This is a genomic window from Streptomyces endocoffeicus, from assembly GCF_016741935.1.
In the GTDB taxonomy this organism is placed as follows: domain Bacteria; phylum Actinomycetota; class Actinomycetes; order Streptomycetales; family Streptomycetaceae; genus Streptomyces; species Streptomyces endocoffeicus.
The window spans coordinates 171393-227299 of the sequence record NZ_JAERRG010000010.1 but is presented as its reverse complement, the minus strand read 5'-3'; the positions used below and the strand labels follow the sequence as shown (position 1 = coordinate 227299).

Below are 55907 nucleotides of genomic sequence, written 5' to 3'. Positions count from 1 at the left end.
GCACGGCCGCGTGACGGGCGGTGACGATGCGGTGGCCGGGGTGGCGCGGGGTCAGGGCCCGGGTGGAGTGGTAGGCGGAGGCCAGTGTGACCTGCTGGACGCCGAGGTCGGCGATGCGGCGCGCGGCGTCCGGGTCCCCGACGACGTCCCAGGGGTAGACGAAGGCGGAAGCCTTCACCGCGCCTCCCCGTCCCCGTCCCCGTTTCCGTCCTTGTCCGCGTCTCCGTCCGCGTCCCCGACCAGCGCCATGCCGCGCTCGATCAGCTCGGCCAGCTCCTTGACGTGGGCGGGGCTGGGCTCGCTCAGCGGCGGCCGCACCTCGCCGACGTCCAGTCCGCGCAGCCGGACCCCCGCCTTGACCAGCGACACCGCATAGCCGCGGCCCTGGTTGCGGAGCTCGACCAGCGGCCGGTAGAAGCCGTCGAGGAGCTTGTTGGCGGTCTCGTCGTCGCCCGTCATGAGCGCCTTGTGGAAGGCGAGGGCGACCTCGGGAACGAAGCAGAAGACGGCGGAGGAGTAGAGCGTCACGCCGATCCCGCGGTAGGCGAGGCCGGTCAGCTCGGCCGTCGGCAGCCCGTTGAAGTAACGGAAGCCCTCGTCGGGGGCGTCGGCCCGCACCGCGCTCACGACGCGCTGCATCAGGTCGAGGTCGCCGATGCCGTCCTTGAGGCCGATGATGCCGGGCACCTTGGCGAGCCGGGCCACGGACTCCGGCTCCAGGACGGCGTTGTCCCGCTGGTAGACGATGATGTCGAGGTCGGTCGCGCCCGCGAGGGCGCTGTAGTGGCGGATCAGCCCCTCCTGACCGGCCACGACCAGATAGGGCGGCATGGCGAGCAGCCCGTCCGCACCGGCCCGCTCGGCCAGCTTGGCGAACTGGATGGCCAGCGCGGTCCCGTACCCGGCGCCCGCGACCACGGGCACCCGCCCGGCGGCCTCCTCCACGGCGACCACGACGCAGTCGTGGAACTCCTCGGGCGTCAGGGCGTGGAACTCGCCCGTGCCGCAGCACGCGAAGACGGCGCCCGCCCCCGCCTCGATCCCGGCGCGGACGTGAGCGCGGTAGATCTCCAGGTCCAGGGCGCCATCGGGACCGTAGGCGGTCACGGGGAAGAACAGCAGCCCGTCAAGGCGCTCGGCGAGTGAAGCTGAGGTCACGGGCTTCTCCCTGTCGTGTACACCGACCCGCCGTCACCCACCGACGCCGTGTGCACGTTTCTGATCGTCATCTACATTCGTGAACGAGTTCACCGTAAAGCAGCGATCGGCCGCCGGTCAAGGCCGCCAACCGGGTGACGCCACTCACCCGACGGTGAATTGGTCGGCATCGCGCCACCCTTGACGGCCCATGCGTCGATCCTTACGGTGTCCATGAATCTGAACCACATACATGAACAAGAACCACATACGCAAGAGCGCTCTGCTCGATAGCCCCATTGCGACAACCCCATAACGCGATACCCCTCACGGAGGATCCGCCCATGCCCGCTCCCCGCACCGTCCTCCTCACCGGCGCCGCCGGCGGCATGGGCACCTTGATGCGCGAGCTGCTGCCGCCGTACGGATACCAGCTGCGGCTGCTCGACCAGCTCCCCATCGAGGGCGAGCCGGACGCGATCACCGCGGATCTGTCCGACCGGGACGCCCTGCGCGAGGCCGTGCGGGGCGTTGACGCGATCATCCATCTAGCGGGTATCTCCCTGGAAGCCCCGTTCGAGAAGATCCTGCGGGCCAATATCGAGGGCACGTACAACGTGTACGAGGCGGCGCGCGAGGCCGGGGTCCGCCGGATCGTCTTCGCCTCCAGCAACCACGCCGTGGGCTTCACCCCGCGCCCGGTGGGGAACGACCCGCTCATCCCGCTCAACGCCCCGCGCCGCCCCGACACCTACTACGGGCTGTCGAAGGCGTTCGGCGAGGACCTGGCCTCGTTCTACTGGGACAAGCACGGCATCGAGACGGTCGCCATCCGCATCGGCTCCTGCTTCCCCGAGCCGACGACAGTCCGCATGCTGTCCATCTGGATGAGCCCGGCGGACGGCGCCCGGCTGCTCCACGCCGCCCTTACGGCGGAGAACGTGGGCTGTACGACGGTCTACGGCAGCTCGGCCAACACCCGCCTGTGGTGGGACCTCTCCTCGGCCCGCGCCCTGGGGTACGAGCCGATGGACGACTCCGAGCCGTACGCCGCGAAGCTGATCGCGGAGCAGGGCGAGCTGGAGCCCGGTAACCCGGACCACGAGTACCTCGGTGGCGCGTTCTGCACCAACCCGCCTATCTGGCCGCGTTGAGGTTTTCGGGCGGGCTCGTGTGCGTAGGGGTGCCGCTTACCGAGGCGAGGTGGCTTTTGAGCATGGGTCCGGGGGTGGGGGGCGGGGCGCCGCCGCAGGCCGTCGGGCCGGTGGGATGTGGGGGTCGTGGCGGCTCGGCGACGTGGGAGGGGCGGCTCTCTGTCCGGAGTGCGGACCGGTGAGCCCCGGGGCGGCCCCTCCGGGTACCCCTGCAAAAAACGCTTGATCTGAAGCAACTAATTTGTCAAGCAATTCCGAGAGGGGTACCCACCCCCGGGCCGTCCGGAGGATGGTCCGGCCCCGACGCCCGATCGACCCGCCGGTCCGGCAACGCCCCCGGCCTCCGGACACCGGAGCCGCCACCGGGCCCCGCCCCCACCGGCCCGGCGCCCGGCGACGAGGGCCGGGCCCCCACCCGCCGACCCATGCTCAAATGCGCCGAAGGCGCGAAACGGCGCCGCACCCAACCGAGCCGCTCAGCCCGCCTTCCGGGCCCACTCCTCCACCGTCGTGACCTCGGCCTGACGGGGGAACACCTTCTCGGTGAGCACCCGGTGGACCTCCTCGTCGGAGTCGGCGCAGCCGTCGGCCAGCACGGTGAGCCGATAGTCGAGGTCGGCGGCCTGGCGCAGGGTGGAGAGGACGACACCACTGGTCGCAACGCCGCTCAGGACGAGGTGCGTGATCCCACGGGCCCGCAGGACCATCTCCAGGTCGCTGCCCGCGAAGGCGCTGACCCGCTTCTTGGTGATCACGATCTCGTCGGTCCGGGCCGCGATGTCCGGATGGATGGCGGCGTTCGGATCCTCGGGTGTGAAGGCGCCCGCCGGAAGGGCGCTGAATGACGCGTTGCGGTCAGAGACCTCCGGGTGCCCGGACCGGAAGCCGACCACGATGTGCAGGACAGGGATCCCGGCGGTACGGGCCGCCTCCACCGCGCCCACGAGACGCGGCAGATACCCGGAGCCCGCGATCCGGCTCACGATGCCCTCTTGGACGTCCATCACGAGCAGGGCCGTCTTGTTCGCGTTCACGTTCACGTTCATGAAGCCTTTCGCTGCGTCGATTGTTGTGCGGAAGAGGAATCGTCGGACCCGATACGGCCCAGCGAGCGGTCCACGAGCGTCAGCGCCAGGCACAGGCCGGTGATGGCGAGCATGAACCAGGCCAGGCCGTGCAGCCCGCCGGTGTCGGCGCGGGCGCCGAAGAAGGCGCCGTTGGCGCTGGAGGCGACGATCGCGCCAAGATAGAAGAAGGTGCGGAGCAGCCCCGCCGAGGAGCCCATCAGCTCCGGATCGGCCTGGTGGTACACCGCGTTCTGCAGGGCGAGGTTCATCAGCCCCTGCGGTACGCCGAAGACGACCCCGACGACGATCAGCAGCCATATCGCGCTGTGCGGCTGGAGCGGGAGCAGCAGGACGCAGGCGACGATCTGCCCCACGGCCCCCACCAGCAGCTTGCCGCGCACGGCGGCGCGGCGGCCGGTGGCGGTGGACACCGTGATCCCGGTCAGGAACATGGGCAGTTGGGCGAGCCCCGCCTGTGAGGCCGTCAGTCCCCGGCCGTCCTGGAGCCACTGGGTGTAGCCGTACAGAAAGACGTACGAGACGACGGAGACGAGGAGCGCGCGGGCGTAGGTGAGCAGCAGGGGCAGATTGCCGCCGAACACCCGCAGATCGATGAACGGCTCCGCCGCCCGCAGTTCCCGCACCGCGAACCCGGCCGCCGCCACCGCCATCAGCACCGGCAGATACCACCGGTCGGCTCGCGGCTCCATCAGGAACAGCAGCAGCGAGACGAGCGTCGCGGCGAACAACCCCATGCCGATCAGGTCCAGCCGGACGCGCTCGCCGGTGCGTTCCGCCAGGGGCCGCTCCTTCGGCAGCCGCCGGACGCCGAGGATCAGACCGGCCGCCGCCAGCGGGATGTTGACGGCGAACGTGGAGCGCCAGCCGCCCAGCCCGATCAGCAGTCCGCCCAGGGGCGGTCCGATGACCGCGATGGTCTGACTGGCGACCGCGATCGTGGCGAGGATCGCGGCGGGGCTCTCCTGGCCGGTCCGCCGGGCCTCCCCGCGAATGAGGTACATCGCGGCCGGATAGCCCGCGCAGGTGCCGAACCCGAGCACCACCCGCGCGACGATCAGCGTCCCCAGATTCGGGGCGAGCAGACCGATCAGCCCCGCGATCCCGGTCAGGGTCGCCCCGGCGAGGAAGAGGCGGCGCGGCCCGTAGAGGTCGATCAGCCGGCCCATGACCGGCTGGCCTATCGAGGTGGCCAGATAGAGCGCGGAGACCAGCCAGGCCGTCTGCGACGGCGGCGCCCCGAACGCGGCGCCGATCGGCACCAACGACACGGAGATGATCGAGGAGTTGACCGGGTTCAGTACCGAACCCAGCATCATCGGGGCCAGCAGCCTCCGGTCGAAGGCGTTCCCCGCGTCCGCCCTGCCCTTTCGTCGTGTGAGCCGCGTCAGCCGCTCGATCATGCGCGGCTGAGCCGGTCCAGCAGGGCCAGCGCCTCGAGGATGGTCTCCCGTTCCGCTTCCGTGTAGCCGCTCTCCAGGGCCTGGGCGAGCCATTCCTCGCCCGCCCGCCGCTTGTCGTCCAGGAACGCGCTGCCGCTCTCGCTCACCGAGACCAACTGCCGCCGCCCGTCGTCGGGATCGGGGCGCCGCTGGATCAGCCCGCGCTCGTCCAGCACGGCGAGCGTGGCCGCCATCGACTGCGGCCGTACGCGCTCGGCCGCCGCCAGCGCGCTGGCCGAGGCGGGGCCCTCCTTGCTGAGCCTGCTGAGCGCGGACGTCTGCGAGGGGGTGAGTTCCTCGAGGTCGTACGACTCCTTGATCCGCCGCCGCAATCGGCCGATCACCACACGGATCTCATGCGCGGCGCGCACGGTGGACTCGGACATGCCGCCAGGGGTCTCTGCCATGCCCCGCACGATATTTCCTTCAGCTCAAGCTGTCCAGTTCAAACTGAACAGTTTGGACTGTCTATCTACTCGGCGAAGGCATCGACCCCCGTGAGCTCCGCCGACAGCGCCCACAGCCGCGCCGCCCGCTGCGGATCGGTGGCCCACGCGCTCACCCCGCTGCCCAGTTCGGTGCCCTCCGGCGCGGGCTCGGCGATGTCGCAGTCCTCGCAGTACACGCCGCCCATGCCCGCGAGCCGGGGCGAGGTCGCCGCCCAGACCTGGGTGGCCGCACCCTCCTCGGGCGTCTTCCAGCCGACGTTGGTGGAGCTGGCGTCGATCGTTTCACTCAGCCCCGCCAGTTCCTCCGGGGACATGTGGCGCCCCAGCTGGGTGGCGATCGTGCCGGGGTGCACGGAGAACGCCCGCACACCGGTGCTCCGCCCCAGCGCGTCGAGGTGCAGCGCGAACAGGGCGTTGGCCGTCTTCGCCTGCCCATACGCCTGCCACTTGTCGTAGGCGTGTCGCTGGAAGTGCGGGTCGTCCCAGTGGATGTCCGAGAGCTGATGCCCATTGGAGGAGAGCGACACCACGCGTGCGCCACCGCCACGGGCGATCGCGGCCCACAGCCGGTTGGTCAGGGCGTAGTGGCCCAGGTGGTTGATGGCGAACTGGGCTTCCCAACCGGGGCCCACCCGGGTTTCGGGCGCGGCCATGATCCCGGCGTTGTTGATCAGAATGTCGATATCGCGACCGGACGCGAGGAATTCCTCCGCGAAGGCCCGAACGCTGTCCAGATCCGCGAGGTCCATCTCGGCGACCTCGACGCCCTCGATCCCGTCGAGCGCTTCGACGGCCGTCGAGCGCCGCCGCGCGGGCACGACGACGCGGGCCCCCGCACCGGCGAGAGCCCGCGTCGTCTCCAGCCCGAGCCCCGAATAGCCCCCGGTCACGAGCGCGAGCTTCCCGGACAGATCAATGCCCGCGAGAACGTCGCTCGTCGTACTGCGCACCCCGAAACCGGAGCCGATCGCATGTTGCTTGGTCGTCATGCCCGGAACGTACGGTTTGGAGCGCGCTCTAGGTCAAACGACGCCCCGCGCGAAGGCGACGAAGTCGCTCCACGCGGTTGCGGGGAACGTAAGGTTCGGCCCGTCGGTGTCCTTGCTGTCCCGCACATGCACGGTGCCTGGGCGGCATGCGGCAACCTCGATGCAGTCGCCGCCCTCGCCGCCGCTGTAGCTGCTCTTGAACCACACGAACTGACCTATGTCATTGCTCATAGCTCTCCCAGCAGCTTCTCGATGAAGATGGACGACTCCCGTGGAGTGAGAGCCTGGGCCCGGATGATTCCATATCGGGCGGCGATCACACGGACCTCTTCTCGGTCAGTGAGTAGGCTGCCACGCCCCTGACCTTCGAGATAGGCGAGCTGCTCACCATCCTTGGGGGTCATCAGAGTGAACGGCCCGTCCGCCCCAGCGTTGTCCTCCCGGCTCAGGGGCATCACCTGGATCTCCACGTTGCGCTTCGCCCCGATGAGGAGCAGTTGCTCCAACTGCCCACGGAGCACCTGTACTCCGCCGATCGGCCGCCGCAGCACGGACTCCTCGACGACAAAGCCCAGGAGGGGCGCGGGCCGCGCACCGAAGATCGCCTGCCGTTCCATTCGCGCAGCTACACGCTGTTCGACGACCTCTTCGTCCAGGTGTGGGCGGCGCATGGTGAAGACTGCCCGCGCGTAGTCCTCCGTCTGCAGCAGCCCCTTGACGACATGGGTGTCGTACGCCTGGACCTCAACCGCTTCAGACTCCAACCGCGCCGCATCGCGGAAGAACGCCGGATACCGCGCGTGCGCCAACTCCTCCTTCATCGCCTTGAGGACGCCCCCGGCGTCCAACGCCTCATCGGCCTTGTCGACCAGCTCCGGCTTGGGAATGCGTCGCCCGCACTCCACCGACGCCACCTGGTCCGGGCTGTACCCGATACGCGTCCCTAAGTCCGCCTGGGTGAGCCCGGCCCGTTCCCGGAACAGCTTCACCTGCCTCCCGAAGCCCCTCAGGAACGGGGACCGTTCCGTACCCGCCATGTCGCATGCCTCCCATCACACCTGGTGTGCACGTACAGACACGGTCCGTACTTGCACGCTTCCTGGTCAGGCTAGGCACGTCCCCGCAAGGCTCGTGCCCATGACGACCGAAAATGCCCCCTCACGAGGTACCCGGCCGGGACAACCAGCGCCCGCGCTGGGCGAGTTCGCGATGCGCTTCACCTCGACACCTCGTGGTGCGCGCCTCGCTCGGCGACTCGTGTCGCACCGGCTCGCCGCGTGGGGCTACCCGTACGATTCCGGCCCCAACGAGACCACGACCCTGATCGCCAGCGAGCTGGCCGCCAACGCCGTACGGCACGGCCGCGTCCCGGGGCGGGACTTCCACGTACGGCTGACCGCACCCCTGGGCGACGCGTCCGGGACGATCCGTATCGAGGTCTCGGACACCCGTACCGAGAAGCGGCCCGCGCTCATCGCCGCCGCACCCGACGCCGAAACCGGACGCGGCCTGTATCTGGTCTCACAGCTGGCCGAGCGCTGGGCGGTCGGGCCCCGCTCCGGCGGCGGGCCCGGGAAGACCCTATGGGCCGAGATCGCGACCGAGACCAAACCGTCCGGCCCAGGCTCAGGCCCTGGCCCGCTCCAGCGCCCGCAGGGCTAGCTCACGCGCGATGCCGACCGGATCGCCGACCACCGAAAGACCGTTCAGCACCGTGGCCCCCTCGTGGAGCAGCAGCAGCTCGTCCGCCAGCTCGTCGGGGGCCGTCACGCCCGCCTCCTCGCACAGCCGCCGCAGATAGCCCCGCAGCCAGTGCTTCTGGTCGGCGACGACCTGCCGGGCCGGATGCGCGGCGTCCGGCAGTTCGGCCGCCGCGTTGACGAAGCCGCAGCCGCGCGGGTTCTCGCGGCGCACCCACTCCGCGAGCGCGTCGAACGTGGCGAGGGCGCGATCCGCCGGGGGCGACTTCTCGACCTCGGCGGTGAGCCACGCCCGCCACCGCTCATCGCGCTCCCGCAAATACGCGGCGACCAGCGTTTCCTTCGAGCCGAAGCGGTCGTACAACGTCTTCTTCGTGACTCCGGCGCGCTTGGCGATCAGATCCACGCCGACCGCGTTGATCCCCTGCCCGTAGAAGAGCTCGGCGGCGGTGTCGAGGATGCGGCGCGCGGCGGGGGTGAGCACTCCCGTAGGCGCTTCCATGACGTGATCACCTCCGGGTGAAGGGTTGACGTGTATACCGATCTGTTTAGTCTAGTGGATGAGGGACTAAACAGACCGGTATACCCGGAGCCTGAGCCGACCCGGAACCCCAACCCAGAACGAGGAACGCCCCATGCCCGTCAGTGCCGCCGTCACCGCCATCGGCCTCGTCGTGATGTGGAGCTCCGGCTTCATCGGTGCCGAGCTCGGCACCCGCGAGGCCGCCGCCGACACCCTGCTGATGTGGCGCTTCCTCGCGGCGGCGGCGGTCCTGGGCGGCGCCTGGGCGCTGCTGAGGCGCCGCAGACCGCGCCCGCGCGCGATCGCCGAGCAGGCGGTGATCGGAGCGCTCTCGCAGGGCGGCTATCTCGGCGGGATCGTCTGGTCGGTCGGGCTCGGCGTGCCGTCCGGCACCTCCGCGCTGATCGCCGCGTTGCAGCCGCTCGCGGCGGGCGCGCTGGCCGGGCGGCTGCTCGGGGAGACGGTCAGCCCGCGCCAGTGGGCGGGGCTGGCCATCGGCCTCGGCGGGGTCGCGCTCGTCGTCCAGGGCGATCTGTCGGCGGGCCCGGCCACCGCCCCGGCCTGGGCGTACGGGCTGCCCTTCGCCGCCATGGCGGCGCTGCTGGCCGCGAGCTTCCTCGAACGTAAGGTGCGGGCGCCGCTCGACCCCGTGGACGCCATACCACTGCACTGCCTGGTCAGCGCCGTCCTGTTCACCGGGGTCGCCGTGGCCGGGGGCCATGCCGCGCCCCCGGCGGGCGGGGGCTTCTGGGGCGCGGTGGTCTGGACGGTGCTGCTCTCCACGGTCGGCGGCTACGGCTTCTACTGGCTGAGCCTGCGCCGCAACGGCGTCACCGGCACCAGCGCGCTGATCTACCTCACGCCCCCGACCACGCTGGTGTGGGCGTACGCGATGTTCGGGGACGCGCCCGGGTGGACGGCGCTCGCGGGCATGGCGGTGTGCGTGATCGGGGTGACGGCGGCCACCATGCGCCGCCGCCCCGACCGGTCAGCGCAGCTCGCGGAGGATCCAGTCCGTGATCGAGCGGTGTCGCGGGTGCCAGCCGAGTAGCTCGCGGGCGCGGCCCGCCCGTACGCGGCTGTTGGAGCCCAGGGCGTGCCGGGCGAACTGGGGGTCCCAGACGTTGTCCGGCGCGTCGGGGTCCCAGGGGCGGGGGCCGGGCAGGCCGAGGGAGCGGGCGACGGCCTCGGCGATCGCGCCGAACGACTCCTCCCCGTTCTCCACGAAGCAGAAGGTGCCCGGAGGCGCCTTCTCCAGCGCGAGGAGGTACAGGTCGGCGACGTCGTCGACATGGACGGTGGACCAGATGTTGCGGCCGGGGCCGACCTGGCGGACGACTCCCCCGGCGCGGGCCTGCCGGACCAGTGCGGCGATCAGGACGCTGTCCCGGCCCAGGCCCCGGCCGTGCCCGTAGATCAGGCTGTCGCAGAGCACCGCCGACCGTACGCCCCGCTCGGCCGCGCTCAGGACCAGGCGGTCGATCGCGACCCGGGCCGCGCGGATGGGGTGATCGGGCTCCCAGGCCGAACCCGGGTCGAGGAGGTCCTCGCCGTGGACCGCCTCCGACGCCTCGCCCTCGGTGCCGGTGCCGACCGTGCTGGAGCCGCTGGTGTGGATCAGCGGCTTGCCCGATCCGGCGAGGGCGGCGATGAGCGTCTCCACGGCCGCGCGGTGGTCGCTGTCGGCCGCGTTGACCACGGCGTCGGCGCCGCGGGCGCGCTCGGCGAGAAGGTCCGCGTCGTCGAGCGAACCCACCACGGGTTCGATGCCCAGCCGGGTGAGTTGTCCGGCCTTGGCCGGATCACGGGTCAGACCACTGATGTGATGGCCTGCCTGGCGGAGGCGGACGGCGACGGTGCCGCCGATGTAGCCGCTCGCGCCGGTAAGGAAGACATGCATGGGAGAGGTGCCTCTCTGACGGGGGTCAGAGCGCAGAATCGACCTGGGCGCGAGGAACCCCCAACGGGGTTTGCCGCGACGGCAAATTCCGTCAGCAGCACTGCCAGGTGAACAGGGCCTTCTCGAAGCGGCCCGCGGCGAGGTCGTCGGGGCGGATCAGCCAGTACAGCGCGCCGCCGTCGCCCCACATCATGTCCGCGTCCTCGTCGGAGTCGAACTGCGCGAGCAGCACCCAGCGCCCCGCCTCCTCCTCGAGCCGTGGGTCCTCCCAGGACACGTCCCGCCCGCCCAGCGCGCCATGGGCCACCACGATCTCCACCGCGCCCTGCACGGACTGGGCATGGCCGCCGATCTGATGGGCGACACCGCTCTGGTGGCCCCATATCGCCCTCGTGAACGCGTCCGGGAACGCGTCCTCGCCGAACGCCGCGGTCAGCGCGGGCAGATCGAAGTCGGGGGCGCTCGGGCTCGTGTGGGCGGTCAGCTCCACCTCGGGGTACGGGGTGAGACCGGCCGGTGCGGGCCGTTCGGGCGCGTCGGCGGGCGCGGGCGGGAGGTGGAGCACCCGGGCGCCGGCCCAGGTGTCCGGGTCGGCGGTGTCGACCACCGCGTCATAGTCCTCGTCGTCGCCGTAGTAGAAGAAGGCCAGGCGGCCGTCGGCGGGCAGCGGTATGTCCAGCTCCGCCCGGGGCAGCGCGGCGCAGTCCACCTCCGCCACGAACGCCAGCGGGCCGTGCCCCTCCCACTCCGGCCAGTCCATGCCCTCGGGCAGCCGGGGCAGTCCGCCGAGCCGGCCGACGACCGGATCACCGGCCGCCCCGGCCCGGCGGAGGTGGGCGGCCGGGCGCAGCAGCCCGGTCCAGCGGTCGGCGAGGTCGGCGGGCAGATGGGCGCGGGCCAGGGTGGGCAGCGCGTCGGGCTCGGTCGTCATGCGGACCATGATGGCGGCGGCCACCGACAGCCGACCCGTGCCCCGCCCCGGGCCGACCGCACCGGGGCAGGGCCTGGCAGAAGTCACTCCGCAGGTCAAGGAACCGTAAAGCGGGGACGTTCGTTACCCCGGGCATGACCGCTATGACACCCGGCTCGAACCTCCCCCTCTCCGTCGCGCGCGTGGCGGTTGACGTCACCGCCCCGGTGCGGCTCGACGTATCGGGCCTGCTGCTCACCGCCAACGGCAAAGTGCGTTCCGACGACGACTTCGTCTTCTACAACCAGCCCACCGGGCCCGGCGTGACCCACCGCGCCGGTGCGGCGGGCGCGGGCGACACCATCACGGTGGACACCGCCGCCGTCCCCGCCGACATCGAGAAGATCGTGGTGACCGCGAGCCTGGACGCGCCCGGGGCGACGTTCTCGGGCACCGAGCCGACCGCCACCGTGCGCGGCGCCGACGACGGCGCGGTGATCGCCACGTTCACCCCGCCGCGGCTGGGCAACGAGACCGCGCTGGTGACCGTGGAGGTGTACCGGCGCAATGGGGCGTGGAAGGTGCGCGCGGTCGGGCAGGGGTATGCCAACGGTCTCGCGGGCATCGCCACCGACTTCGGCGTGACGGTCGAGGAGCCCGCCGCCCCGGCCGCCCCCACCGCCCCCGCCACTCAGACGCCGCCCCCGCCGAGCGGCCCGCCCGCCGGTTTCCAGCCCCCGCCGCCCATGCCGTCCGCTCCCCCGGCCGCGGCGCCCGCCGCAGCGGCGGCCCCGGCCCCGGCCACCGGGAAGATCAACCTGGACAAGGGCCGGGTCAGCCTCCAGAAGAACCAGACGGTGTCCCTGGTCAAGGGCGGCCGCCCGGTGCTCAGCTCGGTGCGGATGGGCCTGGGCTGGGAGCCCGCCTTCCGCGGCAAGGACATCGACCTGGACGCGTCCGTGATCGCCTTCGGCGTCGACCGCAAGAAGATCGACGCCTGCTTCTTCGGCAAGCTGGCCATCCTCAACGGCGCCATCCAGCACTCCGGCGACAACCTCACCGGTGAGGGCGGAGGCGACGACGAGTCCATCACCGTCCACCTCGGCGGCCTCCCGTCCGAGGTCACCGGCCTGGTCTTCACGGTCAACTCCTTCTCCGGCCAGAAGTTCACCGATGTGGCCAAGGCGTACTGCCGCCTCCTCGACGCCCAGAGCGGCGAGGAGCTGGTCCGCTTCGACCTCACCCACGCCGAGCCGCGCACGGGCGTGATGATGGCGAAGATGATCAAGCAGTTCTCGGGTGAGTGGGAGATGACCGCGATGGGCGAGTACGTGGACTCGCGCACCGTCCGAGGCATGGCCAAGCCCGCCGGCAAGGCCCTGTGAGCCAACCCGCCCGCCGCTTGTCAGGTGATTCCGGATACGGATTATGAAACCGATTGCTAAACTGGCCGCATGACTGAGGACTCAGTGGAGCCGGGGATCGGTGAGGGTCCCGCGAAGGCACTCAGCGTGTCCCTCCCGGAGGGCACGGTGCGGGCGTTGCGGGACCGGGCGGGCAATCGCGGCGTCTCCGCCCTTGTCGCCGCGGCCATCGAGGAGCACCTGCGGAACCAGGCCACTCGCGAGAATCTCGCCGAGTTCGAGAAGGAGCACGGGGCCTTCACGACCGAGGAGCGCCAAGCGGCCGCGGACGTCTGGTCCGCGGCCGAAGGCCGGGAGTCCCGGTGGCGCGAGGCCGGCTGACCGGGGGCGGCAGCCTGGTGCTGGACAGCCAAGGATTGTCGCTCTGCCTCGAAGAGGACCGGGCCGTGATGAACATGGTGCGGTCCGCGCTGGACCGCGGCGCCGACCGCGTGGTCAGCGGAGCCACGCTCATCGAAGCCCAGCACAACGGCATCAAACGCGCCCGCTGGAACTACGTGCTGTCGCAATTGCGCGTCGAACCGCTCAGCGTCGACTGGTCCAAGGAAGCCGCGCTGCTCCTGGGGGACACCGGTCTGCACGGCCACAAATACGCCATCGACGCCATGGTGGCCGTCACGGCGCTCCACCAACCGGGCCCTGTGGTCATGCTGACCTCGGACACGGACGACATGGCCAAGCTGTGTGGGGAGAGGATCACGCTTGTCGCCGTCTGACGTGAGGCCATACGAATCAACGGGCGCCGATTGCCACCAGGCCGCGCGGCGGCAGATCGAGCGGGACCGTCTTGCCGAGCTGACCGCCGAGTACGAGGCCCGTCATGGGGCACTGAGCCGAGCGGCGGTCAGCGCGGCGCGGGCGCTTCCGCGCCACTGCGGTTGCCGGCCCCCTGCCCACTGCTCGGCATGCGCGAACCCGGTGACGTAGCGGCCGACACGGAACCGGAACCCGGGCCGGAGTCGCCCGACAGCCCCGCCAGGCGGGCCAGGCGGCGGTAGGAGTCCAGAAGGGCCTCGCGGTCGTAGGTGCTCGTCGTGACCAGCACCTCGTCGGCGTCGCTGCGCTCGATCAGTTCGTCGAGCGCGGCGGCGACCTCGTCCTCCGTGCCGTACAGCTGGCCGCGCAGGCCGCGCTCGTAGAAGCCGCGCTCCTTCTCGGTCATCTCCCGGGCCTCGATCTCCGCGGCCGGGGCCAGCGGCGGGAAGACGCCGTGGGTGCGGGAGTGGGCCATCGCCCATGCCTCGGGGAGCAGCAGCCGGCGGGCCTCCTCCGTGGTGTCGGCGACCGCGACATTGCCCGAGACGACGACGTACGGGGCGGAGGACCACGCCGAGGGGCGGAAGCCCGTGCGGTAGCGGTCGATCGCGCGCAGCATCTCGTCCCGGCCCCGCAGATCGCCGATCACCAGGGACAGTCCGGCCCGCGCCGCCAGATCCGCGCCGGCGCCGGTGGCCAGGACGAAGACGGGCAGCCGCAGCCCCTCCGCCGGGTGGGCGTGGACCTGGGGGTGGGCGTCCTGCTCGCCGGTGAACCAGCCGAGCAGCTCGTCCAGTTGGTCGCCGAAGTCCCGCGCGGCGTCCTTCTCGGCGCCCAGGGCGCGGCGGATGCCGTCGGTGAAGCCGACGGAGCGGCCCAGGCCCATGTCGATCCGGCCCGGGAAGAGGGATTCGAGCACCCCGAACTGCTCCGCCACGACCAGCGGGCGGTGGTTCGGCAGCATCACACCGCCCGTGCCCACGCGGATGCGGACCGTCGCCGCCGCGACGGCGGACGCCAGCACCGTGGGCGCCGAACCGGCCACGCCGGGCACGCTGTGGTGCTCGGAGACCCAGAAGCGGTGGTAGCCGAGCGCCTCGGCCTGCTGGGCGAACCGTACGGTGTCGCGCAGCGCCTGCGACCGCTCCCGCCCCTGGCGGGTGCGGGAGCGGTCCAGGATGGAGAAGGGGGTGGTGCGCAGGCGTGAGGTCACGCTCACGTCAACGCGTGCCCCGGCCGGGACGATTCCCCCCGGCCCGTCGGCGTCAGCCCCCGGCCCTTGGCCTCAGCGCTGGCGGCGCCAGGGGCCGGTGATCGCGAGCATGATGCCCGGCACCTGGATGTTGGCGTACAGCGTCGAGCCGTCGGGCGAGAAGACCACACCGGTGAACTCGCTGAACTCCGGCTCCTCCGCGCTGCCGATGTTCAGGTCGTTGCGCGCGATCGGGTACGTCCGGCCGTCCTCGGTGGCGCCGAAGAGGTGCTGGATGCCCTCGCCGTCCTCGGCGATGACCAGACCGCCGTACGGCGAGACGGTGATGTTGTCCGGGCCGTCGAAGGCGCCGTCCTTCGACGGGTCGGGGTTGACGCCCAGCAGCACCTTGAGGGTGAGGGTGCGGCGCTTGGGGTCGTAGAACCAGACCTGGCCGTCGTGCTGGACCGGGCTCTCCGCACGGGCGAACGAGGAGACGATGTACGCGCCACCGTCCGCCCACCACATGCCCTCCAGCTTGCGGGCCCGGGTGATCTCGCCGTCCTTGAACTGCTTGCGCACCGACACCGACTTGGCGTCGCGGTCCGGCACCGGCTCCCAGTCCACGCCGTAGACCGTGCCGGTCTTGGTGGCGCGGGACAGGTCGTCCACGAAGTTGCCGCCCGAGTCGTAGCACTTGGGCGCCTGGAGCACGCCCGCGTCGTCCTTGAGCGTGCCGAGCTTGCCGCGGCCGTGCTCGAAGCCGTGCGGCGGGACCCAGCGGTAGAGGAGGCCGTTCGGTCCGGAGGCGTCCTCGGTGAGGTAGAGGTGGCCGCGCTTGGGGTCCACGACGACGGCCTCGTGCGCGTACCGGCCCAGGGCCTTGATCGGCTTCGGGTCGCGGTTGGCCTCGCGGTCGTGCGGGTCGACCTCGAAGACGTAGCCGTGGTCCTTGGTCATGCCGTTCTGGCCGGCCTTGTCCTCGGTCTCCTCGCAGGTCAGCCAGGTGCCCCAGGGGGTGCGGCCACCGGCGCAGTTGGTGGCGGTGCCCGCGATGCCGACCCACTCGGTGACGTGGTCGCCGTGCTTGGCGACCTCGACGACGGTGCAGCCACCGGAGGCCGCCGGGTCGTAGACCAGGCCCTCGGTCAGCGGGACCGGGTGCGGCCACTTGCTGCGGGGACCGGCCAGCTCATGGTTGTTGACCAGCAGCGTCGCACCGCGCGAGCCCTCGAAGGTGGCGGTGCCGTCGTGGTTGGACGGGGTGGACTCGCCGGACTCCAGCTTCGTCTCACCGGTACGGGTGATGATCTTGTAGCGGAAGCCCTTGGGGAGGGCCAGGATGCCCTTGGGGTCCGCGATGAGCGGACCGTAGCCGAGCGACGAGCCGCCGTGGCCCTCGACCCCCGCGACGCCCTCCTCGGTCGCCTCGGCGGCGAGCGCGCCGGGTGCGGTGGCGAGCACCCCCGCGCTTCCGACCAGGGCGAACCCGGCCCCGGTGTACGCGGAACGCCTCGCGAAGTCTCTTCGGCTGAGCGGCATGTCTTCTCCCGAGCGCAGGATGGTGTCCTCCGGACTGCGGCCATACGTTTCCGTCCCCGGCCGAACATCAGTTGAACGGCGCGCGACATCAACGGACGAATGGCCGCCGATCCCTTATACGGCGAGCAACGCCCGCGGGTGTTCCGCGGCGGGGTTACGCCCTTGAGCGGGCCTTGAAGGCGGCCTTGCGGGCCTCCTTCGCGGCCTTCTTGTCGGGGTGCAGCCGCCCCATCGCCTCCAGCACATCCGCCGTCGCCGGGTGATCCACCCGCCACGCCGAGTCGAAGAAGCTCCCCGACTGGTCGACCAGGCCCCGCACCAGATCACGGAGCTCGGCCGAATCACCCTCCGAGGCGAGCTGCGCCGCAAGCGTGTCCACGGTGAGCCAGAAGACCATCTCCTCCGACGGCTCCGGGACCCCCGCCACCCCGTGCTCGGCCAGCCAGACCCGGGCCAGCCCGCCCAGGTGACGGTCGTCGAGCACCTCGCGCAGGGCGGGCTCGGCCTCGGTCCCGGTCAGCGAGAGCGTCTGCTGGCAGGTGAGGCGGCGCAGCGGCGCGTCCTCGTCGTCGCCGCGGGCGGCAGCCAGCAGCTCGCGGGCGGCCTCCTCGGGCGTGCGGCGGGCCAGCCACTGCTCGGCCTCGGCCCGCGCGGCGGGCTCGGGGTGGCCGGGGAGGGCGTCCAGCAGGATGTCGGCGCCCCTGTCGGCCAGGTCGCCGACGGCCGGGGCGTCGATGCCCGCCTCGAGCATCCGGGCCCGTACGGCGTAGACGCCGAGCGGGGTGAGCCGCACCATGCCGTAGCGCGAGACGTCCTCGTCCTCGAGCTCCTGGGCCGTCTCGGGCTCCTGGATCCGGCCCTCGCCGTCGACCTCCTGGATCAGCGCCTCGTCCACCGGCTGGTAGTCGACGAGGCCGGTCGGGGCCAGCAGCCGGAACTGGTCGTCCAGCCGCACCATCGCCTCGGAGACCTCTTCGAGGATGTCGTCGGTGGGCTCGTCCATGTCCTCGGGGACGATCATGGAGGCGGCGAGCGCGGGCAGCGGTACGGGGGCCGTGGCGGCCTCCTCGTCCAGGGCGGTCAGCAGATAGAGGTTGCCCAGCACCCCGTCGAGGAGCTCGGCCTCCTCCTCCGGGTTCCAGTCGAGCGCGTCGAGGTCGAGCTCACCGCTCTCGCCGATCTGGGCGGCGATGTCGCTCAGGTCGGGGGCGGCGGCGTCCGCCAGCACCGTCTCGAAACCGTCGAGCCAGATCTCCAGGACATCGCGGGGGCCGCCCTCGGTGATCAGCCGCAGCTCCTCGCCGCTGGTCGCGACGGCGGGGAACTCGTCCTCGGCCGTCGCCGCACCGTCCGCCCGGTCGCCGTCAGTCTCGCCGTCGCCGTCACTGTCGCCGTCGGCCCCCGACGGTTCCTCGATCTCGACCAGCCCGGTGTCCACCGCCAGCTGCCACGCCTGCGCCGCGTACAGCGGCCCGTCCTCGTCCCCCGCGAGCTCCAGCAGCTCGGTCGCCTCCCGCAGCTCGCCCTCCGGCAGCGCCCCGCCCGACGCCACCGGCTTCCCCCGCTCGGCCCAGCGGGCGAGCCGGACCGCGCGGGCGAGCAGCGGCGCGGCGAGTGCGTCCCGCGCGAGTTCCGCGTCGGTGCGAAGCCGCACGGGCGGCATGGTGGGGCGCTCTTCTGGCATGGGCGGACGTCACTCCTCGAGGGCACGGAAGTCGCGGGCGCGGAGGTCGCGGGCGCGAATGCGGGGCTATGCGGCTATGCGGCTGTGGGGCCATGGGTCCACGGGACCGCGGAGCCATGGGGGTACGGCGATGCGGGGTGTACCGGCGCGGGTGCGCGGATACGGCCCGGACCCCAGCGTAGACGGAACGGGACGGCACTTTCGTCCCGATGTGGTCTGCGCCCCGTCCCGCGCCCCCTACCGCACCACATCCCGCACCCCCCGCACCACATCCCGCAGCACATCCCGCGGTCCTCGTTCATGTTTCCGTCCCGCTTCCGCCATTCCCGGGCCACTCGTCCTCCCTTGACAACTTCCGTGGCGAGGAAAGAGATTGACGCGCGTAGAGGCGTATTCCTCGCCGTTCACTCCTTTCCGGAGGCCACCACCATGTCCCCTCGCGCCCCGCGCGGCCCCGTCGCCCTCACCGCCGTCGCCGCCTCGGCCCTCGCCGCCGGGCTCCTCGCGGTGCCCTCGTCGGCCTCCGCCGCCGAGGTCCGCATCCATGACATCCAGGGCAGCACCCGAATATCCCCGCTCGCCGGACAGCAGGTGAGCGACGTCCCCGGCACGGTCACGGCGATACGCGCCTTCGGCTCCTCGCGCGGCTTCTGGATCCAGGACACCCGGCCCGACAAGGACGCGGCCACCAGCGAGGCGATCTTCGTCTTCACCGGGTCGACCACGCCCTCGGTCGCCGTGGGCGACTCGGTGCTGGTCTCCGGGACGGTGTCCGAGTACTACCCGGGCGGCAAGGCCGCCGGTGGGCAGTCGCTCACCGAGCTCTCCAAGACGACCTGGACGGTCCAGTCCTCCGGCAACGCGCTGCCCGCCGCCTACCGGCTCAACCCCTCCACGATCCCCGACCGCTACACCCCGGACGCCGGTGGCGACTCCATCGAGGGGCTGACGCTGCGGCCGCGCTCGTACGCGCTGGACCGCTACGAGTCGCTGGAGGGCATGCGGGTCTCGGTCGAGAACGCCCCCGTGGTCGGCGCGACCAACACCTACAAGGAGCTGTGGGTCACCGCCGAGCCCCACCACCAGCGCACCGCGCGCGGCGGCGCCCTCTACGGCTCGTACCGCGATCCGAACGCGGGCCGGGTAAAGGTGGTCTCGCTCCTCCCCTACGCCCAGCACCCCTTCCCGGTGGCGGACGTCGGCGACGCGCTGACCGGCACCACGGCCGGGCCGATGGACTACGACAACTTCGGCGGCTACACGATCGCGGCCACCGCGATGGGCGAACTGGCCGACCACGGCCCGCAGCGGGAGACCACCCGCGAGCAGAAGGCGGACGAACTCTCCATCGCCACCTACAACGTGGAGAACCTCTCCCCCAAGACCGCCCAGTCGAAGTTCGACCGGCTGGCCACCGGTCTGGTGGAGCACCTCGCCTCGCCGGACATCGTCGCCCTGGAGGAGGTCCAGGACGACAACGGCGCGACGAACGACTCGGTGGTCGGCGCCGACGCCACGCTGAAGAAGCTCACCGACGCGATCAAGGCGGCGGGCGGTCCCGCGTACGAGTGGCGGCAGATCAACCCGGTGGACGACCAGGACGGCGGCGAGCCGGGCGGCAACATCCGCGTGGCGTTCCTCTACAACCCCGAGCGGGTCTCCTTCACCGACATCCCCGGCGGCGACTCCACCACCCCCGTGGAGGTCGAGAAGAAGGACGGGAAGGCCACGCTGTCCGCCTCCCCCGGCCGTATCGACCCGGCGAACGGCGTCTGGAAGGCCAGCCGCAAGCCGCTGGTCGGGCAGTTCTCCTTCCGGGGCCGCCCGGTCTTCGTGGTCGCGAACCACTTCAACTCCAAGGGCGGCGACCAGGGCCTGGACAGCCGCTTCCAGCCCCCGGCCCGCTCCTCGGAGACCCAGCGCACCGGGCAGGCCACGGCGGTCAACACCTTCGTCAAGTCGCTGCTGAACGCCGACCCGAAGGCGTCGGTGGTCGTCGCGGGCGACCTCAACGACTACCAGTTCTCGCCCGCGCTGGCCGACCTCACCAAGGGCGGCGTGCTGACGGATCTGGTGACCCGGCTGCCGGAGGGCGAGCGCTACGGCTATGTCTACAACGGCAATTCGCAGGTGCTGGACCACATCCTGACCAGCCCCGCGCTGCGCCGCGCCGACTACGACATCGTGCACATCAACGCCGAGTTCTCGGACCAGTCCAGCGACCACGACCCCCAGGTGGTGCGAGTGCGCCCCTAAGGGGCGCACTCCGAGGGTGCGGGGGCTGCTGCCCCCGCACCTTCCCACTGTTGTGCCCACCCGTTCCGCGGGGCGGAACGGGTGGGCACAACACCCCCCACCGGCCCGCACCCGACAACGAAACCCAAGGGGGCGAACCCCGGCCAACTCAGTTGTGGCTGTGCAGCGCCTCGTTCAGCCCGCCCCAAGAACCAGTGCGGGGCAGCGCCTCAACCGTGCCGGTGATGGAGTTGCGGCGGAAGAGGAGGTTGTTGACACCCGAAAGCTCCAGGGCCTTGGCGATCTTGCCGTCCGGGAGCGTGACGCGGGTCCCCGCCGTCACATACAGCCCCGCCTCGACGATGCAGTCGTCGCCGAGCGAGATGCCCAGGCCCGCCTCGGCACCGAGCAGGCAGCGCTCGCCGATGGTGATCGTCTGCTTGCCGCCGCCGGAGAGCGTGCCCATGATCGAGGCGCCGCCGCCGATGTCGGAGCCGTCGCCGACCACGACGCCCGCGCTGATCCGGCCCTCGACCATGGAGGTGCCGAGCGTTCCGGCGTTGAAGTTGACGAAGCCCTCGTGCATGACCGTGGTCCCGGGGGCGAGGTGGGCGCCGAGCCGGACCCGGTCGGCGTCGCCGATGCGGACACCGGCGGGGACGACGTAGTCGGTCATCCGGGGGAACTTGTCGACACTGGTCACCGACAGCTGCAGCCCCTCGGCGCGGGCGGCGAGCCGGGCCCGCTCCACCTGGTCGGCGGCGACCGGGCCGAGCGAGGTCCAGGCGACGTTGGCCAGCAGGCCGAACTGGCCGTCCAGGCTCAGTCCGTGCGGCTTGACCAGCCGGTGGCTGAGCAGATGCAGCCGCAGATAGGCGTCGTGGGCGTCCCTGGGCTTCTCGTCGAGCGAGGCGATGACCGTGCGGACGGCGACGACCTCGACGCCGCGCCGGGGGTCCGGTCCGACCGCCTTGAGGGCGGTCTCGCCCAGCAGCCGCGTGGTGTGCTCGGCGTCGAGCCGCTCGGTCCCGGCCGGGCCGGGCTCGGCGGTCAGCTCGGGGGCCGGGAACCAGGTGTCCAGGACGGTGCCGTCCTCGGTGAGGGTGGCGAGACCGGCGGCGACGGCGCCGGTGGGGGCGGTGGTGGGTGCATCGGTCATGGTCAGAACGCTAACCGGAGCCGGGCCCGGGAGGCGAACCGGTCTCAGCGAACGGTCCCGGGCGGTCCGCCGTGCGGCCTCGTCGAGCGGGCGGCCCGCGCGGTCTGCGGTCTCATCGAACGGACGGCCCGCGCGATCTACGGTCCGCGGCCTCATCGAACCGACGGCCCGCGCGACCTACGGTCCGCGGTCCGCGGTCTCAGCCGGCCGGCGGCCCACCGTCGCCGTCCCCGCCCATGATCCGCGCCAGCGCCGCGCGGGTGTCCTCCTCGTCGTACGGGCGGTCCGCCAGCAGCACTTGCAGGGTCAGCCCGTCGATCAGGGCCACCACGACGCGCGCCGTGGCCGCGTCGGGCATCAGTCGCGTCAGCATCCGGGCCATCTCGTCCAGGCACTCGGCGGCGAGCGGCCGCAGCCCCTCATGGCGCAGCGCGGCGAAGTACAGCTCGTACTCCAGCTCCAGCCGCGCCCGGTCGCCCGTGAACTGCTCCCCCAGCCACCGGGCCAGCTCGTCCGCGGGCGGTGCGGCCGGGTCGACGCCCTCCACCCAGGCCTCCACCTCCGCCAGCCACTCCGCGTTGATCTGGCGGAGCGCCGCGATCATCAGGTCGTCGAGGGTCGCGAAGTGGTAGGTCGTCGAGCCCAGCGGCACATCGGCCGCGGCGGCCACGGCCCGGTGGCCGAGCCCCGCGATGCCGCGCTCGCGGACCACGGCGGCCGCGGCGTCGATGATCCGCTGCCGCCGCTCGGGGTCGTAGCGGCGGCCCATCAGTGGGCGCCGTTCAGATTGAGCACCACCACTCCGGCGATGACCAGCAGCACGCCCAGCACCTTGGCGGCGGTCATCGCCTCCCCCAGGAAGAGCATGCCGATGGCGGCGATGACGGCGGTCCCGGCCCCGGCCCATATCGCGTAGGCGGTGCTGACGGAGATGGACTTGAGCGTGTGCGCGAGCAGCACGAAGGACACCAGATAGCCCACGCCGGTGGCCAGCGAGGGCCAGAGCCTGCTGAAGCCCTCGCTGTACTTCATCGAGGTGGTCGCCAGGATCTCGGCCAGGATGGCCCCGGAGAGCGTCACATATCCCATGCGTACGAGTGTACACAACGATGCGTACGCCCGTACGCAACGACCCACAACATACGAAGATCCACGACATACGAAGATCCACGACATACGAAACGGCCCCCGCGCCGAAGCGCGGGGGCCGTTTCGACAAGCCCAGGGGAGCCCGTCAGACGTTGAAGCCGAGCGCCCGCAGCTGCTCACGCCCATCGTCGGTGATCTTGTCCGGGCCCCACGGCGGCATCCAGACCCAGTTGATCCGCAGCTCGTTCACGATGCCGTCGGTCGCGGACTTGGCCTGGTCCTCGATGACATCGGTCAGCGGACAGGCCGCCGAGGTGAGCGTCATGTCGATGGTCGCGATGTTGGCGTCATCGATGTGAATGCCGTAGATCAGCCCGAGGTTGACCACGTCGATGCCCAGCTCGGGGTCCACGACGTCGTACAGGGCCTCGCGGACCTCTTCCTCGCTGGCGGGCTTGGTGGTGGTGGTCACGTTGTCACTCATGCGGTCTTCCCTCCGGCGGTCTCGCCCAGTGCCTGCGCCGTGGCATCCTTCCAGGCCATCCAGCTCAGCAGGGCACATTTCACCCGGGCCGGGTACTTGGAGACACCGGCGAACGCGATCGCGTCCTCCAGCACCTCCTCCATGGCGTCGTCCGGCTCGGCCTTGCCCTTGGACTGCATCAGCTCCAGGAAGGTCTCCTGAATTCTGCGGGCCTCGGCCAGCTCCTTGCCCACCAGCAGCTCATTGAGCACCGAGGCGCTGGCCTGGCTGATGGAACAGCCCTGGCCCTCGTAGCTCACGTCCTTGATGGTGTCGCCGTCAAGCCGCACCCGGAGCGTGATCTCGTCGCCGCAGGTGGGATTGACATGGTGTACCTCTGCGTCGCCGTTCCTCAGCCCCCGGCCGTGGGGGTTCTTGTAGTGGTCCAGGATCACGTCCTGGTACATCGAATCCAACTTCACGCGGCACGCCCCTACCCGAAGAAGTTCCGTACGTGCTCCAGGCCCTCCACCAAGGCGTCGACCTCGGCAGGCGTGGAGTACAGATAGAACGACGCTCGGGTGGTCGCCGGAATTCCGTAGCGCAGGCATACGGGGCGGGCGCAGTGGTGACCGACCCGGACCGCGATCCCCTGCTCGTCCAGCACCTGGCCCACATCGTGGGGGTGGATGTCGCCGAGCGTGAAGGAGATCGTGGCACCGCGCTCCTCGGCCGTGGTGGGGCCGATGATGCGCAGGTCCGGCACCTCCAGGAGCCTGCCGACCGCGTAGTGGGTGAGGGCGTGCTCATGGCGGGCGATGTTGTCCATGCCGATCGAGGTGAGGTAGTCCACGGCCGCACCGAGGCCGACGGCCTGGGCGATCGGGGGCGTACCGGCCTCGAACTTGTGCGGCGCCGGGGCGTAGGTGGACGAGTGCATCGAGACGGTCTCGATCATCTCGCCGCCGCCGAGGAACGGAGGCAGGTCCTCCAGCAGCTCCTGGCGGCCCCACAGCACCCCGATACCGGTCGGACCGCACATCTTGTGGCCGGTGAAGGCCACGAAGTCGGCCTGCAGCGCCTGCACGTCCAGCAGCATGTGCGGGGCGGCCTGGGAGGCGTCGATCACCACGAGGGCGCCGACGGCCTGGGCGCGGCGGACGATCGCCTCGACCGGGTTGACCGTGCCGAGGATGTTGGAGACCAGCACGAACGAGACGACCTTGGTCTTCTCGGTGATGATCTGCTCTATCTCCGACAGGTCGAGGCGGCCGTCCTCGGTGAGGCCGAACCACTTCAGCTTCGCGCCGGTGCGCTGCGAGAGCAGCTGCCACGGAACGATGTTGGAGTGGTGCTCCATCTCGGTGATGACGATCTCGGTGTCCTGGTCCACCCGGTAGGGCTCATCGGCCCAGCCGAGCATGTTGGCGACCAGGTTGAGGGACTCCGACGCGTTCTTGGTGAAGATCACCTCGTCGCGGCTGGGAGCGTTGATGAAGGCGGCGACCTTGTCGCGGGCGCCCTCGTACAGCGCCGTGGCCTCCTCGGCGAGCACATGGACGCCCCGGTGCACATTGGCGTTGGAGCGCTCGTAGTAGTCGTTCAGCACGTCCAGCACCTGGCGCGGCTTCTGCGAGGTCGCCGCGTTGTCCAGGTAGACGAGCCGCTGGCCGTCGTGGACGACCCGGTCCAGGATCGGGAAGTCCTTGCGGATCGCCTCGGTGTCGAGGAGGCCCGGCAACTGTGTCACTCGGACGCGCCTCCCTTCACGTACTCCTCGTAGCCCTCTTCCTCCAGCTTGTCGGCGAGCTCGGGACCGCCGGACTCGGCGATCCGGCCCGCCGCGAAGACGTGGACGTGGTCGGGCTTGATGTACCGCAGGATGCGGGTGTAGTGGGTGATCAGCAGGGTGCCCACCTGGCCGGACTCGCGGACCCGGTTGACGCCCTCGGAGACCACCCGCAGCGCGTCCACGTCGAGGCCGGAGTCGGTCTCGTCGAGGATCGCGATGGCCGGCTTCAGCAGCTCCAGCTGGAGGATCTCGTGGCGCTTCTTCTCACCGCCGGAGAAGCCCTCGTTCACATTCCGCTCGGCGAAGGAGGAGTCGATGTGGAGGCGCTCCATGGCCTCCTTGACCTCCTTCACCCAGGTGCGCAGCTTGGGCGCCTCGCCGCGGATCGCGGTCGCGGAGGTACGCAGGAAGTTGGAGACCGAGACGCCGGGGACCTCGACCGGGTACTGCATGGCGAGGAAGACACCGGCGCGGGCGCGCTCGTCGACGGACATCGCGAGCACGTCCTCGCCGTCCAGCGTCACGGTGCCGCCGGTGACCGTGTACTTCGGGTGACCGGCGAGCGAGTAGGCCAGGGTGGACTTGCCGGAGCCGTTGGGGCCCATGATGGCGTGCGTCTCGCCCTGCTTCACGGTCAGGTCGACACCGCGCAGGATCTCGCGGGGTCCGCCCTCGGCGTCGACGGAAACGTGCAGGTCGTGGATCTCAAGCGTGGCCATGGGTGCCTCAGGACTCCTGGGTGACGGAGACGAGCACATCGTCCCCTTCGATCTTTACGGGGTATACGGGGACCGGGCGCGTCGCGGGGAGGCCGGACGGCTTTCCGGTGCGCAGGTCGAAGCTGGAGCCGTGCAGCCAGCACTCGATCTGGCAGTCCTCCACCTCGCCCTCGGACAGCGAGACGTTCGCGTGCGAGCAGATGTCGCTGACCGCGAACACCTCGCCCTCGGTGCGCACCAGAGCGACCGGCACGCCCTCGAGCTCGACCCGCTTGGGGGTGTCTTCCTCGAGTTCGTCCAGCGCGCAGACGCGTACGAAGGTCGGGGTCATCCTACGGACGCCTCCAGCTCGGCCTCGATCTTGGCGATGAGCCGCTCCTCCAGCTCGGGGAGCCCGATCTGCTGGACGAGCTCGGCGAAGAAGCCGCGGACCACCAGTCGGCGGGCCTCGTCGGCCGGGATACCGCGCGCCATCAGGTAGAACAGCTGCTCGTCCTCGAAGCGGCCGGTCGCGCTCGCGTGACCGGCGCCGACGATCTCACCGGTCTCGATCTCCAGGTTCGGCACCGAGTCGACGCGGGCGCCGTCGGTGAGGACCAGGTTGCGGTTGAGCTCGTAGGTGTCGGTGCCCTCCGCGGCGGCCCGGATCAGCACATCGCCGATCCACACCGCGTGCGCCTCGGCGCCCTGCAGCGCGCCCTTGTAGGCCACGTTGCTGCGGCAGTGCGGGGTGTCGTGGTCGATGAAGAGCCGGTGCTCCTGGTGCTGGCCGTTGTCGGTGAAGTACAGGCCGTAGAGCTCGGCCTCACCGCCCGGGGCGCCGTAGACCACCCGCGGGTGGAGCCGCACCAGATCGCCGCCGAAGGTGACGACCACGGACTTGAAGGTGGCGTCCCGGCCGACCAGCGCGGTGTGCTGACCGGCGTGGACCGCGGTGTCGTCCCAGTCCTGGACCGAGACCACGGTGAGCTTGGCGCCGTCGCCGATCAGGTACTCCACATTGGCGGCGACCGTGGCGTCACCGGTGTGGTCGATCACCACGACCGCCTCGGCGAAGGCGCCGATCTCGATCACCTGGTGGCCGAAGGCGGTGCCGCCCTCGCCGTGCACGGCGATCCGCACCGGCTCGGTGAGCACCGTCTCCTTGGGCACCGAGACGACCGACGCCTTCTCGAAGGAGCTGTACGCCTGGGCCGCCACCCGGTCCACCGGCTTGCCGGCCTTCCCCAGGCGCGCGTCGTCACGGCCCACGGTCTCGACCGTGACGCCCGCGGGGGCGGTCACCTCGACCTTGACGCCGCCGTCGGCGACGGCCGTGCCGTCGTGGAGACCGCGCAGCCGCTCCAGGGGGGTGAACCGCCAGTCCTCCTCGCGGCCGTGGGGCACCGGGAAGTCGGCCACGTCGTACGACGCGGGCGCGCTCACCCGGGCATCGGTGGGCTGGCCCACCTGGATGACGCCGTCCGTGGTGGATCCGGCCGGGATGGTTTCAGCCATGGCTGTCGTACTGCTCGCTTTCTGCCTGATGGGCCTGAGTGGGGTGCCCGGGCGGAGGCTTCGGCCCCCGCCGGGCGGGGAGGGGGGTGGCGTCAGCCGACCGCGCCCTCCATCTGCAGCTCGATCAGCCGGTTGAGCTCCAGCGCGTACTCCATGGGCAGCTCGCGCGCGATCGGCTCGACGAAGCCGCGCACGATCATCGCCATGGCCTCGTCCTCGGACAGACCGCGGCTCATCAGGTAGAAGAGCTGGTCGTCGCTGACCTTGGAGACGGTCGCCTCATGGCCCATGGACACGTCGTCCTCGCGGACGTCCACATACGGGTAGGTGTCCGAGCGGGAGATCGTGTCGACGAGCAGGGCGTCGCACAGCACATTGGACTTGGAGCCCTCGGCGCCCTCGCCGATCTCGATCAGACCGCGGTAGGAGGTGCGGCCACCGCCGCGCGCCACCGACTTGGAGACGATGTTCGACGAGGTGCGGGGGGCCATGTGGACCATCTTGGCGCCGGCGTCCTGATGCTGGCCCTCGCCCGCGAAGGCGATGGACAGGGTCTCGCCCTTGGCGTGCTCACCCATCAGGTAGACGGCGGGGTACTTCATGGTCACCTTGGAGCCGATGTTGCCGTCGACCCACTCCATGGTCGCGCCCTCGTAGGCCACGGCGCGCTTGGTGACCAGGTTGTAGACGTTGTTCGACCAGTTCTGGATGGTCGTGTAGCGGCAGCGGGCGCCCTTCTTGACGATGATCTCGACGACCGCGGAGTGCAGCGAGTCCGACTTGTAGATCGGCGCGGTGCAGCCCTCGACGTAGTGGACGTAGGCGTCCTCGTCGACGATGATCAGCGTCCGCTCGAACTGGCCCATGTTCTCGGTGTTGATGCGGAAGTACGCCTGCAGCGGGATCTCCACCTGCACGCCCTTCGGCACGTAGATGAACGAGCCGCCGGACCAGACCGCCGTGTTCAGCGAGGCGAACTTGTTGTCGCCCGCCGGGATCACGGTGCCGAAGTACTCCTTGAAGAGCTCCGGGTGCTCCTTGAGCGCGGTGTCGGTGTCCAGGAAGATGACGCCCTGCTCCTCCAGGTCCTCGCGGATCTGGTGGTAGACGACCTCGGACTCGTACTGGGCCGCGACACCCGCGACGAGGCGCTGCTTCTCGGCCTCCGGGATGCCCAGCTTGTCGTACGTGTTCTTGATGTCCTCGGGCAGCTCCTCCCAGGAGGCGGCCTGCTGCTCGGTGGAGCGGACGAAGTACTTGATGTTGTCGAAGTCGATACCCGACAGATCCGAGCCCCAGGTGGGCATGGGCTTCTTACCGAAGAGCTTCAGGCCCTTCAGACGGAGCTTGAGCATCCACTCCGGCTCGGACTTCTTCGCCGAGATGTCGCGTACGACCTCCTCGGAGAGGCCGCGCTTGGCCGAGGCGCCGGCCACGTCGGAGTCGGCCCAGCCGTACTCGTAGTTGCCCAGACCCTCGAGCTCGGGGTGAGCGGTCTCCGTGGGGAGAGTCATTCGGGGTTCCTCCCGGCCGTGCTGGCAGATGCGGTGGTGGTCCTGGTGGTGCTGGTGTCGGTCTTCTCGACCTCGCCGGTCTTCGGAACGAACGTCGTGCACACCCCGTCGCCATGGGCGATGGTGGCCAGACGCTGCACATGGGTTCCGAGCAGCTGGGAGAAGACCTCGGTCTCCGCCTCACACAGCTGCGGATATCGCTCGGCTGCGTGGGCGACCGGGCAGTGGTGCTGGCAGAGCTGTTCGCCGACCGGCGCGCTGCGCGCCGTAGCAGCGTACCCGTCCGCGGAGAGTGCTCCGGCGAGCGCTTCGGTGCGGCCGCCGGGGGCGGCGGCCTCGACGGCCCCGCGGTACTCCTCCGCCTGGACGGCGAGCCTGGCGCGGGCGAACGCCGCGACCGCGGCACGCCCCGCCTCGCCGCCTCCGGCGCTCTGCTCGATCCAGCGGAGAGCGTCGACGGCGAGCTTGTCGTAGGCCTGGTCGAAGGCGTCGCGACCGCAGTCGGTGAGCGCGAAGACCTTGGCCGGGCGGCCGCGCCCCCGCGCCCCGTACACCCTCTTCTCTCGGGGCTCGACGACGCCGTCGGCGACGAGGGTGTCCAGGTGGCGGCGGACGGCCGCCTGGGTCAGCTCCAGCCGCAGGGCGAGCTCCGCCGCGGTGGAGGGGCCATGGTCGAGGATGGAGCGCGCCACCCGGTTGCGGGTGCCGTGCTGCTCTTCCGGCGCGGACGCGGGCGTGCCGGACCGCGCGGCCGCTTCGGCCGCGCGTTCGTTCGGAGCCTCGCTCGCGTATTTCACAACGCCATTGTTGCGTAATTCTCCCGCGATCCACAAGCGAGGAGTTCGCCGGTTCCGGTGTGGTACATCACTTAGGTCTGCCTAACTCCGAGACCGGGGCTCACCTGCGGCGACGCATCCGGGCCCGATCGTCGTGCGCCGCGGCTTTCGGCCCTGCCGCCCACGGACGGCCCCGGGATTCGTAGACTGCCGGACATGCGAGAAGAGCCCGCGGTCGACATCGTCGGCCTGGTCAAGCGGTACGGCCCGAAGACCGCGGTCGACGGGCTCGATCTGTCCGTCGGCCGGGGCACCGTGACCGCCGTTCTGGGCCCCAACGGAGCCGGTAAGACCACCACCGTCGAGACCTGCGAGGGGTACCGCCGCCCCGACGCCGGGACGGTCCGGATATTCGGACTCGACCCGGTCGCGGACGCCCCGGCGCTGCGCCCCCGGGTCGGGGTGATGCTCCAGTCCGGAGGCGTTTATTCCGGCGCGCGCGCAGAAGAGATGCTGCGCCACACCGCCTCCCTCCACGCGCATCCGGTGGATGTGAATCTGCTGATCGAGCGGCTCGGCCTCGGCTCCTGCGGCCGGACCACCTACCGGCGGCTCTCCGGCGGCCAGCAGCAGCGGCTCGCGCTCGCCATGGCCGTCGTCGGCCGCCCCGAGCTGGTCTTCCTCGACGAGCCGACCGCCGGGCTCGACCCACAGGCCCGCCGCGCCACCTGGGACCTCATCCGCGATCTGCGGGACGACGGGGTCACCGTGATGCTGACGACCCACTACATGGACGAGGCCGAGCAGCTCGCCGACGATGTGGCGATCATCGACGGCGGCAAGGTGATCGCCCGGGGCACCCCGGAGGAGCTGTGCCGGGGCGGCGCCGAGAACACCCTGCGCTTCATCGGCCGCCCCGCGCTCGACCTGGCCTCGCTGCTCAAGGCGCTGCCCGCCGACTCCACGGCCGCCGAGCTGACGTCCGGCTCGTACCGGGTCACCGGCAAGGTCAACCCCCAGATGCTGGCCACCGTCACCTCCTGGTGCGCGCAGAACGGGGTGATGCCGGACCGGATCTCGGTCGAGCGGCACACCCTCGAGGACGTCTTCCTGGAGCTCACCGGTAAGGAGCTGCGAGCGTGACCGCCACGGGCACTTTTCTCCCCAAGCCGGGGGCGGCCCCGCTGCCGCGGATGATCCGGGCGCAGGCCGCGCTGGAGACCCGGATGCTGCTGCGCAACGGCGAGCAGCTGCTGCTGACCGTCGTCATCCCGTCCCTGGTGCTGGTGCTCTTCAGCACCGTCGACATCGTCGACACCGGCTCCGACGGCAGCACCGTGGACTTCCTGGCGCCCGGTGTGCTGGCGCTCGCCGTGCTGTCCACGGCGTTCACCGGACAGGCCATCGCCACCGGCTTCGAGCGGCGCTACGGCGTGCTCAAGCGGCTCGCCGTCTCACCGCTGCCGCGGTGGGGGCTGATGGCCGCCAAGACCTGCGCGGTGCTGGTCACCGAGGTCATGCAGATCGTGCTGCTGACCGCGATCGCGCTGGCGCTCGGCTGGTCGCCGCACGGCGACCCGCTCTCCGTCGCGCTGCTGCTGATCCTCGGCACCGCGGCGTTCTCCGGCCTCGGGCTGCTGATGGCGGGCACCCTGAAGGCCGAGGCGACCCTGGCCGCGGCCAATCTGGTCTTCCTGCTGCTGCTCGTGGCCGGTGGCGTCATCGTGTCGCTGGACAAGTTCCCGGGTGGCGTGCGGAGCGCGCTGGAGCTGCTGCCGATCTCGGCGCTCTCGGGCGGGCTGCGGGACGTCCTCCAGGACGGGGCCGGGATGCCATGGCGGGATCTGGGGATCCTGGCGGTCTGGGCGGTGCTGGGGCTGGGCGCGGCGGCCCGCTTCTTCCGCTGGGAGTAGCCCGGGTGCCTCCGGGAGCAGCGCGAGCTCCGCTGGGAATAGCCCGGGGCGGCCCTTACGGCCTGCGGCTTTACCGGAACACAACCCCCTCGTGAAAAGCTGCACAAGCGGCGGCCTACGATGGGCGGGTGCCGAATTCGCTGAATCCCTTCGAGCTGATCGCCCGGCGCTGGCAGCCCTCCGCGCGCTTCGTGGAGCGAGCCGCGCTGGCCACCGTGGTGATGGCCGTGGTCATCGTGGTGACCGGGGGCGCGGTCCGGCTCACCCAGTCCGGCCTGGGCTGTGACACCTGGCCGAAGTGCACCCCGTCCAGCCTGACGCCCACCGCCGACATGGGCATCAACGGCGTCATCGAGTTCACCAACCGCATGCTGACGTACGTCCTGTGTGTCTTCGTCGGTGTGCTGATCATCGCCGCCCGGGCCCGCACGCCGGTGCGCCGCTCCCTCACCCGGCTGGGCTGGACCCAGTTCTGGATCGTGATGGGCAACGCCGTCGTCGGCGGCATCGTGGTCCTCACCGGGCTCAACCCGTACATCGTCAGCTCGCACTTCCTGCTGTCCTCCGCGCTCCTCACGGTCGCGATGGTGGTCTGGCAGCGGGCTCGCGAGGGTGACGGCGAGCCACGCGACCTGATCGCCCGCCCGGTGCGCCAGCTGACCTGGCTGCTGGTCGGCGCGACCCTCGCGCTGATCCTGATCGGCACGGTGGTCACCGGCGCGGGCCCGCACGCCGGTGACGCCCGTAAGGTGCACCGCATCCCGCTGAACTGGCAGGAGATCACCCAGCTGCATGTGGACTTCGTCTACATCGTGCTGGGCCTCACCGTCGCCCTGTGGTTCACCCTGCGGGCCGTGAAGGCCCCCGCCGCCCAGCGCCGTACGGTCCTGGAACTCCTCGCCGTACTGCTCGCGCAGGGCGTGATCGGGTACGTGCAGTACTTCACCCATCTGCCCGAGGTCGTCGTCGGCATCCACATGCTCGGCTCCTGCCTGGTGTGGATCGCGGTGCTGCGGGTGCTGCTCGCCCAGCGCGAGCGGGCCGCGCTCCCGGCGGCCGCGCCCGCCCCCACCGGCGGCCACGAGACCGTTCAGCCCGAACCGGCCGCGTCCAGCCGGTAGACCCGGCGCGCGGTCCCGGCCGCGACCAGCCCGGCGATCCGCTGGGCCTCGGCCCGGGTGCAGATCCCCTCGCCGACCCACTCCTCCGCCAGCCGGGCCATGGCCCGGCCGAACAGCCGGGACGCGGTCACATACAGCTCCGGCAGCGCCCGCGCGCCCGTCGAGAACAGCAGCTTGCCGAACGGCGCCTCGCCCAGGGTCTCCCCGGGCCGCGGCCCGGCGTCCGCGTAGACATGCGGGAAGGCCGCGGCGAGCTGGGCCGCCCGCCGGTGGTGCGGCCGGTCCGGCAGCAGCACCAGATCGGTGCCGAAGCCCGCCGTGGCCCGCAGGAAGCCGATGAGCGACTGCGGATCGGCACAGTGCAGCTGCACCGGAAGGCCGGTCGCCACGGCGCTCCACAGCAGATGCTGGGCGAGCGCGGGGTCGGGGGCGCGGCCCGGGGCCGGGCGGACGGTGAGCGCGAGCCAGCGGGCGGCGGCGCGCCGCACCTCGCGCGGGTCGGGCGGGATCTCGTCGCAGAAGGCGATCCCCATGGCGAAGGCGGTCGCGTGCTGGGCCGCCGCGTACAGCGCCTCCGCGGTGTTGCCGATGAAGGCGTCGACCGTGCCGGAGGTGTCGGCGACCTGCTCGGCCAGCGGCTCCAGCCGGACCACCTCGAGGACCGTGCCGTCGGCGGCCGCGGCCAGTTCGTCCGGGGTGCTGAGGCCGTCCCGGGCGCCGGACTCCAGCAGGAAGGTGCCGATGCCGGCGCCGCGCAGCAGCAGCCGCGCGGCGCGGTAGGCGCCCAGCTCACGGCGGCGGGCGAGATAGCTGACGGGCGCGCAGTGGGGCTCCATGCCCAGCAGCGGGGGGCACCAGCGGCGCACCGCGAGGCCGGTCCAGCTGTCGAAGAAGGTGGTGCCGGCCGGGGCCGCCCCGGACCCGGCGGCGGCCGCCAGATGGGTTTCGAACGAGCCGACCCCGAGCTCGCCGTCGACCGTGCCGTGGCTGTGCTGGTCGACCAGCGGCGGCAGGGTGATCGGCCCCGCCGCCGGGCCCGGCCCGTCGCGGGGGACCGGACCGGTCGGCGGGCCCACGGTGTCCGGGGAGTCCGTCGCCTCGTGCATCGCCGCCCGCCTCCTCGCCCTCCGGCATCGACGGGCTTAACGGACGGAAGGGGCACGAGGTGTCGCCGGACCCGTTCTCAGGCGTTCTACGAGGCGGCTGCCGGAGGGTTGCCGGGTCCGCCGAGCTGGATGCCCGCCATGCGCGTCCACTCGTACGGACCGGTGCGGACCTTGGCGGCGAGCTCGCCGTCGAAGTCGTCCTTGACGGTCAGCCCGGCGATCTCGGCGGCGCGGCGCGCGCTGTCCTGGGAGGGGGCCACGAGGACGCCCCATTCGCCGTCGGCGCCGACGAGGGCGATCCGGACGGCGCCGCGCCCGATGTGCGCGATCTGCCCCTCGGCGCCGCCGTGGCTCCCGGCGAAGGCCGTGATCTGGCGGGCGAGCCGCTCGGCCCGCTTCTCGTCCTTGGACGGCTTGGGCGGCTTCGGCGGCTTGGCCGGTGCTTCCGGCGCGGAGGGCTGGGCGGCGGACTCGCCGCTCTCGGGTGTCTCCGGCTGAGTGGTGTCTGCCATACAGCCGATGCTACCCGCCGGTAATCACCGCAGGAAAGGGTCCACGGCCACGGCGACGAACAGCAGCGACACATAGGTGATCGACCAGTGGAACAGCCGCATCTCCTTGAGCTTCGCGCCCGTGACCCCGGCCCGGGCGCGCGCCTGGAGACCGTGCGCCTCCTTGAGCCAGAACCCGCCCAGCACGGCCGCGACCGCCGGGTAGAACCAGCCGGTGTAGCCCAGCGGCCACAGCAGCAGCGAGACGCCGACCATGGCCCAGCTGTAGAGGACGATCTGGCGCGCGACCGCCTTGTTGCCCGCGATCACCGGCAGCATCGGCACGCTGGCCCGCTCGTAGTCGTCCTTGACCTTCATCGACAGCGGCCAGTAGTGCGGCGGCGTCCAGAAGAAGATGACGAGGAAGAGGATGACGGCGGCCCAGGAGACCTCGTTGGTCACCGAGGACCAGCCGATGAGCACGGGCATGCAGCCCGCGATGCCGCCCCAGACGATGTTCTGCGAAGTGCGGCGCTTGAGCAACATCGTGTAGACGACGACGTAGAAGGCCAGCGCACCGAGCGACAGCATCGCGGACAGCGGGTTGACCAGCACCCAGAACCAGGCCGTCGACCCCGCCGCGAGCGCGAAGGCGAAAACGAGGCATTCGCGCGGCGAGACCATGCCGGTCACGAGCGGGCGCTGCGCGGTGCGCTCCATCAGCGCGTCGATGTCCCGGTCGTAATACATGTTGAACGCGGCGGCGCCGCCGGCCGACAGATAGCCGCCGACGCAGGTGGCGACCACCAGCCACAGATCCGGGACGCCCTGGGCGGCCAGGAACATGACCGGCACCGTCGTCATCAGCAGCAATTCGATGACGCGCGGCTTCGTCAGCGCCACGAACGCCATGACACGGGCCCCGAACGGCCGGTGACCGGAGCTCGTTTCGCTCGTCTCGAGCACCCCCGCAGGACGGGATTCGACGGCCGTCACGCACACCCCTGGTGGAAGCAAGAACCAGCAAGCACCGGACATGAAGAGCCGGTAAAGACTTGCGCGTACCACGCCACTCTAGACGTAGCGGATACGCCGCCCGCCGCCGGGGTCCCTCGTGTTGTAGGGGCGCGGCAAGGCGCCCGTAAGGCGGCCACACCCGGGGGACGGCGGGCCCGGCCGGGCCCGGAACGGCGCCTTCCGTAGGGCTCGGGACGCCCTTCGGACGGGCCCCGGAGGGAATGCGGCAACCTCGGAATTCGTTCCTTATCCCGTTGGGTGGAACTCGAAAAGATGACCGTTGTTCCAGGGGTAGGCTCGACATCGCCGGTGTACATACGGTCACCGGATTTCGACATTGTGGAGAGGAGCCCTGACTCAGGGTGAGCACAAAGCCGACTACCACAGACCTCGAGTGGACCGATCTGGACCAGCGAGCCGTCGACACGGCCCGAGTCCTGGCCATGGACTCCGTACAGAAGGTCGGTAACGGCCACCCTGGCACGGCCATGAGCCTCGCGCCCGCCGCGTACCTGCTCTTCCAGAAGCTGATGCGGCACGACCCCTCCGACGCGGGCTGGGCGGGCCGGGACCGCTTCGTCCTCTCCCCCGGGCACACCAGCCTGACCCTCTACGTCCAGCTGTACCTGGCGGGCTTCGGTCTTGAGCTCGACGATCTGCGGTCGTTCCGCACCTGGGGCAGCAAGACCCCGGGCCACCCCGAGTTCGGCCACACCACCGGTGTCGAGACCACCACCGGCCCGCTGGGCCAGGGCATCGCCAACGCGGTGGGCATGGCGATGGCAGCCCGCTATGAGCGTGGCCTGTTCGACCCGGAGGCGCCCGAGGGCGCCTCTCCGTTCGACCACACCATCTGGGCGATCGTCTCCGACGGCGACCTGGAGGAGGGCATCTCCGCCGAGGCGTCCTCGCTGGCCGGCCACCAGAAGCTGGGCAGCATCGTCGCCCTGTACGACGACAACCACATCTCGATCGAGGGCGACACCGCGACCGCGCTCTCCGAGGACGTGCTGAAGCGCTACGAGGCGTACGGCTGGCACGTCCAGCGCATCGAGCAGTCCGAGAGCGGCGACTTCGACATCCACGCGCTGCACGCGGCGCTCAAGGCGGCGCAGGCCGAGACCGAGCGCCCCTCGATCATCGCGGCCCGTACGATCATCGCCTGGCCCGCCCCGAACGCGCAGAACACCGAGGCGTCCCACGGCTCGGCGCTCGGCGCCGACGAGGTCGCCGCCACCAAGCGCGTCCTCGGCTTCGACCCCGAGCAGCACTTCGCGGTCGACACGGACGTCATCAACCACACCCGCGCCCTGGTCGAGCGCGGCCGCGAGGCCCACGCCGCCTGGGACAAGAAGCTCCAGGAGTGGCGGAACGCCAACTCCGAGCGGGCCACCCTGTTCGACCGGATCACCGCGGGCGAGCTGCCCGAGGGCTGGGAGAGCGCACTGCCGGTCTTCGAGCCGGGCAAGGACGTCGCCACCCGTAAGGCGTCCGGCCAGGTGCTCAAGGCGCTCGGCGGGGTGCTCCCCGAGCTGTGGGGCGGCTCCGCCGACCTCGCGGGCTCCAACAACACCACGATCGACGCGTCCTCGTCCTTCCTCCCGAAAGGCAACCCGCTGCCGGAGGCCGACCCGTACGGCCGCACGATCCACTTCGGCATCCGCGAGCACGCCATGGGCTCGACCATGAACGGCATCGCCCTGCACGGCAACACCCGTGTCTACGGCGGCACCTTCCTGGTCTTCTCCGACTACATGCGCCCGGCCGTCCGGCTCGCCGCGCTGATGAAGCTGCCGGTCACCTACGTGTGGACGCACGACTCCATCGGCCTCGGCGAGGACGGCCCGACCCACCAGCCGGTGGAGCACCTGTCCGTGCTGCGCGCCATCCCGGGCCTGAACGTGGTCCGCCCGGCCGACGCCAACGAGACGGCCATCGCCTGGCGGGAGATCACCCGCCGCCACACCGCGAACCCGGCTCCGCACGGCCTGGCCCTGACCCGGCAGAACGTGCCGACCTACGAGGCCGACGAGAACGCCGCCAAGGGCGGCTACGTCCTCTTCGAGGCCGAGGGCGGTCAGCCGCGGGTCATCCTCATCGGCACCGGTTCCGAGGTGCAGCTCGCCGTGGAGGCGCGCGAGCAGCTCCAGGCCGCCGGGATTCCCACCCGCGTGGTGTCAATGCCCTCGGTCGAGTGGTTCGAGGAGCAGGACAAGGGGTACCGGGAGACAGTGCTGCCGCCGTCCGTCAAGGCTCGGGTGGCCGTCGAGGCGGGTATCGGCCTGACCTGGTACCGCTACGTCGGCGAGGCCGGCCGCATCGTCTCGCTGGAGCACTTCGGCGCCTCGGCCGACTACAAGGTGCTCTTCCGGGAGTTCGGCCTCACCGCCGAGGCCGTGGTCACCGCCGCCCGCGAGTCCCTCGCCGACGCCGGGCGCTGACCTCCACAGACGACGTAAGTGCGACGAGTAGGAGAACACACCCCATGACAGACGCACTCAAGCGGCTGGCCGACGAAGGCGTCGCGATCTGGCTCGACGACCTCTCCCGCAAGAGGATCACCTCCGGCAATCTGGCCGAGCTGATCGACCAGCAGCATGTCGTAGGCGTCACCACCAACCCGTCGATCTTCCAGAAGGCGATCTCCGGCGGCGACGGCTACCAGCAGCAGGTGGCCGACCTCGCGGTCCGCGGGGTCACCGTCGAGGAAGCCGTCCGCATGATCACCACGGCGGACGTCCGCGACGCGGCCGACATCCTCCGGCCGGTGTACGACGCGACGGGCGGCCAGGACGGCCGGGTCTCCATCGAGGTGGACCCGCGCCTGGCCCACAACACGGCCGCCACCATCGCCGAGGCCAAGCAGCTGGCCTGGCTGGTGGACCGGCCCAACACCTTCATCAAGATCCCGGCGACCGAGGCGGGGCTGCCCGCGATCACCGAGGTGATCGGCCTGGGCATCAGCGTCAATGTCACGCTGATCTTCTCCCTGGAGCGGTACCGCGCGGTCATGGACGCCTTCCTGGCCGGTCTGGAGAAGGCCAAGGCCGCGGGCCTCGACCTGCAGAAGATCCACTCGGTGGCGTCCTTCTTCGTCTCCCGCGTGGACACCGAGATCGACAAGCGCATCGACAAGCTCGGCACCGATGAGGCCAAGGCGCTGCGCGGCAAGGCCGCCGTCGCCAACGCCCGCCTCGCGTACCAGGCGTACGAGGAGGTCTTCAGCTCCGACCGCTGGGCCGTCCTGGACCGGGCGAACGCCAACAAGCAGCGTCCGCTGTGGGCCTCGACCGGTGTCAAGGACCCGGCGTACAAGGACACCATGTACGTCGTGGACCTGGTCGCCCCCGGCACCGTCAACACCATGCCGGAGGCCACCCTGGAGGCGGTCGCCGACCACGGCGAGATCAGCGGTGACGCCGTGCGCGGCACGTACGAGCAGGCCAAGGCCGACCTCGACGCGCTGGCCGGGATCGGGATCTCCTACGACGACGTCGTCCAGGTGCTGGAGGACGAGGGCGTCGAGAAGTTCGAGTCCTCCTGGAACGACCTGCTGAAGTCCACCGAGGCGGAGCTCAAGCGCCTCGCACCCTCGGAGGCGTGAAGACGTGAGCAGCAGCAATCCGCTGCGTGACCCACGAGACCGACGGCTCCCGCGCATCGCGGGGCCGTCCGGCCTCGTGATCTTCGGCGTCACGGGCGACCTGTCCCGTAAGAAGCTGATGCCGGCCATCTACGACCTGGCCAACCGCGGGCTGCTGCCCCCGGGCTTCTCGCTCGTCGGCTTCGCCCGCCGCGACTGGGAGAACGAGGACTTCGCCCAGGTCGTGCACGACGCGGTCAAGGAGCACGCGCGGACCCCGTTCCGCGAGGAGGTCTGGCAGCAGCTGGCCGAGGGGTTCCGCTTTGTCCCCGGCGTGTTCGACGACGACGAGGCGTTCGTCCGGCTGCGGGCGACCATAGAGGAACTCGACAAGGCACGCGGCACCGGCGGCAACTTCGCCTTCTATCTGTCGGTCCCGCCGAAGTTCTTCCCCAGCGTCGTCCAGCAGCTCAAGAAGCACGGGCTGTCGCACGGGCAGGGCGACTCCTGGCGGCGCGCGGTCATCGAGAAGCCCTTCGGCCACGACCTGAAGAGCGCCCAGGATCTCAACCAGGTCGTCCACGAGGTCTTCCGGCCCAGTGACGTCTTCCGGATCGACCACTACCTGGGCAAGGAGACGGTCCAGAACATCCTGGCGCTGCGCTTCGCCAACACGATGTTCGAGCCGATCTGGAACCGGTCGTACGTCGACCACGTACAGATCACCATGGCCGAGGACATCGGCATCGGCGGGCGCGCGGGCTACTACGACGGCATCGGCGCGGCCCGCGACGTCATCCAGAACCACCTGCTGCAGCTGCTCGCGCTGACCGCCATGGAGGAGCCCGCCTCCTTCGACGCGTCCTCCCTGGTCACCGAGAAGCTGAAGGCGCTCAGGGCGGTCAAGCTGCCCAAGGATCTGGGCAAGCACACGGTGCGCGCCCAGTACGCCCCCGGCTGGCAGGGCGGCGAGGAGGTGCACGGCTACCTCGAGGAGGAGGGCATCGACCCCCACTCGAAGACCGACACCTACGCCGCGATCAAGCTGGAGATCGACAACCGCCGCTGGGCGGGTGTCCCCTTCTACCTGCGCACCGGCAAGCGGCTGGGGCGGCGGGTCACCGAGATCGCGGTGGTCTTCCAGCGCGCCCCGCACTCCCCCTTCGATACCACCGACACCCAGGAGCTCGGGCAGAACGCCCTGGTCATCCGGGTGCAGCCGGACGAGGGCGTCACCATCCGGTTCGGCTCCAAGGTGCCCGGCACCTCCATGGAGATCCGGGACGTGACGATGGACTTCCAGTACGGCGAGTCCTTCACCGAGTCCAGCCCCGAGGCGTACGAGCGGCTGCTGCTGGACGTCCTGCTCGGCGAGGCGAACCTCTTCCCCCGCCATGAGGAGGTCGAGCAGTCCTGGCGGATCCTGGACCCGATCGAGGAGTACTGGGACCAGCACGGCAGGCCCGAGCAGTACACCTCCGGGACCTGGGGGCCGAAGGCCGCGGACGAGATGCTCGCACGAGACGGACGGAGCTGGCGGCGGCCATGAACATCGATCTCACGGACACCACGTCCAGCCGGATCAACTCCGCCCTGGTCCAGGCACGCCGGGCCACCGGCACCCCGGCCGTGGGCATGGTGCTCACCCTCGTCATCGTCACCGACGAGGGCAACCACTACGACGCGCTGCGGGCGGCGAGCGAGGCGTCCAAGGAGCACCCCTCGCGCACCCTGGTCGTCATCAAGCGGCCGGGCCGGTCGCCGCGCGACCGCAAGATGGCCCGGATGGACGCCGAGGTGCGGGTCGGCGGCGAGACCGGCACCGGCGAGACGGTGCTGCTGCGGCTGCACGGCGAACTCGCCAACCACGCCTACTCGGTGGTCCTGCCGCTGCTGCTGCCGGACGCCCCGGTGGTGGTGTGGTGGCCGGAGGACGCCCCCGAGCACCCCGCCGAGGACCTGCTCGGGAAGCTGGCCCAGCGCCGGATCACCGACGCCCAGGCCACCGAGGACCCGGTGGCGTCCCTGGGGCTGCGGGCCGCGACCTACACCCCGGGCGACACCGATCTGGCGTGGACCCGGATCACCCCGTGGCGCAGCGTCCTGGCCGCGGCCCTGGACCAGCGGCACTCCCCGATCACCTCCGCGGTCGTCGAGGGCGAGGCGTACAACCCGAGCAGCGAGCTGCTCGCGCTGTGGCTCGCCCAGTGTCTTGGGGTGCCGGTGGACCGGCAGGTCTCGGAGGGCCCCGGGCTGACCGCGGTGCGGCTGGAGACGGCCGACGGCGTGATCTGCCTGGACCGGGCGAACGGCTCGCTGGCCGAGCTGGCGATGCCGGGCCAGCCCGACCGGCATGTGGCGCTGCAGCGGCGTGAGATGTCGGAGCTGATCGCCGAGGAGCTGCGCCGGCTGGACCCCGACGAGAGCTACGAGTCGTCGGTGAAGTTCGGCGTGAGCAAGCTGGGCAAGGGCGGCGTGGGGACGCTGGAGCGGGACGCCAAGGCCGCCCCGGCCACCCAGGTGGTGCCGCCCGGCGCGGACCTGCCGCCGCTGCCGACCCGGGACCCGGAGACGCCGTCGGAGCACGCTCCGGGCTCGCCGAAGAACCCGCCGCAGGCACCGGCACAGCCGCCGGTTCCCAAGCCCCACCCCCCGAAGTCCCAGGAGCAGAAGTCCCAGGAGCAGAAGTCCCAGGAGCAGAAGGCGGACGGGAAGGCGGACAAATGACCGCACCACAGGTGGTCGTCCACCGCGACAAGGAGCTGATGGCCCAGGCCGCGGCGGCCCGGCTGATCACGAAGATCGTGGACGCCCAGGCCGCCCGTGGCTCGGCCTCGGTCGTCCTGACCGGCGGGCGCAACGGCAACGGCCTGCTGGCCGCGCTCGGCGCCTCCCCGGCGCGCGACGCGGTCGACTGGTCGCGGCTGGACCTGTGGTGGGGCGATGAGCGATTCCTGCCCGACGGCCACGCGGACCGCAATGTCACCCAGGCCCGCGAGGCGCTGCTGGACGCGGTGGAGCTGGACCCGGCGCGGGTGCACGCGATGCCCGCGTCCGACGGGCCCCACGGCGGCGATGTGGACGCGGCCGCCGAGGTGTACGCGGCCGAGCTGGGCCGGGCCGCGCGGCCGGAGAACCACGGCGCGGTGCCGTCGTTCGACGTGCTGCTGCTCGGCGTCGGCCCGGACACCCATGTGGCCTCGCTCTTCCCCGAGCTGCCCGCCGTCCGGGAGACCGAGCGGATGGTGGTCGGGGTGCGCGGCGCGCCCAAGCCGCCGCCGGTGCGGATCTCGCTGACCCTGCCGGCGATCCGCGCGGCACGGGAGGTGTGGCTGCTGGCGGCCGGTGAGGACAAGGCGAAGGCGGTCACGATAGCGCTGTCGGGCGCCGGGGAGCTGCAGGCTCCGGCGGCGGGCGCGCGCGGCCGCCGCCGGACGCTGTGGCTGCTGGACCGGGCCGCGGCGGCGGGGCTGCCGCGCGAACTGTACCCCCCGGCCTCGCCGTAACTCTCGTATCGCACAGAGACGATCCCCCGGGCGCTTCGGGCGCCCGGGGGATCGTCTCTGTATGCGCCCGAGGACTTCAGCGGCCGCGCAGCGAGCGGTAGGTGGCGACCAGGTGCTCGGTGGAGGCGTCCAGACCGGGCACCTCGGCGCCCTCGGTCAGGGCGGGCTCGACGCGCTTGGCGAGCACCTTGCCCAGCTCCACCCCCCACTGGTCGAAGGAGTCGATGTTCCACACCGCGCCCTGGACGAAGACCTTGTGCTCATAGAGGGCGACCAGCTGGCCCAGCACCGACGGGGTCAGCTCGTGGGCGAGGATCGTGGTGGTCGGGCGGTTGCCGTCGAAGGTCTTGTGCGGCACCAGCTCCTCGGGCACTCCCTCGGCGGCGACCTCCTCGGCGGTCTTGCCGAAGGCCAGCGCCTGGCCCTGGGCGAAGAGGTTGGCCATCAGCAGATCGTGGTGGGACTCCAGCCCGGCCGGCAGGTCCTTCACCGGCCGCGCGAAGCCGATCAGATCGGCCGGGACCAGCTTGGTGCCCTGGTGGAGCAGCTGGTAGTAGGCGTGCTGGCCGTTGGTGCCGGGGGTGCCCCAGACGATGGGGCCGGTCTGCCAGCCGACGCGGTTGCCGTCCCGGTCCACATGCTTGCCGTTGGACTCCATGTCCAGCTGCTGCAGATAGTCGGTGAACCGCGACAGATAGTGGCTGTACGGCAGGACGGCATGCGCCTGAGCGCCGTGGAAGTTGTCGTACCAGATGCCCAGCAGGCCCATCAGCAGCGGGACGTTCCGCTCCGGCGGGGCGGTGGAGAAGTGCTCGTCGACCAGGTGGAAACCGGCCAGCATCTCGCGGAAGCGGTCCGGGCCGATGGCGACCATCAGGGAGAGGCCGATGGCCGAGTCGTAGGAGTACCGCCCGCCGACCCAGTCCCAGAACCCGAACATGTTGTCCGTGTCGATGCCGAACTCGGCGACCTTCTCGGCGTTCGTCGACACCGCCACGAAGTGCTTGGCGACGGCCTCCTGACCGGCCCGGAGCCCGGTCAGCAGCCAGTCGCGGGCGGAGACGGCGTTGGTGATGGTCTCGATGGTGGTGAAGGTCTTGGAAGCGACGATGAACAGCGTCTCGGCCGGGTCCAGGTCGCGCACCGCCTCGTGCAGATCCGCGCCGTCCACATTGGAGACGAACCGGAACGTCATCGAGCGGTCGCTGTAGGAGCGCAGCGCCTCGTACGCCATCTTCGGGCCCAGATCGGAGCCGCCGATGCCGATGTTGACAACGTTCTTGATCCGCTTGCCGGTGTGGCCGGTCCAGTCGCCGGACCTGACGCGGTCGGCGAAGACGGCCATCTTGGCGAGCACGGCGTGCACTTCGCCGACGACGTCCTGCCCGTCCGCCTTGATCTCCGCGGAGTGCGGTGCGCGCAGCGCGATGTGCAGCACCGAGCGGTCCTCGGTGGTGTTGATCCGCTCGCCGCGGAACATGGCGTCGCGCAGCTCGGCCACCTTGGTGGCGCTCGCCAGTTCGCGCAGCAGCCGCAGGGTCTCGTCGGTCACCAGGTGCTTGGAGTAGTCGACGTGGAGATCGCCGACCTGAAGGGTGAGACGGCTCCCGCGCTCCGGGTCGCCCGCGAACAGGTCGCGCAGATGAGCGTCGCCCAGCTCCTTGCGGTGTGCGGCCAGCGCGTGCCACTCCGGCAGCTGGTCCAGCCTGGTGCGGCCTTCCATGTTCATCTCGGACATCAGCCCACTTCTCGTCGGTACCTGGCCCCCGTGGCCACCAACCTAATTGATGACGGACCGCATTCCCGGAACGAGGGCCGCCACCCCGCAGACGAAGAGCGCGGCGGCCCCCAGCGCCGGGGTGTTGAGTCCCCACGCCTGGGCCATCACCCCGCCCAGCAGCGCGCCGAGCGGGGCGCCCGCGGTCGACAGGGTGCGGAACGCGGAGCTCACCCGCCCGAGGGCCCCGTCGGGGCTGCGCTGCTGCATCATCGTCACCTCGGTGACGTTCCAGACGATCCCCGCGAAGCCGAAGAGGCCCATGGCGGCGACCGCGACCGGCAGGCTCCGTATCGCCCCGAGGGCGGCCAGGGCGCCGATCTGCGCGGTGCCGCACACCACGAGGGCACGGGCGCGCCCCAGCTTCTCGGTGAGCCGGGCGGCCACCAGACCCCCGGTCACGCTGCCGATCCCGTAGACGGTGATCACGGCCGCATAGCCGGTGTTCCCGGCGTCCAGCCAGCCGGTGATGTGCAGTACCAGGGTGGCGATGAGCGCGCCGATGCCGATGTTGCACAGCGTGGTGGAGGCGCACAGCGCCCGCAGCGTGCGATCCCGCCACAGCACGGCCAGGCCCTCGGCGATATCGCGCCGCAGCGACCCGCCCGGCGGGCGCGGGGCCCGCTCGGGGGGTGCCGCCCCCAGTGAGGCGACCAGCGCGGCGGCGGCGAGATAGGTGACCGCGTCCGCCACGTACGGCATCGCGGCGCCGAGGCCGAGCAGCACCGGCACCAGCGGGGCGCCCACGAACCGGCCCATGACCTCCTGCCCGGTCATCAGCCGGGCGTTGGCCCGGCCCAGCGCCCGCTCCCCCACCACGGACGGCAGCAGCGCCGTGGCGGCGTTGTCGAACAGGGTCTGGAGCGTGGTGAGGGCGAAGGCGAGGGCGAGCAGCAGCCCGATGGTGGCCCGGTCCAGCCACACCGCGACGGCGAACCCCGCCATCAGGACGGCCCGCGCGCCGTCCACCGCCCACATCGCCCGCCGCTGGTCCACCCGGTCCGCGACCGCCCCGCCGATCAGCCCGAACAGCAGCCAGGGCAGGAAGCCGCAGGCGGTCACCAGCGAGACCAGCACCGGCGAATCGGTCAGCGAGACGGCCAGCAGCGGCAGCGCCGCACCCCGCAGCGCGTCCCCGAACCGGGAGACGACCGCGGCCGCCCACAGCCGCCCGAACCCCCCGCGCCACGCGGGCCCCGCCGGTTTCCCGGCACCCACCTCACCGGCGTCCACCGCGGCCATGACGATCCCCCCTCCGCCCGATGCGCCGGCCCCCGCCCGGCGGGACGGCTCCCCCCGGTGATCCAGCACCCCATGACCGTAGCCCGCACCACTGACAACGGCCCGGCCGCGCACCCCTCGAAGGAGGTGCCCGGCCGGGCCGTCGTACCGCGTTGTGTGTCTAGATCTCGCCCCGGAGCTTGGCGAGTGCCTCGGCGAGGATCGCCTCGCCGTCGGCGTCGCTGCGCCGCTCCCGTACGTACGCCAGGTGCGTCTTGTACGGCTCGGTGCGCGGCGGGTCCGGCGGGTTGTCCCGGTCCTTGCCGGCCGGGAAGCCGCAGCGGGGGCAGTCCCACGTGTCAGGGATCTGCGCGTCGCTGGCGAAGCTCGGCACGGTCTCATGCCCGTTCGAGCACCAGAAGGAGATGCGCAGGCGCGGCGCCGATTCGCCTCGCTCGGCTTCTCCCATCGGCCCCGCCCCGACCCGACTTCCACGGATCGCGTTGCCACTTGCCACGGTCGTAACTCCCTGCGTGATGGTGCCGCGAAGCCTCGATTGTCAGCTTCGCCGCCCGGCGCCCCAGTCTACGTAAGGCCCAACGCGCGTCCAGTGAGAGGAGTTACACCCGTCACGGAGGACGCCATGCCATCATAGGCCGCATATGGGCCCCGCTGACGACGGTACGTCAGTTATCGGGCGTCAGCCGGGCCCCGGACGGGCCCCGCCGGCGGACCCTCAGTCGAGCTTCATCAGCAGCCCGAGCACGACGATGCAGACGAACCACAGCAGCCCGACCACCACGGTGATGCGGTCCAGGTTGCGCTCGGCGACCGAGGAGCCGCCCACCGAGGACTGCATGCCGCCACCGAACATGTCGGACAGGCCGCCGCCCTTCCCCTTGTGCATGAGCACCAACATCATCAACAGCAGGCTGAAGATGATGAGGGCGATCGAGAACCCCATGATCACAGCTGGACCAACCTTCTCGGGCTTGTACGGACGTCGGGGGCCGGACGGTGCGATTTCCGCCGCCTCGACCCCCGACAGGGTACGACGACGCGCGTGCTAGGGCCTACTCACTGGTCGCGGAAACGAACGATCTTGACGAATTCGTCCGCGTCCAGCGACGCGCCGCCGATCAGGGCGCCGTCCACATCCGGCTTGGCCATGATCGCGGCGACGTTCCCGGACTTCACCGAGCCGCCGTACTGGATCCTGACCTTGTCGGCGACCTCCTGGCCGTAGAGCTCGGCGAGCCGGCCGCGGATGGCCCCGCAGACCTCCTGGGCGTCCTCGGGGGTCGCGACCTCGCCGGTGCCGATCGCCCAGACCGGCTCGTAGGCGATCACGATGGTCTCGGCCTGCTCGGCCGGGACGTCCCTCAGGCCCCCGTCCACCTGGGCGAGGGTGTGCGCGACCTGGTTGCCCGCCTTACGGACGTCGAGGCCCTCGCCGACGCACAGGATCGGGGTGAGGTCGTTACGGAAGGCCGCCTTGACCTTGGCGTTGCACAGCTCGTCGGTCTCGTCGTGGTACTGGCGCCGCTCCGAGTGCCCGACGACGGCGTAGGCGCACCTGAGCTTGGCCAGCATCGGGCCGGAGATCTCGCCGGTGTAGGCGCCGGAGTCATGCGCCGAGATGTCCTGGGCGCCATACTTGATCTTCAGCTTGTCGCCGTCGACCAGGGTCTGCACGGACCGCAGATCGGTGAAGGGCGGCAGCACCGCGACCTCCACGGCCTCGTAGTCCTTGTCGGCGAGCCCGAAGGCGAGCTTCTGGACATGGGCGATGGCCTCGAGGTGGTTGAGGTTCATCTTCCAGTTGCCCGCCATCAGCGGCATACGGTCACTCACGGTGTTCAGTCCTCCAGTGCGGCGAGGCCGGGGAGCGTCTTGCCCTCGAGGAATTCGAGGCTCGCTCCACCGCCGGTCGAGATGTGGCCGAAAGCGTTCTCGTCGAAGCCCAGGATGCGCACGGCCGCAGCGGAGTCGCCGCCGCCGACCACGGTGAAGGCCGGGCTGTCCAGGAGCGCCTGGGCCACGGCCCGGGTGCCCTCGGCGTAGTCGGGGTGCTCGAAGACGCCCATGGGGCCGTTCCAGAAGACGGTGGCCGCGTCGGCCAGCTTCGAGGCGTAGAGCTTGCGGGTCTCCGGGCCGACGTCCAGGCCCATGAGGTCGGCCGGGATCGCGTCCGCGGCGACGAGCCGCGGGTTCGCGGGGGCCTTGGTCTTCAGGTCCGGGAATTCGGACGCGGCCGTGACATCGACCGGGAGCACGAACTCCACACCGCGCTCCTCGGCCCGGCGCAGATAGTCCTGGACCGCCGGGACCTGGCCCTCCTGCAGCAGCGAGCCGCCGACCTCGTGGCCCTGGGCCTTGAGGAAGGTGTAGGCCATGCCGCCGCCGATCAGGATGCGGTCGGCCTTCTCCAGGAGGTGGTCGATCACGCCGAGCTTGTCGGAGACCTTGGCGCCGCCGAGGACCACCGCGTAGGGCCGCTTGACGTCCTCGGTGAGCTTCTTCAGCACCGAGAGCTCGGCGGCGATCAGATCGCCCGCGGCGTGCGGCAGCCGCGCCGGGAGGTCGTACACCGAGGCGTGCTTGCGGTGGACCGCGCCGAAGCCGTCGCCCACGTAGAGGTCGGCGAGGGCGGCGAGCCGGTCGGCGAAGGCGCCGCGCTCGGCGTCGTCCTTACTGGTCTCACCGGCGTTGAAACGCAGGTTCTCCAGCAGTGCGACCTCGCCGTCGCCGAGCCCCGCCACGGTGGCCCGGGCGCTGTCGTCCACGGTGTCGGTCGCGAAGGCGACCTGCTTGCCGAGGAGTTCGCCGAGCCGCCGGGCGACCGGGGCGAGCGAGTACTGGGGGTCCGGGGCGCCCTTGGGGCGGCCCAGGTGCGAGGCGACGATCACCTTGGCGCCCCGGTCCAGGAGCTTGGTGATCGTCGGGACGGCGGCGCGGATCCGGCCGTCGTCGGTGATCGTCTCGCCGTCGAGCGGGACGTTCAGATCGGCGCGGACGAAGACCCGCTGCCCGGCGACCTGAAGATCGTCAATCGTCTTCACAGGGATGACTCCTTGATCATGGATCGGGGCCCGTTACGACGGCGTCGTAGCGGGCCCCGTTTCCTAGCTCATCGGGACAGCGGTCAGAGCCGGCCGCCGACGAAGACCGTCAGGTCGACGAGGCGGTTGGAGTAGCCCCACTCGTTGTCGTACCAGCCGACGACCTTGACCTGCTTGCCCTGGACCATGGTCAGGGAGGAGTCGAAGGTGCAGGACGCGGGCCAGTTGACGATGTCCGAGGAGACGATCGGGTCCTCGGTGTACTCGAGGATGCCCTTGAGCTGACCCTCGGCGGCCTTCTGGAAGGCGGTGTTGATCTCGTCCTTGGTGACCTCGCGGTCGAGCTCCAGGACGAGGTCGGTGACCGACCCGGTCGGGACCGGGACGCGCATCGCGATGCCGTCCAGCTTGCCCTTGAGCTGCGGGAGGACCAGCGCGGTGGCCTTGGCGGCACCGGTGGAGGTCGGGATGATGTTCTCGGCCGCCGCGCGGGCGCGACGCAGGTCCTTGTGCGGGAAGTCCAGGATGCGCTGGTCGTTGGTGTACGCGTGGACCGTCGTCATCATGCCCTTGACGATGCCGAAGCTCTCGTCGAGGACCTTGGCCATCGGCGCCACACAGTTGGTGGTGCAGGAGGCGTTGGAGATGACGTGGTGGTTCGCCGGGTCGTACTTGTCCTGGTTGACGCCCATCACGATGGTGATGTCCTCGTTCTTCGCGGGCGCGGAGATCAGGACCTTCTTGGCGCCGGCGGCAAGGTGCTTGGCCGCGTCCTCACGCTTGGTGAAGATGCCGGTGGACTCCACCACGATGTCGGCGCCGAGCTCGCCCCACGGAAGGGCGGCCGGGTCGCGCTCGGCCATCGTCTTGAAGGTCTGGTTGCCCACCGTGATGGTGTCCTCGGTGTGGCTGACCTCGTGCTTCAGCCGACCGAGGATGGAGTCGTACTTGAGCAGGTGCACCAGGGTGGCGTTGTCGGTCAGGTCGTTGACACCGACGATCTCGATGTCCGCGCCCTGCTCAAGGAGCGCGCGGAAGTAGTTGCGACCGATGCGGCCGAAGCCATTGATGCCTACGCGGATCGTCACGAACCGATCTCCTCGTTGGTGTGCCGGTCTGGACGCCGGCGAACGTGTAATGGGATGTCCCCGACCGCCTCCGACCCTACCGCTATCACGGGACGTACGTGACATTGGCATCGGCGGCCCATGACCACCGGAAAGTGGTACGGACCGCCGATTCAGTCACGATGTGTCACGCGCTGTCAACGACGCAGCGCACGTAGCGCGTCGCCCACCAGCCGGGCCCTCTGGGCGGCGTCCGGGACGTGCTCCAGGCCGAATCCCAGCAGCACGGTGTCCCGGGTCGTGACGCCCGCGACGGTGTGGAACAGCTCCCGGGAACGGGACCAGTCCCCGGCGTTCGCCGGGCTGCCCTCCGGCGCCCCCCGCACCGACCACGGGCCGAGCGCGGTCTCGAAGCCCTCGGAGTCCTCGGCGGTGCCGCCGACGGTGAGTTCGGTGGCGTCCACGAAGGCGCCCCGGCCGCCGGTGCCCGGGTCGGTGACGTACGAGATGGCCAGCTCGACCTTCTTGCCCGCGTAGCCGCTCAGGTCCAGCGAGACCGGCCGCCATCCCTCGGAGGAGCCCGTCAGGCTGTTCCAGGAGCCCGTGCTGCCCTTCGCGGTGCAGCCGTCGTCGCCGGGGGTCAGGTAGTGCTTGAGGAACGGGTGCAGATTGAGCAGGAAGCCCCCCTCGCACTCGGTGGGCACCTTGGTGGAGGAGCCGCCGCCCGCGTCGGGGAGGGTGGTCCAGTCGTCCTGGCCCGCGGTGCGCGCCTCGATGATCACATGGTCGTAGCCGGGCTCGGTGTCATAGCTGAGCCGGAAGTCCAGGGCCGGTTTGTCGGCGGCGGACACACCGCCGAGGTCCACCGTGCGGGACAGCCGCATCCAGGAGTTGTCACGGTGGCCCGCGGCGGCCATCCAGTCGCCCGCATAAGGCTGGTACGGGGTGCGCGTGTTCGGGTACTCCCCCGCGCCCGCGCTGCTGAACTGGGGGAAGTCCTCGGGCGGCAGCACATCGGAGGTGACGGTGTAGGCGCCCGCGGCGTCCAGGGGGTTGCCGGGTGCGTCGCCGAGGTTCGCGCCGGTGCCCGCGAGCGCGCCGGCGCCCCGGAAGGACGTGGGCGACTTCAGGGTGAGCCGGCTGTCGGCGCCCAGGTAGTACTGGCTGAAGTCGTCGGTGTCGGCCGGTCCCACCTCGGAGCTGCCGCCCGCCCGTTCACCGGTGGTGATCAGCTTGCCGCCCTCGTTGAGGAAGTCGCGCACCGCGAGCAGGGTCGGGCCGCCGGGCCGCTCGGCGCCGGTGTACCAGAGCACGGTCTTGAAGTGGCTCAGCACTCCGAGCGCGGACGGCGCCCCCTGGGTGGCCACATCCCAGACGGCCGCCTTACGGCCGTTGTCGGCCAGTGCCCGGGCGTACGCGGCGGTGTGCCGGGCCGGGGAAGTGCCGCCCTCCTCGGCGATCACCAGCGTGTCGGCGCGGGGCCGCTCGGCGACGGTGAAGGTGAACGGCTCGCTCGCGGTCCGCTTGCCGTTCTCCGTACGGCCGGTGAACCAGACCTCGACCTGCTGTCCGGGGTCCGCGCCCTTGACGGCGGCGCGGTACTGGTCGAAGCGGATGTTGTCCTCGCCGCCGTAGGTCTCGCCGCCCTTCCACGCCTTGAGCGGGGCGGTGCGGGTACGGCCCCCGTCCACCCGGTAGTTGAGCTTCTTGTCGCGAACGCTCTTGCGGACGGTCACCGAGACGTCCTGGTCACCGCCGCGCGCGTACGACGTGCTGAAGGAGTCCGGGGTGAAGTCCCGCGCGCTCATACCGACCGATGACGAGGGCCGGTCGGGGTGTTCGGCGGTCTCGGCGACGGAGAGCGCGAACGGGATGTTCTTGGTGAACTCCTGGGCGATCAGCTTCTCGTCGTCCGGGAAGGTGAAGACGGACGCGCAGTCGCGCGGCTGCCAGGCGTCGTCCGGGTCAACGTTGGAGGCGGTCTGACACGTCGACATCTCCGGGGTGAACATCATCATCCCGTTGACGTTCGCCGCGTGGCCGTCGGCCTCGCCGTTGGTGGTGTACAGCTCGGAGGAGACCTGCGGGTGGTAGCCGGGGATCGCGGAGTGCTCCGGGGTGCCGGCCAGCGACTTGTAGAGGACGTCGTCGGGGGTCGGGGTCGCGACCTGCCAGCCGACGCCGTACAACAGCAGTTCGGCGGCCGAGTGGTAGTTGATGCCGTAGGTGAAGCCGACGCGCTTCTCGAAGGCGTCCAGCGCCCTGGTCTCCGGCTCGGAGGCGGGGGCCGGGCCCCGGTAGGTCTCATCGGCCGGGTCGGCGGACGAACCCTCGTTGTCGTAGCCCCACTTGTAGCGGAAGTTGCGGTTGAGGTCGACGCCGTCGCCCGAGGTGATCTTGCCGTCGCCGTTGTTGTCGCGCAGGTTCTTGCGCCACTGGCGGTTGGCCGGGCTCTGGTGCGTGTAGTCGTAGCCGTCCGGGTTGGCGGACAGCACGAACCACAGCTCCGTACGGTCCACGATCCTGGTGACGCGGTCGTCCTTGCCGTAGTTGTCGAGGTAGTAGTGCATCAGCCGGCGGGTCATCTCCGGCGTGATCCACTCACGGGCGTGCTGATTGGACATGTAGAGCACCGACGGCTTGCTGCCGTCGCGGGTCTTCGCTGCGCCCTTGCTCAGCTTGAGGGCGAGGATGTCCTTGCCCTGGCCGGTCTTGCCGATGCTGACGACCTTGGTGAGGCCGGGGTGCGCCCGGCCGGTCTCGACGATCTCCTGCTTCAGCCCGCCCTCGCCGCTGTAGGGACGGAAGACTCCGTCGCCCGCGGCCTTCAGCCGGTCGCGGCCCTGTGCGGAGACCTTCTTCTCGGTGAGCCGCACGCCCTTGCCGCGCAGCCCGGCGGCCTGCTTGGCGGTGAGGTAGAGCTCGACCGGGCCGGTGCCCTTGTCGGGCACCTGCCGCCCCAGCTCGGTGCCGTCCGCTCCGGCGCGGAGCAGCAGTGGGATCTGATCCTTGGCGACCTGGGCGCTCCATACGGACAGCCCGTCACCGGCGGCGTCCGGCGGCGGTTGCGCGGGGGCCGCGGGTGCCGCGGCCAGTCCCCCCAGGAACAGCGCGGCCAGTGCCACCACCGCGCCGCTCGATCTCACCGTGCGTCTGAATCTCACCGTGCGTCTGAGCTTCATGAGCCCCCCTGGCTGTCGTTCGAAGACACGCGGGTGCGCAGCGCTCCAGACTTGTCACGACACATGGTCATGTCAACAGCGGCGCGCGGAACGGCTGTCACGTGCCCCGGGACGCACCACGTCCCCGGATCGCTCGCGTGATCCGGGGACGTGGGGTGCGGCTCTCGTACGGCTTGTCGGGCCGTCAGCTGATCGGGGCCGTCGGCTCGCGCGACGGTCGGCTCGTAGGACCGTCGGCTGATGGGACCCGTAGGCTCGCGGGACCATCAGCTCGGGGGACGGTCGACTCGTGCGGCCGTCAGCTCGTGCGGCAGTCAGCTCGTGGGACCGGTCAGCCGACCATGCCGTCGGCCATCTCCTCGGTCAGGCTTGACTCGGTGCCGGGGATGCCCAGGTCCTGGGCGCGCTTGTCGGCCATGGCCAGCAGTCGGCGGATACGGCCCGCGACGGCGTCCTTGGTCAGCGGCGGGTCGGCGAGGGCGCCCAGCTCCTCCAGGGACGCCTGCTTGTGCTCCATGCGCAGCCGCCCGGCCGCGGCGAGGTGCTCGGGCACCTCCTCGCCCAGGATCTCCAGGGCGCGCTGTACCCGGGCCCCGGCGGCGACGGCGGCGCGGGCCGAGCGGCGCAGATTGGCGTCGTCGAAGTTGGCGAGGCGATTGGCGGTGGCCCGCACCTCGCGGCGCATCCGCCGCTCCTCCCAGGCGAGGACCGACTCATGCGCCCCCAGCCGCGTCAACAGCGCGCCGATGGCGTCACCGTCCCGGACGACCACCCGGTCCACCCCGCGCACCTCGCGCGCCTTGGCGGCGATCTGCAGCCGGCGGGCGGCGCCGACCAGGGCGAGCGCGGCCTCCGGACCGGGGCAGGTCACCTCCAGGGAGGACGAGCGACCGGGCTCGGTGAGCGAGCCATGGGCGAGGAAGGCCCCGCGCCAGGCGGCCTCGGCGTCGCAGGTGGCGCCGGAGACGACCTGCGGCGGCAGTCCGCGGATCGGCCGGCCGCGGCCGTCGACCAGGCCGGTCTGCCGCGCCAGCTGGTCACCGCCCGCCACCACCCGCACCACGTACCTGCTGCCGCGGCGCAGCCCGCCGGGGGCCATCACCACCAGATCCGAGGAGTGGCCGAAGATCTCCAGGATGTCCTTGCGGACCCTGCGGGCCGCGATCCCGGTGTCCAGCTCCGCCTCGATCACGATGCGCCCGCTGACCAGGTGCAGCCCGCCCGCGAACCGCAGGATCGCCGAGACCTCCGCTTTCCGGCAGCAGGTCCGGGTGACGGGGAGCCGGGAGATTTCGTCCTTCACCGCTGCCGTCATCGCCATGGGCCGATCCTTCCATGCATCCGAAAAATACGGTCGTACGCGGCCGCCAGAAGCTCCGGGTCATGCTTCGGGGCACCGTCGGTCGCGGCCACCGGCGCCAGCTCGACTGTGCCGCCCAGCCGCTTGGCGGCGTCGCACAGACTGCTCTGGTCGGGGACGGCGGCCTCATCGGCCAGCACCACGTCGAAGGCGAGTTTAGGGGCGTGTCGGGCCAAAACCTCCAAATGACGCTGCGGGGAGAAGCCGTCGGTTTCTCCCGGCTGAGGGGCGAGGTTCAGCGAGAGCACGCGCCGGGCCTTGGTCTCGGTGAGCGCCTTGAGCAGATCGGGGACCAGCAGATGGGGGATCACGGAGGAGAACCAGGAGCCGGGTCCCAGCACCACCCAGTCGGCGTCCATGACCGCCTCGACGGCCTCGGGGACGGCCGGCGGATCGTGCGGCACCAGATGGACCGACTGCACCTCGCCGGGGGTGAGCGCCACGGTGGCCTGCCCGGCGACGGTGGAGACCTCGTCCGGGCGCGCCGGGTCATGGCCCCGGACGTACGCCTGGAGCTCCAGGGGGACGGCCGACATGGGCAGCACCCGGCCGTGGGCGCCCAGCAGCCTGCCGACCAGGTCGAGTGCCTGCACATGGTCGCCCAGTTGCTCCCACAGGGCGACGATCAGCACATTGCCCACCGCATGGCCGTGCAGATCGCCCTCGCTGACGAAGCGGTGCTGGATGACCCGCGCCCAGGTCTGGCCCCAGTCGTCGTCGCCGCACAGCGCGGCCAGGGCCTTGCGCAGATCGCCGGGCGGCAGCACGCCCAGCTCGTCCCGGAGGCGTCCGCTGGAGCCCCCGTCGTCGGCCACGGTGACGACGGCGGTCAGATCGCCGGTGATCCGGCGCAGCGCGGCCAGCGACGCCGACAGGCCCATGCCGCCGCCCAGGGCGACGACTTTGGGCTGTGCACCCCGGTTCGTCCGCGCCCCGACCAGCCGTCGCAGCCGGTTGCTACGAATGGTCACTCGCGCCCCATGTCCCGGTGGACGATGACGGTCTCCACTCCCTCGGCGGCCAGCCGCGGGGCGAGCCGCTCGGACATCGCGACGCTGCGGTGCTTACCGCCGGTGCAGCCGATGGCGATGGTCACATAGCGCTTGCCCTCGCGGCGGTAGCCCGCGGCGATGAGCTGGAGCAGCTCCGCGTAGCGGTCCAGGAACTCCTTGGCGCCGGGCTGGTTGAAGACATAGCTGGAGACCTCCTCGTTGAGCCCGGTGAAGGGGCGCAGCTCGGGGACCCAGTGCGGATTGGGCAGGAAGCGGCAGTCCACCACCAGATCGGCGTCGACCGGCAGCCCGTACTTGTAGCCGAACGACATCACGGTGGCCCGCAGCTCGGGCTCCTCCTCGCCCGCGAACTGGGCGTCCATCTTGGCGCGCAGCTCATGGACGTTGAGGCTGGAGGTGTCGATCACCAGATCGGCGTCCCCGCGCAGCTCGCGCAGCAGATCGCGCTCGGCGGCGATGCCGTCCACGATCCGGCCGTCGCCCTGGAGGGGGTGCGGGCGGCGCACGGATTCGAAGCGGCGCACCAGCGCCTCGTCGGACGCCTCCAGGAACAGCACGCGCCGCTTGACGTTCTTGGCGGCGAGGTCGGCGAGGGACTCGCGGAGGTTGTCGAAGAAGCGGCGCCCGCGGACGTCCACCACCACGGCGATCCGGGCCACATTGCCCTGGGAGCGGGCGCCCAGGTCGACCATGGTGGGGATCAGCGCGGGCGGCAGATTGTCCACGACGAACCAGCCGAGGTCCTCCAGACACTTGGCGGCGGTGCTGCGGCCCGCGCCCGACATTCCAGAGATGATCACCAGCTCGGGGATGGCCGCCGCCTCGGCGGGCTCGCCCGACGTGCCCGTATTCACCTGCGCTCCGTCTCCATGGTTCTCGTGCTCGGTCATGGTCTGGTCCCCCCGTTCGACGACGCCGCGCCGGCGGCCTCGTCCTCAATGATCTCTCCTGTGGCGGTGTTCACGGCGGGCGCGGCCGGGGCGGCCCCGGCGAGCGCCGCGGCGACCGTCTCGGCCGTCTTACGGCCCACGCCGGGCACCTCGCAGATCTGCTCGACGGTGGCGGCGCGGAGCCGCTTGACCGAGCCGAAGTGCTTCAGCAGGGCCTGCTTACGGCTGTCACCGAGGCCCGGAACGGTGTCCAGCGGCCCGGCCTTCAGCGACTTGGCGCGTTTGCTGCGCTGGTAGGTGATGGCGAAGCGGTGGGCCTCGTCGCGGACCCGCTGAAGGAGATAGAGCCCCTCGCTGCTGCGGGGCAGCACCACCGGGTCCTCCTCGTCCGGCAGCCACACCTCCTCGAGCCGCTTGGCGAGGCCGCAGACGGCGACGTCGTCGACGCCGAGCTCGTCGAGGGCCCG

General features: G+C 71.0%; 55 protein-coding genes (2 of these 55 cut by a window edge). 15 read left to right on the top strand and 40 right to left on the bottom strand.

The genetic code is table 11. The features are described from left to right. Positions 1-178 carry the 5' portion of a hypothetical protein gene (locus JK364_RS25380; protein WP_201853545.1) on the bottom strand. The gene continues 1022 nt to the left of window position 1, outside the view, so 178 of the gene's 1200 nt are visible here — the first part of the coding sequence; it begins with the start codon at positions 176-178; its stop codon lies beyond the left edge, outside the window. Beyond that, on the bottom strand, positions 175-1158 hold the full coding sequence (locus tag JK364_RS25375) for a 5-dehydro-4-deoxyglucarate dehydratase (RefSeq protein WP_201853544.1): 984 nt from the start codon (positions 1156-1158) through the stop codon (positions 175-177). The genes JK364_RS25380 and JK364_RS25375 overlap by 4 nt, the downstream gene beginning before the upstream one ends. 323 nt (positions 1159-1481) lie before the next feature. Between JK364_RS25375 and JK364_RS25370 the strand changes: the two genes are divergently transcribed. Then, positions 1482-2291 carry an NAD-dependent epimerase/dehydratase family protein gene (locus JK364_RS25370; protein WP_201853542.1) on the top strand — a complete coding sequence of 270 codons (810 nt, stop codon included), beginning with the start codon at positions 1482-1484 and terminating at the stop codon, positions 2289-2291. 476 nt (positions 2292-2767) lie between these two features. On the opposite strand, the gene JK364_RS25365 is transcribed toward JK364_RS25370, so the two are convergent. From JK364_RS25365 to JK364_RS25340, 6 genes are all read right to left on the bottom strand, one after another. Further along, complete coding sequence (locus JK364_RS25365) at positions 2768-3337, bottom strand: cysteine hydrolase family protein (RefSeq protein WP_201853540.1); 570 nt, start codon at positions 3335-3337, stop codon at positions 2768-2770. After that, a complete protein-coding gene (locus JK364_RS25360; protein ID WP_201853538.1) occupies positions 3334-4779 on the bottom strand; it encodes an MFS transporter in 1446 nt (481 codons plus the stop codon). The genes JK364_RS25365 and JK364_RS25360 overlap by 4 nt, the downstream gene beginning before the upstream one ends. After that, entirely contained in the window at positions 4776-5204 is a 429-nt protein-coding gene (locus JK364_RS25355) for a MarR family winged helix-turn-helix transcriptional regulator (RefSeq protein ID WP_201853689.1), read from the bottom strand. The genes JK364_RS25360 and JK364_RS25355 overlap by 4 nt, the downstream gene beginning before the upstream one ends. Positions 5205-5290: 86 nt before the next feature. Continuing rightward, positions 5291-6256 carry an SDR family NAD(P)-dependent oxidoreductase gene (locus JK364_RS25350; protein WP_201853536.1) on the bottom strand — a complete coding sequence of 322 codons (966 nt, stop codon included), beginning with the start codon at positions 6254-6256 and terminating at the stop codon, positions 5291-5293. 33 nt (positions 6257-6289) lie between these two features. Then, on the bottom strand, positions 6290-6487 hold the full coding sequence (locus JK364_RS25345) for a DUF397 domain-containing protein (protein ID WP_201853534.1): 198 nt from the start codon (positions 6485-6487) through the stop codon (positions 6290-6292). After that, the gene (locus JK364_RS25340) at positions 6484-7293 is read right to left on the bottom strand and encodes a helix-turn-helix domain-containing protein (RefSeq protein WP_201853532.1); all 810 of its coding nucleotides are present in this window, start codon (positions 7291-7293) and stop codon (positions 6484-6486) included. Before JK364_RS25340 ends, JK364_RS25345 begins: the two co-directional genes overlap by 4 nt. Before the next feature lie 172 nt (positions 7294-7465). Here JK364_RS25340 and JK364_RS25335 point away from each other — a divergent pair, with 172 nt between their 5' ends. Next, positions 7466-7918, top strand: coding sequence for an ATP-binding protein (locus JK364_RS25335; protein ID WP_372461987.1), 453 nt, complete (start codon positions 7466-7468; stop codon positions 7916-7918). Here JK364_RS25335 and JK364_RS25330 read toward each other — a convergent pair. Continuing rightward, positions 7883-8458 carry a TetR/AcrR family transcriptional regulator gene (locus tag JK364_RS25330; RefSeq protein ID WP_201853529.1) on the bottom strand — a complete coding sequence of 192 codons (576 nt, stop codon included), beginning with the start codon at positions 8456-8458 and terminating at the stop codon, positions 7883-7885. The two genes, JK364_RS25335 and JK364_RS25330, sit on opposite strands and share 36 nt — an antisense overlap. Positions 8459-8591: 133 nt before the next feature. Between JK364_RS25330 and JK364_RS25325 the strand changes: the two genes are divergently transcribed. After that, entirely contained in the window at positions 8592-9530 is a 939-nt protein-coding gene (locus JK364_RS25325) for a DMT family transporter (protein WP_201853527.1), read from the top strand. On the opposite strand, the gene JK364_RS25320 is transcribed toward JK364_RS25325, so the two are convergent. Then, a complete protein-coding gene (locus tag JK364_RS25320; protein ID WP_201853525.1) occupies positions 9468-10379 on the bottom strand; it encodes an NAD-dependent epimerase/dehydratase family protein in 912 nt (303 codons plus the stop codon). The genes JK364_RS25325 and JK364_RS25320 overlap by 63 nt on opposite strands. Positions 10380-10470: 91 nt before the next feature. Beyond that, complete coding sequence (locus tag JK364_RS25315) at positions 10471-11310, bottom strand: YwqG family protein (protein WP_201853523.1); 840 nt, start codon at positions 11308-11310, stop codon at positions 10471-10473. A gap of 143 nt (positions 11311-11453) precedes the next feature. On the opposite strand from JK364_RS25315, the gene JK364_RS25310 reads away from it, so the two are divergent. From JK364_RS25310 to JK364_RS25300, 3 genes are all read left to right on the top strand, one after another. After that, positions 11454-12674, top strand: coding sequence for a TerD family protein (locus JK364_RS25310; RefSeq protein ID WP_201853688.1), 1221 nt, complete (start codon positions 11454-11456; stop codon positions 12672-12674). Positions 12675-12743: 69 nt separating this feature from the next. Continuing rightward, on the top strand, positions 12744-13034 hold the full coding sequence (locus JK364_RS25305) for a hypothetical protein (RefSeq protein WP_201853521.1): 291 nt from the start codon (positions 12744-12746) through the stop codon (positions 13032-13034). Then, positions 13016-13429, top strand: a complete 414-nt coding sequence (locus tag JK364_RS25300) for a DNA-binding protein (protein WP_201853519.1) — start codon at positions 13016-13018, stop codon at positions 13427-13429. The genes JK364_RS25305 and JK364_RS25300 overlap by 19 nt, the downstream gene beginning before the upstream one ends. Before the next feature lie 128 nt (positions 13430-13557). Here JK364_RS25300 and JK364_RS25295 read toward each other — a convergent pair whose 3' ends face one another. The 3 genes from JK364_RS25295 to JK364_RS25285 all read right to left on the bottom strand — a co-directional run bounded on the left by JK364_RS25295 (position 13558) and on the right by JK364_RS25285 (position 17887). After that, a complete protein-coding gene (locus JK364_RS25295) occupies positions 13558-14682 on the bottom strand; it encodes an LLM class flavin-dependent oxidoreductase (RefSeq protein WP_201853517.1) in 1125 nt (374 codons plus the stop codon). Positions 14683-14754: 72 nt separating this feature from the next. Continuing rightward, positions 14755-16203 carry an alkaline phosphatase PhoX gene (locus JK364_RS25290; protein ID WP_201853515.1) on the bottom strand — a complete coding sequence of 483 codons (1449 nt, stop codon included), beginning with the start codon at positions 16201-16203 and terminating at the stop codon, positions 14755-14757. A gap of 154 nt (positions 16204-16357) precedes the next feature. After that, a complete protein-coding gene (locus JK364_RS25285) occupies positions 16358-17887 on the bottom strand; it encodes a hypothetical protein (protein ID WP_201853514.1) in 1530 nt (509 codons plus the stop codon). Between the two features lie 429 nt (positions 17888-18316). On the opposite strand from JK364_RS25285, the gene JK364_RS25280 reads away from it, so the two are divergent. Next, positions 18317-20143, top strand: coding sequence for a DUF8508 domain-containing protein (locus JK364_RS25280; RefSeq protein ID WP_201853512.1), 1827 nt, complete (start codon positions 18317-18319; stop codon positions 20141-20143). Positions 20144-20291: 148 nt separating this feature from the next. On the opposite strand, the gene dapD is transcribed toward JK364_RS25280, so the two are convergent. The 11 genes from dapD to JK364_RS25225 form a co-directional block, all read right to left on the bottom strand. Continuing rightward, positions 20292-21281, bottom strand: a complete 990-nt coding sequence (gene dapD / locus JK364_RS25275) for a 2,3,4,5-tetrahydropyridine-2,6-dicarboxylate N-succinyltransferase (protein ID WP_201853509.1) — start codon at positions 21279-21281, stop codon at positions 20292-20294. 199 nt (positions 21282-21480) lie between these two features. Then, on the bottom strand, positions 21481-22050 hold the full coding sequence (locus tag JK364_RS25270; protein ID WP_201853503.1) for a TetR/AcrR family transcriptional regulator: 570 nt from the start codon (positions 22048-22050) through the stop codon (positions 21481-21483). Continuing rightward, a complete protein-coding gene (locus JK364_RS25265) occupies positions 22050-22370 on the bottom strand; it encodes a DMT family transporter (RefSeq protein WP_138911207.1) in 321 nt (106 codons plus the stop codon). Before JK364_RS25265 ends, JK364_RS25270 begins: the two co-directional genes overlap by 1 nt. Before the next feature lie 145 nt (positions 22371-22515). Then, complete coding sequence (locus JK364_RS25260; protein WP_201853501.1) at positions 22516-22854, bottom strand: metal-sulfur cluster assembly factor; 339 nt, start codon at positions 22852-22854, stop codon at positions 22516-22518. Further along, positions 22851-23315: a Fe-S cluster assembly sulfur transfer protein SufU gene (gene sufU, locus JK364_RS25255; RefSeq protein ID WP_020872230.1), complete on the bottom strand. Its 465-nt coding sequence runs from the start codon at positions 23313-23315 to the stop codon at positions 22851-22853. Before sufU ends, JK364_RS25260 begins: the two co-directional genes overlap by 4 nt. 11 nt (positions 23316-23326) lie before the next feature. Beyond that, positions 23327-24583 carry a cysteine desulfurase gene (locus JK364_RS25250; protein ID WP_201853499.1) on the bottom strand — a complete coding sequence of 419 codons (1257 nt, stop codon included), beginning with the start codon at positions 24581-24583 and terminating at the stop codon, positions 23327-23329. Further along, positions 24580-25344, bottom strand: coding sequence for a Fe-S cluster assembly ATPase SufC (gene sufC / locus JK364_RS25245; protein ID WP_201853497.1), 765 nt, complete (start codon positions 25342-25344; stop codon positions 24580-24582). Before sufC ends, JK364_RS25250 begins: the two co-directional genes overlap by 4 nt. A gap of 7 nt (positions 25345-25351) precedes the next feature. Continuing rightward, a complete protein-coding gene (locus JK364_RS25240; RefSeq protein ID WP_201853495.1) occupies positions 25352-25675 on the bottom strand; it encodes a non-heme iron oxygenase ferredoxin subunit in 324 nt (107 codons plus the stop codon). Next, positions 25672-26841 carry a Fe-S cluster assembly protein SufD gene (gene sufD, locus JK364_RS25235; RefSeq protein WP_020872226.1) on the bottom strand — a complete coding sequence of 390 codons (1170 nt, stop codon included), beginning with the start codon at positions 26839-26841 and terminating at the stop codon, positions 25672-25674. Before sufD ends, JK364_RS25240 begins: the two co-directional genes overlap by 4 nt. A gap of 92 nt (positions 26842-26933) precedes the next feature. Next, a complete protein-coding gene (gene sufB, locus JK364_RS25230; protein WP_201853494.1) occupies positions 26934-28355 on the bottom strand; it encodes a Fe-S cluster assembly protein SufB in 1422 nt (473 codons plus the stop codon). Further along, on the bottom strand, positions 28352-29152 hold the full coding sequence (locus JK364_RS25225; protein ID WP_201853493.1) for a helix-turn-helix transcriptional regulator: 801 nt from the start codon (positions 29150-29152) through the stop codon (positions 28352-28354). The genes sufB and JK364_RS25225 overlap by 4 nt, the downstream gene beginning before the upstream one ends. A gap of 195 nt (positions 29153-29347) precedes the next feature. Between JK364_RS25225 and JK364_RS25220 the strand changes: the two genes are divergently transcribed. The 3 genes from JK364_RS25220 to JK364_RS25210 all read left to right on the top strand — a co-directional run bounded on the left by JK364_RS25220 (position 29348) and on the right by JK364_RS25210 (position 32165). Continuing rightward, the gene (locus JK364_RS25220; protein WP_201853490.1) at positions 29348-30274 is read left to right on the top strand and encodes an ABC transporter ATP-binding protein; all 927 of its coding nucleotides are present in this window, start codon (positions 29348-29350) and stop codon (positions 30272-30274) included. Then, positions 30271-31044: an ABC transporter permease gene (locus JK364_RS25215; protein ID WP_201853488.1), complete on the top strand. Its 774-nt coding sequence runs from the start codon at positions 30271-30273 to the stop codon at positions 31042-31044. Before JK364_RS25220 ends, JK364_RS25215 begins: the two co-directional genes overlap by 4 nt. Positions 31045-31172: 128 nt before the next feature. Next, the gene (locus JK364_RS25210) at positions 31173-32165 is read left to right on the top strand and encodes a COX15/CtaA family protein (protein ID WP_201853486.1); all 993 of its coding nucleotides are present in this window, start codon (positions 31173-31175) and stop codon (positions 32163-32165) included. On the opposite strand, the gene JK364_RS25205 is transcribed toward JK364_RS25210, so the two are convergent. From JK364_RS25205 to JK364_RS25195, 3 genes are all read right to left on the bottom strand, one after another. Further along, a complete protein-coding gene (locus JK364_RS25205) occupies positions 32135-33271 on the bottom strand; it encodes an amidohydrolase (protein ID WP_230992448.1) in 1137 nt (378 codons plus the stop codon). The genes JK364_RS25210 and JK364_RS25205 overlap by 31 nt on opposite strands. A gap of 86 nt (positions 33272-33357) precedes the next feature. Next, complete coding sequence (locus tag JK364_RS25200; RefSeq protein ID WP_230992447.1) at positions 33358-33783, bottom strand: hypothetical protein; 426 nt, start codon at positions 33781-33783, stop codon at positions 33358-33360. Positions 33784-33807: 24 nt separating this feature from the next. Further along, entirely contained in the window at positions 33808-34758 is a 951-nt protein-coding gene (locus JK364_RS25195) for a heme o synthase (RefSeq protein WP_201853485.1), read from the bottom strand. Between the two features lie 383 nt (positions 34759-35141). Here JK364_RS25195 and tkt point away from each other — a divergent pair, with 383 nt between their 5' ends. From tkt to pgl, 5 genes are read left to right on the top strand one after another with little or no spacing between them, the layout of a single operon-like run. Next, a complete protein-coding gene (tkt, locus tag JK364_RS25190; RefSeq protein WP_201853483.1) occupies positions 35142-37220 on the top strand; it encodes a transketolase in 2079 nt (692 codons plus the stop codon). A 44-nt stretch (positions 37221-37264) separates the two neighbouring features. After that, on the top strand, positions 37265-38383 hold the full coding sequence (gene tal, locus JK364_RS25185) for a transaldolase (protein ID WP_201853481.1): 1119 nt from the start codon (positions 37265-37267) through the stop codon (positions 38381-38383). A gap of 4 nt (positions 38384-38387) precedes the next feature. Beyond that, positions 38388-39911: a glucose-6-phosphate dehydrogenase gene (gene zwf / locus JK364_RS25180; protein WP_201853479.1), complete on the top strand. Its 1524-nt coding sequence runs from the start codon at positions 38388-38390 to the stop codon at positions 39909-39911. Beyond that, positions 39908-41089 carry a glucose-6-phosphate dehydrogenase assembly protein OpcA gene (gene opcA / locus JK364_RS25175; protein WP_201853477.1) on the top strand — a complete coding sequence of 394 codons (1182 nt, stop codon included), beginning with the start codon at positions 39908-39910 and terminating at the stop codon, positions 41087-41089. Before zwf ends, opcA begins: the two co-directional genes overlap by 4 nt. Further along, a complete protein-coding gene (gene pgl, locus JK364_RS25170) occupies positions 41086-41868 on the top strand; it encodes a 6-phosphogluconolactonase (protein WP_201853476.1) in 783 nt (260 codons plus the stop codon). Before opcA ends, pgl begins: the two co-directional genes overlap by 4 nt. 76 nt (positions 41869-41944) lie before the next feature. Here the strand turns inward: pgl and pgi are convergent, their stop codons facing one another. The 12 genes from pgi to uvrC form a co-directional block, all read right to left on the bottom strand. Next, positions 41945-43597, bottom strand: coding sequence for a glucose-6-phosphate isomerase (gene pgi, locus JK364_RS25165; protein WP_201853685.1), 1653 nt, complete (start codon positions 43595-43597; stop codon positions 41945-41947). Between the two features lie 51 nt (positions 43598-43648). Then, positions 43649-44887: an MFS transporter gene (locus JK364_RS25160; RefSeq protein WP_201853468.1), complete on the bottom strand. Its 1239-nt coding sequence runs from the start codon at positions 44885-44887 to the stop codon at positions 43649-43651. 160 nt (positions 44888-45047) lie between these two features. Further along, the gene (locus tag JK364_RS25155; RefSeq protein ID WP_009718803.1) at positions 45048-45383 is read right to left on the bottom strand and encodes an RNA polymerase-binding protein RbpA; all 336 of its coding nucleotides are present in this window, start codon (positions 45381-45383) and stop codon (positions 45048-45050) included. 219 nt (positions 45384-45602) lie between these two features. After that, on the bottom strand, positions 45603-45830 hold the full coding sequence (gene secG / locus JK364_RS25150) for a preprotein translocase subunit SecG (RefSeq protein ID WP_014059875.1): 228 nt from the start codon (positions 45828-45830) through the stop codon (positions 45603-45605). A gap of 113 nt (positions 45831-45943) precedes the next feature. Further along, positions 45944-46720 carry a triose-phosphate isomerase gene (gene tpiA / locus JK364_RS25145; RefSeq protein WP_201853466.1) on the bottom strand — a complete coding sequence of 259 codons (777 nt, stop codon included), beginning with the start codon at positions 46718-46720 and terminating at the stop codon, positions 45944-45946. Between the two features lie 5 nt (positions 46721-46725). Continuing rightward, positions 46726-47928 carry a phosphoglycerate kinase gene (locus JK364_RS25140; RefSeq protein ID WP_201853465.1) on the bottom strand — a complete coding sequence of 401 codons (1203 nt, stop codon included), beginning with the start codon at positions 47926-47928 and terminating at the stop codon, positions 46726-46728. 83 nt (positions 47929-48011) lie between these two features. Beyond that, positions 48012-49016, bottom strand: coding sequence for a type I glyceraldehyde-3-phosphate dehydrogenase (gene gap, locus JK364_RS25135; protein WP_037949670.1), 1005 nt, complete (start codon positions 49014-49016; stop codon positions 48012-48014). Positions 49017-49192: 176 nt separating this feature from the next. Further along, entirely contained in the window at positions 49193-52177 is a 2985-nt protein-coding gene (locus JK364_RS25130; RefSeq protein ID WP_201853463.1) for a M14 family metallopeptidase, read from the bottom strand. A gap of 331 nt (positions 52178-52508) precedes the next feature. Beyond that, positions 52509-53498, bottom strand: a complete 990-nt coding sequence (gene whiA / locus JK364_RS25125; protein WP_030840944.1) for a DNA-binding protein WhiA — start codon at positions 53496-53498, stop codon at positions 52509-52511. Continuing rightward, the gene (locus tag JK364_RS25120) at positions 53489-54508 is read right to left on the bottom strand and encodes a gluconeogenesis factor YvcK family protein (protein ID WP_201853456.1); all 1020 of its coding nucleotides are present in this window, start codon (positions 54506-54508) and stop codon (positions 53489-53491) included. Before JK364_RS25120 ends, whiA begins: the two co-directional genes overlap by 10 nt. Continuing rightward, the gene (rapZ, locus tag JK364_RS25115) at positions 54505-55440 is read right to left on the bottom strand and encodes an RNase adapter RapZ (protein ID WP_201853453.1); all 936 of its coding nucleotides are present in this window, start codon (positions 55438-55440) and stop codon (positions 54505-54507) included. The genes JK364_RS25120 and rapZ overlap by 4 nt, the downstream gene beginning before the upstream one ends. Further along, a protein-coding gene (uvrC, locus tag JK364_RS25110; protein ID WP_201853452.1) for an excinuclease ABC subunit UvrC crosses the window boundary here: on the bottom strand, positions 55437-55907 show its 3' portion. The gene runs 1716 nt beyond the window's last position; only the last 471 of its 2187 coding nucleotides appear in the window; its start codon lies off the right edge, out of view — the gene reads right to left on this strand; its stop codon occupies positions 55437-55439. Before uvrC ends, rapZ begins: the two co-directional genes overlap by 4 nt.

What these genes read in the sequence shown, in the direction of transcription:
- JK364_RS25370 (WP_201853542.1), top strand. Translation starts at nt 1,482, where the DNA reads ATGCCCGCTCCCCGCACCGTCCTCCTCACCGGCGCCGCCGGCGGCATG.
- JK364_RS25365 (WP_201853540.1), bottom strand. Translation starts at nt 3,337, where the DNA reads ATGAACGTGAACGTGAACGCGAACAAGACGGCCCTGCTCGTGATGGAC.
- JK364_RS25360 (WP_201853538.1), bottom strand. Translation starts at nt 4,779, where the DNA reads ATGATCGAGCGGCTGACGCGGCTCACACGACGAAAGGGCAGGGCGGAC.
- JK364_RS25355 (WP_201853689.1), bottom strand. Translation starts at nt 5,204, where the DNA reads ATGTCCGAGTCCACCGTGCGCGCCGCGCATGAGATCCGTGTGGTGATC.
- JK364_RS25350 (WP_201853536.1), bottom strand. Translation starts at nt 6,256, where the DNA reads ATGACGACCAAGCAACATGCGATCGGCTCCGGTTTCGGGGTGCGCAGT.
- JK364_RS25345 (WP_201853534.1), bottom strand. Translation starts at nt 6,487, where the DNA reads ATGAGCAATGACATAGGTCAGTTCGTGTGGTTCAAGAGCAGCTACAGC.
- JK364_RS25340 (WP_201853532.1), bottom strand. Translation starts at nt 7,293, where the DNA reads ATGGCGGGTACGGAACGGTCCCCGTTCCTGAGGGGCTTCGGGAGGCAG.
- JK364_RS25335 (WP_372461987.1), top strand. Translation starts at nt 7,466, where the DNA reads ATGCGCTTCACCTCGACACCTCGTGGTGCGCGCCTCGCTCGGCGACTC.
- JK364_RS25330 (WP_201853529.1), bottom strand. Translation starts at nt 8,458, where the DNA reads ATGGAAGCGCCTACGGGAGTGCTCACCCCCGCCGCGCGCCGCATCCTC.
- JK364_RS25325 (WP_201853527.1), top strand. Translation starts at nt 8,592, where the DNA reads ATGCCCGTCAGTGCCGCCGTCACCGCCATCGGCCTCGTCGTGATGTGG.
- JK364_RS25320 (WP_201853525.1), bottom strand. Translation starts at nt 10,379, where the DNA reads ATGCATGTCTTCCTTACCGGCGCGAGCGGCTACATCGGCGGCACCGTC.
- JK364_RS25315 (WP_201853523.1), bottom strand. Translation starts at nt 11,310, where the DNA reads ATGACGACCGAGCCCGACGCGCTGCCCACCCTGGCCCGCGCCCATCTG.
- JK364_RS25310 (WP_201853688.1), top strand. Translation starts at nt 11,454, where the DNA reads ATGACACCCGGCTCGAACCTCCCCCTCTCCGTCGCGCGCGTGGCGGTT.
- JK364_RS25305 (WP_201853521.1), top strand. Translation starts at nt 12,744, where the DNA reads ATGACTGAGGACTCAGTGGAGCCGGGGATCGGTGAGGGTCCCGCGAAG.
- JK364_RS25290 (WP_201853515.1), bottom strand. Translation starts at nt 16,203, where the DNA reads ATGCCGCTCAGCCGAAGAGACTTCGCGAGGCGTTCCGCGTACACCGGG.
- JK364_RS25285 (WP_201853514.1), bottom strand. Translation starts at nt 17,887, where the DNA reads ATGCCAGAAGAGCGCCCCACCATGCCGCCCGTGCGGCTTCGCACCGAC.
- JK364_RS25280 (WP_201853512.1), top strand. Translation starts at nt 18,317, where the DNA reads ATGTCCCCTCGCGCCCCGCGCGGCCCCGTCGCCCTCACCGCCGTCGCC.
- dapD (WP_201853509.1), bottom strand. Translation starts at nt 21,281, where the DNA reads ATGACCGATGCACCCACCACCGCCCCCACCGGCGCCGTCGCCGCCGGT.
- JK364_RS25270 (WP_201853503.1), bottom strand. Translation starts at nt 22,050, where the DNA reads ATGGGCCGCCGCTACGACCCCGAGCGGCGGCAGCGGATCATCGACGCC.
- JK364_RS25265 (WP_138911207.1), bottom strand. Translation starts at nt 22,370, where the DNA reads ATGGGATATGTGACGCTCTCCGGGGCCATCCTGGCCGAGATCCTGGCG.
- JK364_RS25260 (WP_201853501.1), bottom strand. Translation starts at nt 22,854, where the DNA reads ATGAGTGACAACGTGACCACCACCACCAAGCCCGCCAGCGAGGAAGAG.
- sufC (WP_201853497.1), bottom strand. Translation starts at nt 25,344, where the DNA reads ATGGCCACGCTTGAGATCCACGACCTGCACGTTTCCGTCGACGCCGAG.
- JK364_RS25240 (WP_201853495.1), bottom strand. Translation starts at nt 25,675, where the DNA reads ATGACCCCGACCTTCGTACGCGTCTGCGCGCTGGACGAACTCGAGGAA.
- sufD (WP_020872226.1), bottom strand. Translation starts at nt 26,841, where the DNA reads ATGGCTGAAACCATCCCGGCCGGATCCACCACGGACGGCGTCATCCAG.
- sufB (WP_201853494.1), bottom strand. Translation starts at nt 28,355, where the DNA reads ATGACTCTCCCCACGGAGACCGCTCACCCCGAGCTCGAGGGTCTGGGC.
- JK364_RS25220 (WP_201853490.1), top strand. Translation starts at nt 29,348, where the DNA reads ATGCGAGAAGAGCCCGCGGTCGACATCGTCGGCCTGGTCAAGCGGTAC.
- JK364_RS25205 (WP_230992448.1), bottom strand. Translation starts at nt 33,271, where the DNA reads ATGCACGAGGCGACGGACTCCCCGGACACCGTGGGCCCGCCGACCGGT.
- JK364_RS25200 (WP_230992447.1), bottom strand. Translation starts at nt 33,783, where the DNA reads ATGGCAGACACCACTCAGCCGGAGACACCCGAGAGCGGCGAGTCCGCC.
- tal (WP_201853481.1), top strand. Translation starts at nt 37,265, where the DNA reads ATGACAGACGCACTCAAGCGGCTGGCCGACGAAGGCGTCGCGATCTGG.
- opcA (WP_201853477.1), top strand. Translation starts at nt 39,908, where the DNA reads ATGAACATCGATCTCACGGACACCACGTCCAGCCGGATCAACTCCGCC.
- pgl (WP_201853476.1), top strand. Translation starts at nt 41,086, where the DNA reads ATGACCGCACCACAGGTGGTCGTCCACCGCGACAAGGAGCTGATGGCC.
- pgi (WP_201853685.1), bottom strand. Translation starts at nt 43,597, where the DNA reads ATGAACATGGAAGGCCGCACCAGGCTGGACCAGCTGCCGGAGTGGCAC.
- JK364_RS25160 (WP_201853468.1), bottom strand. Translation starts at nt 44,887, where the DNA reads ATGGCCGCGGTGGACGCCGGTGAGGTGGGTGCCGGGAAACCGGCGGGG.
- secG (WP_014059875.1), bottom strand. Translation starts at nt 45,830, where the DNA reads ATGGGGTTCTCGATCGCCCTCATCATCTTCAGCCTGCTGTTGATGATG.
- JK364_RS25130 (WP_201853463.1), bottom strand. Translation starts at nt 52,177, where the DNA reads ATGAAGCTCAGACGCACGGTGAGATTCAGACGCACGGTGAGATCGAGC.
- whiA (WP_030840944.1), bottom strand. Translation starts at nt 53,498, where the DNA reads ATGGCGATGACGGCAGCGGTGAAGGACGAAATCTCCCGGCTCCCCGTC.
- rapZ (WP_201853453.1), bottom strand. Translation starts at nt 55,440, where the DNA reads ATGACCGAGCACGAGAACCATGGAGACGGAGCGCAGGTGAATACGGGC.